General features: G+C 45.2%; 49 protein-coding genes, 2 tRNA genes and 3 rRNA genes (1 of these 54 running past the window's edge). 37 read left to right on the top strand and 17 right to left on the bottom strand.

Translation table 11 applies throughout. The annotated features are described in order from the left end of the window. Positions 1–363 precede the first annotated feature (363 nt). The 11 genes from PJIAN_RS05140 to PJIAN_RS05190 all read left to right on the top strand — a co-directional run bounded on the left by PJIAN_RS05140 (position 364) and on the right by PJIAN_RS05190 (position 11,606). A 16S ribosomal RNA gene (locus tag PJIAN_RS05140) occupies positions 364–1,889 on the top strand. A 192-nt stretch (positions 1,890–2,081) separates the two neighbouring features. Continuing rightward, positions 2,082–2,155 (top strand) — tRNA-Ile (locus PJIAN_RS05145). Positions 2,156–2,243: 88 nt separating this feature from the next. Further along, positions 2,244–2,317: transfer RNA gene (locus tag PJIAN_RS05150), tRNA-Ala, on the top strand. A 313-nt stretch (positions 2,318–2,630) separates the two neighbouring features. Beyond that, positions 2,631–5,515: ribosomal RNA gene (locus tag PJIAN_RS05155) — 23S ribosomal RNA — on the top strand. Between the two features lie 110 nt (positions 5,516–5,625). After that, positions 5,626–5,737, top strand: a 5S ribosomal RNA gene (gene rrf / locus PJIAN_RS05160). Together the 16S, 23S and 5S rRNA genes with 2 tRNA genes alongside form the textbook arrangement of a ribosomal RNA operon. A gap of 192 nt (positions 5,738–5,929) precedes the next feature. Further along, entirely contained in the window at positions 5,930–6,331 is a 402-nt protein-coding gene (locus PJIAN_RS05165; protein WP_068702782.1) for a phosphoribosyltransferase, read from the top strand. A gap of 56 nt (positions 6,332–6,387) precedes the next feature. Continuing rightward, positions 6,388–7,251, top strand: coding sequence for a formyltetrahydrofolate deformylase (gene purU / locus PJIAN_RS05170; protein ID WP_068702783.1), 864 nt, complete (start codon positions 6,388–6,390; stop codon positions 7,249–7,251). 60 nt (positions 7,252–7,311) lie between these two features. Further along, on the top strand, positions 7,312–8,244 hold the full coding sequence (locus tag PJIAN_RS05175; protein WP_068702784.1) for a DUF362 domain-containing protein: 933 nt from the start codon (positions 7,312–7,314) through the stop codon (positions 8,242–8,244). 220 nt (positions 8,245–8,464) lie between these two features. After that, positions 8,465–9,730 (top strand): putative DNA modification/repair radical SAM protein, encoded by a 1,266-nt coding sequence (locus tag PJIAN_RS05180; RefSeq protein ID WP_068702786.1) that lies wholly within the window; start codon positions 8,465–8,467, stop codon positions 9,728–9,730. Positions 9,731–9,799: 69 nt separating this feature from the next. Then, positions 9,800–10,561, top strand: coding sequence for a TIGR03915 family putative DNA repair protein (locus PJIAN_RS05185; RefSeq protein ID WP_068702790.1), 762 nt, complete (start codon positions 9,800–9,802; stop codon positions 10,559–10,561). Positions 10,562–10,703: 142 nt separating this feature from the next. Continuing rightward, positions 10,704–11,606 (top strand): DUF6263 family protein, encoded by a 903-nt coding sequence (locus PJIAN_RS05190; protein WP_068702792.1) that lies wholly within the window; start codon positions 10,704–10,706, stop codon positions 11,604–11,606. 188 nt (positions 11,607–11,794) lie between these two features. Here PJIAN_RS05190 and PJIAN_RS05195 read toward each other — a convergent pair whose 3' ends face one another. The 5 genes from PJIAN_RS05195 to PJIAN_RS05215 form a co-directional block, all read right to left on the bottom strand. After that, complete coding sequence (locus PJIAN_RS05195; protein WP_068702794.1) at positions 11,795–13,456, bottom strand: AMP-binding protein; 1,662 nt, start codon at positions 13,454–13,456, stop codon at positions 11,795–11,797. A 95-nt stretch (positions 13,457–13,551) separates the two neighbouring features. Further along, positions 13,552–14,091 carry a hypothetical protein gene (locus PJIAN_RS05200; RefSeq protein WP_068702800.1) on the bottom strand — a complete coding sequence of 180 codons (540 nt, stop codon included), beginning with the start codon at positions 14,089–14,091 and terminating at the stop codon, positions 13,552–13,554. Positions 14,092–14,131: 40 nt separating this feature from the next. Next, on the bottom strand, positions 14,132–15,199 hold the full coding sequence (leuB, locus tag PJIAN_RS05205) for a 3-isopropylmalate dehydrogenase (RefSeq protein WP_068702801.1): 1,068 nt from the start codon (positions 15,197–15,199) through the stop codon (positions 14,132–14,134). Between the two features lie 72 nt (positions 15,200–15,271). Continuing rightward, positions 15,272–15,748 carry a methylglyoxal synthase gene (locus PJIAN_RS05210; protein ID WP_068702805.1) on the bottom strand — a complete coding sequence of 159 codons (477 nt, stop codon included), beginning with the start codon at positions 15,746–15,748 and terminating at the stop codon, positions 15,272–15,274. Positions 15,749–15,883: 135 nt separating this feature from the next. Next, positions 15,884–16,393 carry a metallophosphoesterase family protein gene (locus tag PJIAN_RS05215; protein WP_068702806.1) on the bottom strand — a complete coding sequence of 170 codons (510 nt, stop codon included), beginning with the start codon at positions 16,391–16,393 and terminating at the stop codon, positions 15,884–15,886. Between the two features lie 230 nt (positions 16,394–16,623). Here PJIAN_RS05215 and PJIAN_RS05220 point away from each other — a divergent pair, with 230 nt between their 5' ends. The 20 genes from PJIAN_RS05220 to PJIAN_RS14750 all read left to right on the top strand — a co-directional run bounded on the left by PJIAN_RS05220 (position 16,624) and on the right by PJIAN_RS14750 (position 36,601). Further along, complete coding sequence (locus tag PJIAN_RS05220; protein WP_068702807.1) at positions 16,624–16,974, top strand: winged helix-turn-helix domain-containing protein; 351 nt, start codon at positions 16,624–16,626, stop codon at positions 16,972–16,974. Positions 16,975–17,066: 92 nt separating this feature from the next. After that, on the top strand, positions 17,067–18,338 hold the full coding sequence (locus PJIAN_RS05225) for an alginate export family protein (RefSeq protein ID WP_068702809.1): 1,272 nt from the start codon (positions 17,067–17,069) through the stop codon (positions 18,336–18,338). 40 nt (positions 18,339–18,378) lie between these two features. Continuing rightward, the gene (gene modA, locus PJIAN_RS05230) at positions 18,379–19,134 is read left to right on the top strand and encodes a molybdate ABC transporter substrate-binding protein (protein WP_068702811.1); all 756 of its coding nucleotides are present in this window, start codon (positions 18,379–18,381) and stop codon (positions 19,132–19,134) included. Between the two features lie 160 nt (positions 19,135–19,294). Continuing rightward, entirely contained in the window at positions 19,295–19,963 is a 669-nt protein-coding gene (modB, locus tag PJIAN_RS05235) for a molybdate ABC transporter permease subunit (RefSeq protein WP_068702813.1), read from the top strand. Then, positions 19,960–20,622 (top strand): ABC transporter ATP-binding protein, encoded by a 663-nt coding sequence (locus tag PJIAN_RS05240; RefSeq protein ID WP_084252280.1) that lies wholly within the window; start codon positions 19,960–19,962, stop codon positions 20,620–20,622. The genes modB and PJIAN_RS05240 overlap by 4 nt, the downstream gene beginning before the upstream one ends. 202 nt (positions 20,623–20,824) lie before the next feature. Beyond that, positions 20,825–21,649 (top strand): nitrogenase iron protein, encoded by an 825-nt coding sequence (gene nifH / locus PJIAN_RS05245; protein WP_068702815.1) that lies wholly within the window; start codon positions 20,825–20,827, stop codon positions 21,647–21,649. Positions 21,650–21,793: 144 nt separating this feature from the next. Next, positions 21,794–22,120, top strand: a complete 327-nt coding sequence (locus tag PJIAN_RS05250) for a P-II family nitrogen regulator (RefSeq protein WP_068702817.1) — start codon at positions 21,794–21,796, stop codon at positions 22,118–22,120. 52 nt (positions 22,121–22,172) lie between these two features. Then, entirely contained in the window at positions 22,173–22,538 is a 366-nt protein-coding gene (locus tag PJIAN_RS05255) for a P-II family nitrogen regulator (protein WP_068702819.1), read from the top strand. A 19-nt stretch (positions 22,539–22,557) separates the two neighbouring features. Continuing rightward, positions 22,558–24,198 carry a nitrogenase molybdenum-iron protein alpha chain gene (gene nifD / locus PJIAN_RS05260; protein ID WP_068702821.1) on the top strand — a complete coding sequence of 547 codons (1,641 nt, stop codon included), beginning with the start codon at positions 22,558–22,560 and terminating at the stop codon, positions 24,196–24,198. Between the two features lie 157 nt (positions 24,199–24,355). Beyond that, positions 24,356–25,738, top strand: a complete 1,383-nt coding sequence (locus tag PJIAN_RS05265) for a nitrogenase component 1 (RefSeq protein ID WP_068702822.1) — start codon at positions 24,356–24,358, stop codon at positions 25,736–25,738. A gap of 195 nt (positions 25,739–25,933) precedes the next feature. Next, positions 25,934–27,286, top strand: a complete 1,353-nt coding sequence (nifE, locus tag PJIAN_RS05270; RefSeq protein ID WP_068702823.1) for a nitrogenase iron-molybdenum cofactor biosynthesis protein NifE — start codon at positions 25,934–25,936, stop codon at positions 27,284–27,286. A gap of 156 nt (positions 27,287–27,442) precedes the next feature. Next, entirely contained in the window at positions 27,443–28,873 is a 1,431-nt protein-coding gene (locus tag PJIAN_RS05275) for a nitrogenase component 1 (RefSeq protein WP_084252281.1), read from the top strand. 11 nt (positions 28,874–28,884) lie between these two features. Further along, the gene (locus PJIAN_RS14885) at positions 28,885–29,034 is read left to right on the top strand and encodes a hypothetical protein (protein WP_153802487.1); all 150 of its coding nucleotides are present in this window, start codon (positions 28,885–28,887) and stop codon (positions 29,032–29,034) included. 217 nt (positions 29,035–29,251) lie between these two features. Then, positions 29,252–30,520, top strand: coding sequence for a radical SAM protein (locus PJIAN_RS05280; protein ID WP_068702824.1), 1,269 nt, complete (start codon positions 29,252–29,254; stop codon positions 30,518–30,520). Between the two features lie 168 nt (positions 30,521–30,688). After that, complete coding sequence (locus PJIAN_RS05285) at positions 30,689–30,991, top strand: (2Fe-2S) ferredoxin domain-containing protein (protein WP_068702834.1); 303 nt, start codon at positions 30,689–30,691, stop codon at positions 30,989–30,991. A gap of 99 nt (positions 30,992–31,090) precedes the next feature. Further along, positions 31,091–32,230 carry a hydroxymethylglutaryl-CoA lyase-like TIM-barrel protein gene (locus PJIAN_RS05290; RefSeq protein ID WP_068702836.1) on the top strand — a complete coding sequence of 380 codons (1,140 nt, stop codon included), beginning with the start codon at positions 31,091–31,093 and terminating at the stop codon, positions 32,228–32,230. Between the two features lie 164 nt (positions 32,231–32,394). After that, positions 32,395–33,963 carry a sigma-54 interaction domain-containing protein gene (locus PJIAN_RS05295; protein WP_068702837.1) on the top strand — a complete coding sequence of 523 codons (1,569 nt, stop codon included), beginning with the start codon at positions 32,395–32,397 and terminating at the stop codon, positions 33,961–33,963. Continuing rightward, positions 33,947–34,426, top strand: coding sequence for a GNAT family N-acetyltransferase (locus PJIAN_RS05300; protein ID WP_068703213.1), 480 nt, complete (start codon positions 33,947–33,949; stop codon positions 34,424–34,426). Before PJIAN_RS05295 ends, PJIAN_RS05300 begins: the two co-directional genes overlap by 17 nt. Before the next feature lie 594 nt (positions 34,427–35,020). After that, positions 35,021–36,352, top strand: a complete 1,332-nt coding sequence (locus PJIAN_RS05305; protein WP_084252282.1) for an alpha/beta fold hydrolase — start codon at positions 35,021–35,023, stop codon at positions 36,350–36,352. A gap of 48 nt (positions 36,353–36,400) precedes the next feature. After that, on the top strand, positions 36,401–36,601 hold the full coding sequence (locus PJIAN_RS14750) for a GNAT family N-acetyltransferase (protein ID WP_262496833.1): 201 nt from the start codon (positions 36,401–36,403) through the stop codon (positions 36,599–36,601). A gap of 60 nt (positions 36,602–36,661) precedes the next feature. On the opposite strand, the gene PJIAN_RS05315 is transcribed toward PJIAN_RS14750, so the two are convergent. Beyond that, a complete protein-coding gene (locus PJIAN_RS05315; RefSeq protein ID WP_068702842.1) occupies positions 36,662–37,402 on the bottom strand; it encodes a fibrobacter succinogenes major paralogous domain-containing protein in 741 nt (246 codons plus the stop codon). A gap of 488 nt (positions 37,403–37,890) precedes the next feature. Here PJIAN_RS05315 and PJIAN_RS05320 point away from each other — a divergent pair, with 488 nt between their 5' ends. From PJIAN_RS05320 to PJIAN_RS05345, 6 genes are all read left to right on the top strand, one after another. Next, positions 37,891–38,868, top strand: coding sequence for a GntR family transcriptional regulator (locus PJIAN_RS05320; protein ID WP_068702844.1), 978 nt, complete (start codon positions 37,891–37,893; stop codon positions 38,866–38,868). A gap of 62 nt (positions 38,869–38,930) precedes the next feature. Continuing rightward, on the top strand, positions 38,931–39,332 hold the full coding sequence (locus PJIAN_RS05325) for an L-rhamnose mutarotase (RefSeq protein WP_068702846.1): 402 nt from the start codon (positions 38,931–38,933) through the stop codon (positions 39,330–39,332). Between the two features lie 18 nt (positions 39,333–39,350). After that, positions 39,351–40,670 (top strand): L-fucose:H+ symporter permease, encoded by a 1,320-nt coding sequence (gene fucP, locus PJIAN_RS05330; RefSeq protein ID WP_068702848.1) that lies wholly within the window; start codon positions 39,351–39,353, stop codon positions 40,668–40,670. 32 nt (positions 40,671–40,702) lie between these two features. After that, positions 40,703–42,475 carry an L-fucose isomerase gene (fucI, locus tag PJIAN_RS05335; protein ID WP_068702850.1) on the top strand — a complete coding sequence of 591 codons (1,773 nt, stop codon included), beginning with the start codon at positions 40,703–40,705 and terminating at the stop codon, positions 42,473–42,475. A 184-nt stretch (positions 42,476–42,659) separates the two neighbouring features. After that, positions 42,660–43,337 (top strand): TetR/AcrR family transcriptional regulator, encoded by a 678-nt coding sequence (locus PJIAN_RS05340; RefSeq protein WP_068702854.1) that lies wholly within the window; start codon positions 42,660–42,662, stop codon positions 43,335–43,337. 6 nt (positions 43,338–43,343) lie between these two features. Beyond that, positions 43,344–43,883: a hypothetical protein gene (locus PJIAN_RS05345; protein WP_068702855.1), complete on the top strand. Its 540-nt coding sequence runs from the start codon at positions 43,344–43,346 to the stop codon at positions 43,881–43,883. Positions 43,884–43,950: 67 nt separating this feature from the next. On the opposite strand, the gene PJIAN_RS05350 is transcribed toward PJIAN_RS05345, so the two are convergent. The 11 genes from PJIAN_RS05350 to PJIAN_RS05400 form a co-directional block, all read right to left on the bottom strand. After that, on the bottom strand, positions 43,951–44,817 hold the full coding sequence (locus tag PJIAN_RS05350) for a hypothetical protein (RefSeq protein WP_153802488.1): 867 nt from the start codon (positions 44,815–44,817) through the stop codon (positions 43,951–43,953). 161 nt (positions 44,818–44,978) lie between these two features. Continuing rightward, entirely contained in the window at positions 44,979–45,851 is an 873-nt protein-coding gene (locus PJIAN_RS05355) for a lipoate--protein ligase family protein (protein WP_068702857.1), read from the bottom strand. Between the two features lie 2 nt (positions 45,852–45,853). Beyond that, positions 45,854–47,152 (bottom strand): class II aldolase/adducin family protein, encoded by a 1,299-nt coding sequence (locus PJIAN_RS05360; protein WP_068702858.1) that lies wholly within the window; start codon positions 47,150–47,152, stop codon positions 45,854–45,856. Positions 47,153–47,294: 142 nt separating this feature from the next. Continuing rightward, positions 47,295–48,566: a zinc-binding dehydrogenase gene (locus PJIAN_RS05365; protein ID WP_068702863.1), complete on the bottom strand. Its 1,272-nt coding sequence runs from the start codon at positions 48,564–48,566 to the stop codon at positions 47,295–47,297. 66 nt (positions 48,567–48,632) lie between these two features. Beyond that, the gene (locus PJIAN_RS05370) at positions 48,633–49,319 is read right to left on the bottom strand and encodes a hypothetical protein (RefSeq protein ID WP_068702864.1); all 687 of its coding nucleotides are present in this window, start codon (positions 49,317–49,319) and stop codon (positions 48,633–48,635) included. 95 nt (positions 49,320–49,414) lie between these two features. Further along, the gene (locus PJIAN_RS05375; protein ID WP_068702865.1) at positions 49,415–51,379 is read right to left on the bottom strand and encodes an SDR family NAD(P)-dependent oxidoreductase; all 1,965 of its coding nucleotides are present in this window, start codon (positions 51,377–51,379) and stop codon (positions 49,415–49,417) included. 119 nt (positions 51,380–51,498) lie between these two features. Then, positions 51,499–52,728 carry a PHP domain-containing protein gene (locus PJIAN_RS05380; protein WP_172795575.1) on the bottom strand — a complete coding sequence of 410 codons (1,230 nt, stop codon included), beginning with the start codon at positions 52,726–52,728 and terminating at the stop codon, positions 51,499–51,501. A gap of 134 nt (positions 52,729–52,862) precedes the next feature. After that, positions 52,863–55,340, bottom strand: a complete 2,478-nt coding sequence (locus PJIAN_RS05385; protein WP_068702866.1) for an alpha-ketoacid dehydrogenase subunit alpha/beta — start codon at positions 55,338–55,340, stop codon at positions 52,863–52,865. 60 nt (positions 55,341–55,400) lie between these two features. Then, complete coding sequence (locus tag PJIAN_RS05390; protein ID WP_068702869.1) at positions 55,401–55,793, bottom strand: four helix bundle protein; 393 nt, start codon at positions 55,791–55,793, stop codon at positions 55,401–55,403. 25 nt (positions 55,794–55,818) lie between these two features. Continuing rightward, on the bottom strand, positions 55,819–57,174 hold the full coding sequence (gene lpdA / locus PJIAN_RS05395; RefSeq protein WP_068703215.1) for a dihydrolipoyl dehydrogenase: 1,356 nt from the start codon (positions 57,172–57,174) through the stop codon (positions 55,819–55,821). A 28-nt stretch (positions 57,175–57,202) separates the two neighbouring features. After that, positions 57,203–57,671, bottom strand: the final stretch of a protein-coding gene (locus tag PJIAN_RS05400; RefSeq protein WP_068702871.1) for a dihydrolipoamide acetyltransferase family protein. It continues 869 nt past the right edge of the window; the window shows 469 of its 1,338 coding nt (coding positions 870–1,338); its start codon lies off the right edge, out of view; it ends in the stop codon at positions 57,203–57,205.

Below are 57,671 nucleotides of genomic sequence, written 5' to 3' on the forward strand. Positions count from 1 at the left end.
CAAGTGATTTGGTAATGTCGGAAAAAGGGCGTTACTTTGCATCCGCTTTGAGAGACAAACACGGAGGTGTTTTTAAGGCTTAAAGCTGAGAAAGTTTTGAAAAAAAAGTTGCTGAAAAGTTTGGTAGTTCAAAATAAAGCAGTACCTTTGCAGTCCCTTTCGCTTCTAAAAAAACGAGGGGTCAAAACGAGAGATCTTTGAATATAATTGAAACAACAAAATGTAGTATAAGGAAAGGTTAGTGTGAGAGCTAACCGTCAATTTACTTAAATTACACCTTTAATAAAATAAAGGAAGTCATCTTGAGAAGACACGATAATTAATAGCGATATTAGTTATCACAAGGAACAAAAACTAATTTATACAATGAAGAGTTTGATCCTGGCTCAGGATGAACGCTAGCGACAGGCCTAACACATGCAAGTCGAGGGGCAGCACGAGGTAGCAATACTTTGGTGGCGACCGGCGCACGGGTGCGTAACGCGTATGCAACCTACCTGTAATTGGGGGATAGCCTTCCGAAAGGAAGATTAACACCGCATAAGACAATAGATCCGCATGGATTAGTTGTTAAATATTTATAGATTACGGATGGGCATGCGTCTGATTAGATAGTTGGTAGGGTAACGGCCTACCAAGTCTGCGATCAGTAGGGGTTCTGAGAGGAAGGTCCCCCACACCGGAACTGAGACACGGTCCGGACTCCTACGGGAGGCAGCAGTGAGGAATATTGGTCAATGGGCGAGAGCCTGAACCAGCCAAGTCGCGTGAAGGAAGAATGTCCTATGGATTGTAAACTTCTTTTGTAGGGGGATAAAAAAGAGTACGTGTACTCTCTTGTAGGTACCCTACGAATAAGGATCGGCTAACTCCGTGCCAGCAGCCGCGGTAATACGGAGGATCCAAGCGTTATCCGGATTTATTGGGTTTAAAGGGTGCGTAGGCGGGCTGTTAAGTCAGTGGTGAAAGGTTGACGCTCAACGTTAACATTGCCATTGAAACTGGCGGTCTTGAGTGCAAATGAGGCAGGCGGAATGTGTTGTGTAGCGGTGAAATGCATAGATATGACACAGAACACCAATTGCGAAGGCAGCTTGCTGGAATGTAACTGACGCTGAGGCACGAAAGCGTGGGGATCAAACAGGATTAGATACCCTGGTAGTCCACGCAGTAAACGATGATTACTAGCTGTTAGCGATAGAATGTTAGTGGCTAAGCGAAAGCGATAAGTAATCCACCTGGGGAGTACGTTCGCAAGAATGAAACTCAAAGGAATTGACGGGGGCCCGCACAAGCGGAGGAACATGTGGTTTAATTCGATGATACGCGAGGAACCTTACCCGGGCTTGAAATGCATCTGACGAACTTGGAAACAGGTTTTCTAGCAATAGCAGATGTGTAGGTGCTGCATGGTTGTCGTCAGCTCGTGCCGTGAGGTGTCGGCTTAAGTGCCATAACGAGCGCAACCCTTGTCATTAGTTACTAACAGGTTAAGCTGAGGACTCTAATGAGACTGCCATCGTAAGATGCGAGGAAGGTGGGGATGACGCCAAATCAGCACGGCCCTTACGTCCGGGGCGACACACGTGTTACAATGGAGGGTACAGAGGGTCGCTACCTAGTGATAGGATGCTAATCTCGAAAGCCTTTCGTAGTTCGGATTGGAGTCTGCAACTCGACTCCATGAAGCCGGATTCGCTAGTAATCGCGCATCAGCCATGGCGCGGTGAATACGTTCCCGGGCCTTGTACACACCGCCCGTCAAGCCATGGGAGTTGGGGGTGCCTAAAGATTGTGACCGCAAGGAGCGATTTAGGGCAAAACCAGTGACTGGGGCTAAGTCGTAACAAGGTAGCCGTACCGGAAGGTGTGGCTGGAACACCTCCTTTCTGGAGAGATGACGACGTAAGGCAAGTAAGTGACATACAGGTTAGTTATACATTAAACTTACCTTTACTACATTTGTTAAATAATACGAGTTAAAAGTTGAATGTTCAAAGTTGAAAGTTGTAAAACCTTAAACTTTAGACCTTAAACTTGGAACTTGAAAGTAGAGCCTGGAAAGAGGCGCAAGAACAGCCAGTCCTATAGCTCAGTTGGTTAGAGCGCTACACTGATAATGTAGAGGTCGGCAGTTCAACTCTGCCTGGGACTACAAAAAAAACGAGCAAGTGAGAAAGTGAGACGGAGAGCAAGTGAGTTCACCTCACACCTGACCACCTGACTGACTCACCTTCTAAAACGGGGGATTAGCTCTGCTGGCTAGAGCATCTGCCTTGCACGCAGAGTGTCAACGGTTCGAATCCGTTATTCTCCACAAAAAATATCATCACAAGCGAGTGATGAGAAGAAAGAACAAACATATTGACAAGAAACTTCAGATCCACAGGGGGGTCAGAAAGTGATAATCAGAGCGGTTATCAAATGAAAAGCGGTTCAACCCCGCAAAGTTTCACCACTGATAAAGCGGTTAATTAATAATTAAACATTAATAATTAACCATTATCAAAAAGGTCTTTGACATATTGGAAAAGTAGAGAGAAAACGAGTAAAGTTAAAAAAAATAAAAGGTAGCGATACAATAATAATTTAAGAGCGCTGGTTAGTTGGCAACAATTTACCACACGAGAAGAAAAGTAAGTAAGAGCGCAGGGTGGATGCCTTGGCTCTCGGAGGCGATGAAGGACGTGATAAGCTGCGATAAGCTACGGGGAGGTGCAAATGACCTTTGATCCGTAGATTTCCGAATGGGGCAACCCAATGCCGTGAAGCGGCATTACTTTCCTAATGGAAGGTGCGAACGCAGGGAACTGAAACATCTAAGTACCTGTAGGAGAAGAAAACAAAAGTGATTCCCTAAGTAGTGGCGAGCGAACGGGGAACAGCCCAAACCAACAGTGTTTCGGCATTGTTGGGGTTGTAGGACCACGACATATGATTGTAAAAGGAACAGGAATCGTAATGGAACTTTGTACCATAGAGGGTGATAGTCCCGTACTGGTAATGTTTACAATTGTTAGTGGTATCCTGAGTTGCGCGGGACACGAGAAATCCTGTGTGAAACTGCCGGGACAATCCGGTAAGGCTAATTACTCCCGAGAGACCGATAGCGAACAAGTACTGTGAAGGAAAGGTGAAAAGCACCTCGAACAGAGGAGTGAAAAAGAACCTGAAACCGTGCGCTTACAAGCGGTTGGAGCATCATTTATGGTGTGACAGCGTGCCTATTGCATAATGAACCTACGAGTTACTTTCACCGGCAAGGTTAAGCCCTTCAGGGGCGAAGCCGAAGCGAAAGCGAGTCTGAATAGGGCGCATTAGTCGGTGGGAGTAGACGCGAAACCAAGTGATCTACCTATGAGCAGGTTGAAGTTCCGGTAACACGGAATGGAGGACCGAACCGGTAAGCGTTGAAAAGCTTTCGGATGACTTGTGGGTAGGGGTGAAAGGCTAATCAAACTTGGAGATAGCTCGTACTCCCCGAAATGCCTTTAGGGGCAGCGTTAATATAGTTTACATGAGGTAGAGCGACTGATTGGATGCGAGGGTTTCACCGCCTATCAAGTCCTGATAAACTCCGAATGCATGTAAATGGTTATTGGCAGTGAGGGCATGGGTGCTAAGGTCCATGTCCGAAAGGAGAAGAATCCAGACCATCAGCTAAGGTCCCCAAATTAATGCTAAGTTGAACTAACGAAGTCAGACTGCAGAGACAGCTAGGATGTTGGCTTGGAAGCAGCCATTCATTTAAAGAGTGCGTAACAGCTCACTAGTCGAGCGGTCAGGCATGGATAATAATCGGGCATAAGCATTATACCGAAGCTATGGATTCAATAAGAATGGTAGGGGAGCATTCCTGTACAGCGTCGAAGGTTCTTCGTAAGGAGGATTGGAGCGGCAGGAAAAGCAGATGTAGGTATGAGTAACGATAAGGGAGGCGAGAAACCTCCCCGCCGAAAGACTGAGGGTTCCTGATCAACGCTAATCGGATCAGGGTCTGTCGGGACCTAAGGCATACCCCTTGAGGGGGGAAGTCGATGGAAGAACCGGTTAATATTCCGGTACTACCTTATAGAGTGAAGTGGGGACGAAGAAGTGAAAGTCCGGCCAACTGACGGAATAGTTGGTTAAAGGGTGTAGATATTGAGAGGTGTAGGCAAATCCGCACTTTGAGTCGAACCTGACAGTACAGAGAGCCCTCGGGTGATCTGATAAGGACCTAATCAGGCTTCCAAGAAAATCCGCTAGCGTTAATCTATGAGGTACCCGTACTCTAAACGGACACACGTGGTCAAGTAGAAAATACTGAGGCGCTCGAGTGATTCACAGCTAAGGAACTAGGCAAAATAGCCCCGTAACTTCGGGAGAAGGGGCGCCAGCAGCAATGTTGGCCGCAGAAAATTGGCCCAGGCGACTGTTTAACAAAAACAAAGGGCTTTGCAAAATCGAAAGATGAAGTATAAGGCCTGACACCTGCCCGGTGCTGGAAGGTTAAGAGGAGAAGTCATCGCAAGAGAAGCTTTGAATTGAAGCCCCAGTAAACGGCGGCCGTAACTATAACGGTCCTAAGGTAGCGAAATTCCTTGTCGGGTAAGTTCCGACCTGCACGAATGGTGTAACGATCTGGGCACTGTCTCAGCTGTGAGCTCGGTGAAATTGTAGTATCGGTGAAGATGCCGATTACCCGCAACGGGACGGAAAGACCCCGTGAACCTTTACTGCAACTTTACATTGAATTTGGGTACTTAATGTGTAGGATAGGCCGGAGACTGTGAAGCAGGCGCGCTAGCGCAGGTGGAGTCAACCTTGAAATACGGCCCTTTAATTATTTGAATTCTAACTTCCGGATGGAAGGACACTGTATGGTGGGTAGTTTGACTGGGGTGGTCGCCTCCAAAAGAGTAACGGAGGCTCCCAAAGGTGCGCTCATGGCGATTGGTAACCGCCAGCAGAGTGTAATGGTATAAGCGCGCTTGACTGAGAGACCGACAAGTCGATCAGGTAGGAAACTAGGGCATAGTGATCCGGTGGTTCCGCATGGAAGGGCCATCGCTCAAAGGATAAAAGGTACTCCGGGGATAACAGGCTGATCATTCCCAAGAGCTCAAATCGACGGAATGGTTTGGCACCTCGATGTCGGCTCGTCACATCCCGGGGCTGGAGAAGGTCCCAAGGGTTGGGCTGTTCGCCCATTAAAGTGGCACGCGAGCTGGGTTCAGAACGTCGTGAGACAGTTCGGTCCCTATCTGTTGTGGGCGTAAGAAATTTGAGAAGATCTGACACTAGTACGAGAGGACCGTGTTGGACGAACCTACGGTTTACCGGTTGTTCCGCCAGGGGCACCGCCGGGTATCCGCGTTCGGGCAGGATAAGCGCTGAAAGCATCTAAGCGCGAAACCAACTTCAAGATGAGATTTCTTCTAAGGGCCGTTGAAGACGACAACGTTGATAGGCTGTAGGTGTAAAGGCAGTAATGTCAAAGCCGAGCAGTACTAATCGCCCGAAACTTTTCTTCTCCTCAAACTCTTATTTATTATAGTAATGCTATCCAATTTAGCTTACGAGTTAACTCTCTTTCCAATACGTCAACAATATACAGTTGAAGAAACCTGAAACTGAAAACTTTTAGGTGGCTATAGCGCTGGGGTTCCACCTCTTCCCATTCCGAACAGAGAAGTTAAGCCCAACTACGCCGATGGTACTGCACACAATGTGGGAGAGTAGGTAGCCGCCACTTTTACAAAACGCTTTGCATCTTACGATGTGAAGCGTTTTTGCGTTTATATATCTTTAATCCTGATGTTATTTGCAGACAGGATAATCAGATTTAGTCTGTTTTGTTATAAAATAGAATCAAAGTTGCTGTTTTCCTTCCATTTGTTTACTTACTCAGAAAAAATAGTTACTTTTGTTTCCGCTTTTAGGTTTTATGGAAAAAGATTTCAACGAAATACAGGAACGAGTCAGGACAATTGAATTCAAAGAACAATTCGATTTGGTAATTGCTATCGCTAACGGTGGAACTATTCCGGCAGAATTAATCAGACAAAAACTGGGTCTGGAGTTGTTTCTGCTAAAGATCAACCTACGCGATTCAAACCATGTTCCGGTGCATCCTAACCCTGTTTTACTTCAACCTATCGATTTTGATGTGAAAAGCAAGCGTGTTTTGTTAGTGGAAGACCGGATAAAGACCGGAAAAACTGTCGAATTTACGAAACGTCTTTTGCTTGAAAATGGAGCAGCCATGGTAAAAACTCTGGCCGTTAATGGAAATGCAGACTACTTCCTTTACAATGAAAGCTGTTTCCGGTTTCCGTGGATTCTTTAACGTCTTACCCATACGCGCGATAAAAATACTATTAAAAATATAAACAGGCTCATATTATGGCAAACGACAATACTGCAGTATTGCTTATTCACTGCCCCGACCGGCCGGGAATTCTTGCTGCTGTTACCGATTTTATCAACCAGCAAAAAGGAAATATTTTATATCTGGATCAGTACGTAAACAGAGAAGATCATGTATTCTTCATGAGGGTGGAATGGGCTCTCGATAATTTTATTATTCCTCGTGACGAAATAGAAGATTATATCGATACGCTGCTGGCCAAACGCTACAGTATGAATTTTCGCCTTTATTTCTCGGATTCAAAGCCCCGTATGGCTATCTTTGTATCTAAGATGTCCCACTGTCTGTTTGACCTTTTGGGGCGCTACCATGCCGGTGAATGGAACGTAGAACTGCCTTTGATAATTAGCAATCATCCTGACCTGAAGCCGGTCGCCGATCAATTCGGCATAGACTATTTTGTTTTCCCTATCAATAAAGATAATAAAGCCGAACAGGAAGCCAAGGAGCTGGAGCTGCTGAAGCAATACAACATTAATTTCGTCGTTCTGGCGCGCTATATGCAGGTATTGTCTCCACAGTTGATTGATAGCTATCCGAACCGTATTATCAATATTCATCACTCATTCCTTCCTGCATTTGCTGGAGCGAAGCCATATCATGCAGCACATGAACGCGGGGTGAAAATCATAGGGGCAACAAGCCACTACGTGACCAGTGATTTGGATGCTGGGCCCATTATTGGTCAGGATGTGGTGAGAGTGACTCATAAGGATACAATTGAAAGCATGGTTCGAAAAGGAAGGGATTTGGAAAAGATCGTACTTTCCCGTGCTGTTGAAAAGCATATTGATCGCAAAATTCTGACTTATCAAAACCGTACGGTCGTTTTCGATTAAACCTTTAGGTTATTCAAGTCGTCTAATAAAAATGTAACAACCCAATAATTCTATATGCCTATGAAACGTCGTGATTTTCTTTTGTCTGCAGCCATTACCGGTGTAGCCTCGACTTTGCGGTTCGATAAACTGGAAGCTGCCCTTCAAAACAATAAAGTCAGAGTAACTTCCACACCCGATCTCGTTGCGGTGATGGGTGGTGAGCCTGCAGCCATGCTTGATAAGGCTCTTGCTAAATTCGGAGGTATTCAGGCGTTTGTAAAGAAAGGTCAGACTGTTGTTATTAAACCGAATATTGGATGGGATAAATCACCCAATCTGGCAGCAAATACGAATCCGGAACTTGTAAAAGCCTTGGTGAAAAAATGCCTTGCTGCCGGAGCAAAAAAAGTACAGGTTTTCGATCATACCTGTCAACAATGGGATAACTGTTACCGAAACAGCGGGATAAAAGCCGCAGTTGAAAGTGCCGGAGGTGAAATGTTGCCGGGAAATGATGGAAGTTATTATAAGAAAATAGCTCTTCCTCACGGCGTTCGGCTTAAAGAGGCAATGATTCATAAAGCATTGCTCGAATGTGACGTCTGGTTTAATATGCCAATTCTTAAGAATCATGGTGGGGCCAAGATGTCCATATCAATGAAAAATTATATGGGTATTGTTTGGGACAGAGGTTTCTTTCATAGTTCGGATCTGCAACAATGTATTGCCGATATTTGCACCTACCCAAAACGTCCAGCACTGAACATTGTGGATGCTTACCGGATTCTATACAAAAATGGTCCTCAGGGACGGAACGAATCAGATACAGCAATTCTTAAAACATTGATTGTTTCTCCTAATATCGTTGCTGCCGATACCGCCTCCATTAAGTTTTTTAATCAGGTAGAGAAGATGGATATCAATGCTGTGGGACACATTGCAAAAGCTGAAGCGTTGCACCTTGGTACCCGCAATCTGGATTCACTGAAAATAGAACGAATTAAGATGTAATTAATTAAATAATAGCAGGATAATATATGCTGATTTCTTGTGGTTTACCCCAAAAGTTTGATAAAAGCTTTTGGGGTGAACTTTTAATATCGTTATCCTTGTTGTGTTTTGACGAAGGCGATTTATGGTAAGATTGTTCATCAACGATTTTTCAACAATCCCGTTTTTTTAAGAAATCCGGTGGTGGAGATTTTCTTCAAAATGGCTTACTTTGTATGTAATGAACGAAGCAATACTCGAAAAACTGAAAGTGCTGGCAGAATCGGCAAAGTACGACGTGTCGTGTGCCTCCAGCGGTACTACGCGTAAGAATATTCCCGGCGGAATAGGAAACGCGCAGGGCTGGGGTATTTGTCATTCGTTCACAGAAGATGGTCGATGCGTGTCGTTACTCAAGATTATGCTCACCAACAATTGTATCTACGATTGCGCTTACTGTATCAACCGGCGAAGCAACGACCTGCAACGGGCTACTTTCAGCGTGTCGGAACTGGTGGAACTGACTATTGAGTTTTATCGCCGTAACTACATCGAAGGATTGTTTCTTAGTTCAGGGGTGGTGCGCAATCCAGATTATACCATGGAACGCCTGGTTCGGGCAATTAAAGACCTACGGACGGTGCACCGTTTCAATGGTTATATCCACATGAAGAGCATTCCGGGAGCTAGTGAACAGTTGGTGCACGAGGCCGGATTGTATGCCGACCGTCTTAGCGTCAATATAGAGATCCCGACGGAGCAAAATCTGAAATTGCTTGCGCCTGAAAAGGATCACGCCAGTGTTTACAAGCCGATGTCGTTTATTCAGCAGGGAATGCTGGAAAGCAAGGAGGATCGGCGAAAATTTCGATCGGCACCCCGTTTTGCTCCGGCCGGGCAGAGCACTCAGATGATTGTGGGGGCTACCAGCGAAAACGATAAGCAAATTCTTCAAACTTCTGCGGCGCTCTATCAACGCCCGAGTATGAAGCGGGTTTACTACTCGGGATTTATTCCTGTTAATAGTTACGACAACCGCTTGCCGGCGCTAAAGCAACCTCCCTTGGTGCGCGAAAACCGCCTCTATCAAGCCGATTGGCTAATGCGTTTTTACGAATTTAAGGTGGATGAGATTGTGGACGACCGTTATCCCGATCTCGATTTGGAAATAGATCCGAAGCTTTCATGGGCCTTGCGTCACCCCGAAGTATTTCCGGTGGATGTCAATAAAGCCGATTATTCGCTGATATTGCGCATTCCGGGCATCGGAGTGAAGTCGGCCAAGCTGATTGTGATGTCCCGGCGGTACACTAAAATTACCGGTTCGGCATTGAAGAAGATGGGAGTGGTGATGAAGAAGGCGCAATACTTTATTACCTGCAACGAATTGCCGGTGCATACTGTGCACGAAGCTTCGCCCGAATATGTTCGAAAAGTGTTGACTGAAAAGAAATTTCCCAAGTCTAAACAGACTGATCAACAACAATTGTCGTTGATTTTCGAATAAAGACTTCGTCAATAATTTCTGCCCCTCATAGGAAGAAACTATCATTGCATATTAATCGACAAGGAAAAAATGATTGTTTTTCGTTACGATAAAACCTACGAAGGCCTGCTGACGGCCATTTTTGATGCCTATTTCCGAAAGACTTTTCCGGATAAGCTGCTGGGTACGGACGATATCGAACCTATGTTTGCCGAAGAAAGTTTTACCGTTATCACGCAATCGGATAAAGCTGCGCGGGTGTGGAAGTCGCTGGAAAAAAAGCTGTCAGCCAATGCCTGCAATATGCTTACTTACGTGTGGTTGTCGGAGGAGGACGGTAGCGATGAACTATTGTTTCAGTATATCCGTAAAACGGTGGACAGTAAACGAACAATCGAAACGAATTTTGCCGACGAGGTAGTGCTAAAAGTACACAAACTGGCCATGAAGGTGAGTAAGGAACGACTCCGAATGATTCAGTTTGTGCGGTTTCAAAAAGCTGCCGACGATGTGTTTTTTGCTCCCGTTTCGCCCGATCACAATTGCCTGCCTCTGGTGATCGATCATTTCAAAGACCGCTTTGCCGATCAGAAGTGGATACTCTACGATACCAAGCGTGATTACGGTTTTTATTACGACCTGAAAACCGTCACAGAGATGACACTTGAAACCTCGGCGCGATTCTCCGAAGGTAAACTCGATGAAGCTTTGATGGCGGAAGACGAAAAACTGTTTCAGCAGTTGTGGAAAACCTACTTTAAGTCGATGGCTATTAAAGAACGCATCAATCCGAAATTGCACAGACAGCTGATGCCGAAGCGTTACTGGAAATATATGACCGAGAAACAGTGAGTTGTTTTCTGGTATTGTGAGTTACTCTTAAGTTGATATTGTTGGCGTTTTTTATGTGACTTTTGTGCGTCAGTTTGAAATATAATTTGTTTCTTTGTAAAAAATATTTAATTCAATACTTGTTAATTATTCTAATTTTGCCATGAAACACAAAAACAACATTCGGCTTCTCTTTGCAATGGTTTTAGTTTGCTTCGCATTGCAGATTTCTGCAAAAACAACATTGCGTCTTAATCTTCAAAAAGGTTCGGGTTATGAAATGAACATGAACATGAGCATGAAGATGGATCAGGAAGTGATGGGACAACAAATCAAGATGGATCAAAAGATGAACATGCAATTGATTTATAAAGTTGCTGATATTCTTCCGTCGAAAAATTATATTATTGAGTATTCCGTAGGACAAGTTAAACTGGACATGAATGCGAATGGACAGCAAGTGAGTTTCGATTCTCAGGCGGGTGGAAATCCGACTTTTGATAAGCTCAAAGCGATAATAGGTTCTGTTGTGAAAATGGAAGTAACTCCGTTGGGAAAGATTGAAAAAATTGAAGGAATGGATGCTTTTATTCAAAAACTTGGTGATGATAAAACGATGGCACAATTGGTTCCAATGTTTTCGTCTGACGAAGGAATTAAATCATTCATGAATCAAACTTTCGGCTATATTCCCGAGAATGAATTGGAAAAAGGTTCGAAATGGTCGTGTAAGTCTCAATTGACTAATCCAATAAATCTGGATTTGACGGTTAATTATGAGCTGGCATCTATTGAGGGGAATGCTTTGAACCTGAATGTGACTTCAACATTCAATGCAGCTAAACAAATGGAACAGATGGGTGCGAAAGTAGATATGCAAATTGATGGTACTCAAAATGGAACCATGACGGTTGATGCTACTGATGGCTGGCTCCGTGCCCAAAACCTTGACCAGAACATCAAGATGATCATGAAAATGAAAAATCCTCAGTCGGGTGAAGAAATGAATATGCCTATCGAACTGAAAATGAATATTGAAACCAGGGTAGTAAAAAAGAGCCTTTGATTTTGTGAAGTTAGAGGATTGTCTATTCTGATTTATCCCACTTTGTGTGTTGAGATAAACGACTCGCCCAAGAGAAAATAAAAAAGCCAAGTTCAGACTTGGCTTTTTTATTTGAGAATCATCCACCTAATTAGGGGTGTTAATCCTGAATTTTTAGGAGCAAATTATCGGGCGGATACCTAACGGTCTTATTCTCCGCTTGTGTCTTTGCCACGAATTTCCACCCGGCGAATTTTTCCGCTGATGGTTTTCGGTAATTCGTCTACAAACTCGATTACACGTGGATATTTGTAAGGAGCTGTTACGCGCTTAACATGATCCTGAATCTCGTGGATCAGGGCTTCTCCAGCTTTCTCCTTGTATTCTTTGGACAATACGATGGTAGCCTTCACCACTTGTCCGCGCACTTCGTCGGGTACGCCGGTAATGGCGCATTCCACTACGGCAGGGTGAGTCATGAGGGCACTTTCTACCTCGAACGGCCCGATACGGTAGCCCGAGCTTTTTATCACGTCGTCCGTGCGGCCTACAAACCAGTAGTAGCCGTCCTCGTCACGCCAAGCTACGTCGCCGGTGTGATAGATATGGTTGTCGTAAACGCTTTTGGTCAATGCTTCGTCGCGATAATAACCCATAAAGAGCCCAACGGGTTTGAAACGATCGGTGCGAAGGATAATTTCGCCCTGTTCTCCATCTTCGGCTGAGCGTCCGTCGGCAGTAATCAGGTCCATATCATAGGCAGGATTAGGCACTCCCATTGATCCCGGTTTGGGTTCCATCCAGGGGAAAGTGGCAATGGTAAGCGTAGTTTCAGTTTGACCGAAACCTTCCATCAGTTTGATGCCCGTTATTTTGTAAAACGCTTCATATACAGCTGGATTAAGCGGCTCGCCTGCAATAGTGCAATATTTCAGCGACGAAAGGTCGTAGCTTTTCAAATCTTCGCGGATCAGGAAACGGAACACCGTTGGAGGTGCACAGAACGATGTTACCTTGTATTTTTCGATCATGTGAAGCACGTCGGCGGGGGTGAATTTTTCATGATCGTACACAAAAATGGCTGCACCTGCAATCCATTGTCCGTAGAGTTTTCCCCATACAGCCTTGCCCCAACCGGTGTCGGCCACCGTTAAGTGCAAACTGTCCTGATTGATATTATGCCAGTAAGAGGCAGTTACGATATGTCCCAAAGGATAGGTGAAGTCGTGGATCACCATTTTGGGATTACCCGTTGTGCCCGATGTAAAATAGAGCAGTGATATGTCGTCGTTTTCGTTCTGTTGGGTCGGTTGAGCAAACGGAGACGCGTTACGGATACCTTCGTGGAAGTCGTTCCATCCTTCGGGCTGATCAGGGCCTACAGAAACCAATTGCGTAATGGAGGGAGAGTCTTTCAGTGCTCCGTTGACGTGTTTTATTACTTCTTCTTCGCCCACAGCAACAATCATTTTGATACTTGCCGCATTACAGCGGTAAACAATGTCTTTTGGTGTGAGAAGGTGAGTGGCGGGTATGCAGACGGCTCCCAGTTTGTGTAATGCTAAAATGGAAAACCAAAATTCGTACCGCCGTTTCAGAATCAACATCACCATATCGCCTTTGCCAATGCCCAGCTGTTGAAAGTAGGCGGCAGTAGCATCGCTATATTGCTTCATTTCCGCAAACGAAAAATCAATATGCTTGCCGTGGTCGTTTGTCCAGCAAAGTGCTCTTTTATCGGGAGCAATGCGCGCCCATTCATCAACAACATCGTAGGCAAAATTAAAATTCTCAGGAACCACTACCTGAAAGTTCTGCCTGAAATCATCAAGTGATTCGAATTCGGTTTTGGTAAGAAATTTTTCAATCATGTCGAAAACATTACAAATGTGATTGTAATGACAGTGTGTCGGTTATGGTAAACAGATTTGCTTTAGATTAATTGTTGTGCGCAACTAATGCGACACTATTTTTTGTCGTTGCCCTTGTCCTGTGGCCTCTCGTACTTTTTCATGACTTCGGCCTCTTTTGCTTGCCACGACTGGTATTTGTCTTCTGTGTGCGTATTTTCGTTCAGTAGCTCGGTTGGCATTTTCATGGGATCCTGATATCCAACTTTTGCATTATAGTGAAATGTGCCTTTGCCTACTCCGCTTTCAATGATGCGTCGCTGCTCTTCAAGCAGGGGCTTGTAAATGGCTTCCATTAACTTTTTGTATTTGTCCTCTTCAGCTTGCGTCATTTTCATGAATTGATTGATGGTGAGTTGCTTCACCGTCTGAATTCCATTGAATTTGATGCTGTCGCTGATAATCAGACCGGAGCGACGGGGCGGCACATACCCCGAAAAACGGATCATCTTCTTTAGGTCTGTACTAATGTGCAAAGGCTTGACCGTGTCAATAACATTTTGCGCTTTAGCTTCCATTCCGTTGCATATCCACAAACAGGTTCCGGCAATCAGAAGATGAAAAGGAACGGTCTGAAAGGAAGAATGTCCGTTCAAACTGCTCTTTAATAAACAGCGTATTTTGTAATACAATAGCTTAGCCTTGAATGTACTTCACTAACCATTCGCCCACTTCTGTCGTTGTGTGGGGTTGGCCATTGCTGCAAATATCTTCGGTAACGAAGCCGGCTTCGAGTGAAGCATTCACTGCCTGACGAATCAGAGAGCCTTCTTTCATCAGGTTGAAAGCATATTCGAACATCAAAGCGGCCGAGAGTACAGTAGCCAAAGGATTGGCAATGTTTTTGCCGGCAGCCTGCGGGTACGATCCGTGGATGGGTTCGAACACCGAGGTGTGAATACCGATAGAAGCTGAAGGTAACATGCCCAAAGAACCTGTGATAACGGAAGCTTCGTCGGTAAGGATATCGCCGAAAAGGTTTTCGGTTACCAATACGTCGAAACTTTTAGGCCATTGGATAATACGCATTGCAGCGTTATCCACGAACATATATTCGGTTTCGATGTCGGGGTACTGCGGAGCAATTTCCTGAGCAATCTGTCTCCATAAACGCGATGTTGCAATGACGTTGGCTTTGTCTACAACCGTCACTTTTTTGCGGCGTTGGCCTGCAAATTTATAAGCAAGATGCAGAATACGTTCCACCTCTTCGCGGGTATAAACGCAGGTGTCGTAAGCTGTGTTGCCATCTTCGCTTCTGCCCTGTGGACGACCGAAGTACATACCGCCGGTAAGTTCACGGATACACATAAAGTCGGCACCATCCACCAAATCGGCACGCAGCGGCGATTTGTGAAGCAATGACGCAAAAGTAGAAACCGGACGAATATTGGCAAAAAGGCCCAAATCCTTGCGCATTTTTAGCAAGCCCTGTTCGGGACGAACTTTTGCAGAAGGGTTGTTGTCATATTTCGGATCACCGATGGCACCGAAGAGAACGGCATCCGACTTCATGCACAGAGCATGTGTTTCGTCGGGGTAAGGAGCGCCGGTTTTATCGATAGCGCATGCACCTACCAAAGCGTATTCATAAGAGAGCGTATGACCGAATTTTTCAGCCACGGCTTTAGTAACGTTCAACGCTACTTCTACGATTTCGGGTCCGATTCCATCACCGGGGAGAATTGCGAGATTTAGTTGCATAGTTCTACAGGTTCCGTTTCTACGATAAGGGGAACGGAAATTTATTAATGTTAGAAAAATAAAATTGATTCGTTATTGTTGCTCTTCACGGTGGAAGTAGACATACTTCGGTTCTTTGGGTTGATACTCTTCGTTGTCCCACAAAGAACTGGTAATCATTAAATCGGCGCTATAGCGGTTGCAGGCAATAGGCACGTTGTGAATACGGCACTGACGAAGCAACATCTGGATGTCGGCTTCGTGCGGTTGTGCGTTAAGGTCGTCGATAAGGAAAACGGCCAGATTGATCTTCTTTTGAGCTACTAAAGCTGCAATTTCGGCATCGCCACCCATCGGACCTGAATTTACACAGGTGATGTCGGCATCAATTCCTTTTTTGTCGAATGCGTCCTTGATAAGTCCGCCGGTGGTACCGGTACAAATAATCTTATGCTTGGATAACATTTCGGCATTGTAAGTTGCCCATTCTACCATGTCGACTTTGCGACGGTCGTGTGCCACCAGTGCGATGGTCAGTCTTTTGTGCAAAGAAATATCAGATTGAGTCATAATTAGCGGTATTTGTTAGTGTTATCAGGTCAGATGGTTAAGTGGCACCCGGCCTGGTGTTTGTCTTTCGATTTGATAGTGCAAAGGTAGTTGAAAATGGTCGATTGTCAAAAAAGAGCCCGGATTTCTTGCGATTTAAATTTTCTGTAATGTAGGTCGGGCTAACTCTATTACTTCCATATCGTTGATGTTACGTTCGTCAATAGAAAACCGCAACAGCGTTTGTACCGTATGAAACCCGTAACGCCCTGCAGCTCCGGGATTGACGCACAACATCCGCAAGTGATGGTCGTATTGTACCTTCAGAATATGCGAATGACCGCAGGCTAACAGGTCGGGAACTTCTTGTTTGAGCAATGCTTTTGCTTCCAGACTGAAATGGTTGGGATAGCCGCCGATGTGTGTCAGTAAAACGTTGATTTTTTCGCAGGTGAAGCGTAAAACGGTCGGACAACAAAGTCGGATGTCGTAACCGTCGATATTGCCGTGAACCGCTTTCAACGGTTTGAATTCCTTCAGCCGGTCAACGATTTCTATTGTGCCGATATCGCCACCGTGCCATATCTCGTCGCACGATTCGAAGTGCTCGAAAACACGGGGATCGAGGTATCCGTGCGTATCCGATAAAAAACCGATTTTAGTCATTTTTGTCTGGTAAATTCACCGGCAAAGGTACACTTTTTTCATCCCTGCGCAAGACCGGTTTTTATGGACGTTTTGATGGTTTGCCGGGCTACATTTTTGTAACATGAAGCTGCTTTTTAGTACGTGAAAGTAGGAGTTTGTATTTGTGTTTATTCTTAATGTATTGATATGTAATGTGTTGATGTTTGTGGCACGTTATTTGTTTTTGTGAATAACAAGAAATAAACGGTATGAGGCATCCTTTTAGTATCAGAGCAGAACTTGAAATCCAGAAAAACGGAGAGTGTTTTTTAACTCCCCGAAGGGTTGATTTGCTACGTAAAATCAAATCAACTGGTTCTATTCTGGCTGCCTCGAAAGAAATACGGATGTCGTATCAACAGGCCTGGTCGTTTGTGGAGCAGATGAACCGACTGTCGCCATTGCCGGTAGTAACCCGCAAACGGGGAGGAACAAACGGCGGTGGTGCCGATCTGACTCCGTTCGGAGCGAATCTGATTGAACGGTACGAGAAGCTACAAGGCTTGCATGATGAATACATTCAGAAAACAGGTGAAGCCATGCTGTTTTGTTTTCTGTAAACCTGCGGGCTTTTTTTTGAAAAACGTTATTCTTTGGAGTGTATATCGGGGTAATTCGAATATTGCTAATTATTAATTTCAAATAGTTTGTTATGAATAAAAGGTTGTTTGTTAGTTTTTTGTTGCTGGGTATTACAGCTGTTGCGGTCGAAGAAGCCGCTGCACAGGCAGTAACCATCGGAGGAGAGCTTCGTACGCGAACCGAAGTTCGCAGCGGAGCGGTGACTCCCCTGTATGATTCGCTGGGAACCGCGCTGGTTACGGTGATGCGATCGAGATTGAATCTGGCTTATACTTCGAATGTGATGAAAGCCAAACTGGTGTTGCAGGATACGCATGTGTTTGGACAGACGGCTCCCACAGCGCTAAGCACGAGTACTTTCGGGGTGTATGAGGCTTGGGGCGAATACCTGCTGGCTCCGGGCATCTCGTTTGCCATGGGTCGTCAGGCAATAGAATATGACGATAAACGGCTCTTTTCGGCAAGCAACTGGAGCAATACGGGCAATGCGCATGATCTGTTGTTGATGAAATATACCTCAACGGATTTTACATTGCATTTGGGTGCTGCCTGGAATAATGCCAGTGATGTGTATCAGGAAACTGCTTACTCTACAACCTACAAATCGATGACCTACCTATGGGCTTCCAAGCCGTTGGGCAATATCAATCTGACAGCTCTCTGGGTTAACGAAGGGTATCAGCGAACCAATAATCAGGCCAATGTGAATGATAATAAACGTTGGTATCGCAATACAGTGGGCGGCAATCTGGGCTATTCGGCAGAGAATTTCCCTGTGACTTTTTACGGAACGGGTTATTATCAGTTCGGTCATGGAACTACAGGAAAAGGGTTGGATGCCTATTTATTGGCCTTCAAGACTCAGGCAAAAGCATCAAAAACGGTGGCAGTGAATGTGGGTGCCGACTATTTTTCGGGTTCTAAATACGACTTGGCAACAACAGAAGATCACACTTTCAACAAGCTCTTCGGATCAAACCATTCGTTCAACGGAGCTATGGAGTACTGGAAATCGCTTCCTTCGGGAGGTTTGGTCGATCTCTATTTCGGTCCGGAAGTAACCATCGGATCGAAACTGAAAGCAGAAGCTTCGTACCATGCCTTTAGTTTGGCGCAACAGCAGGTCAAAACATTCAATCACAAAGGTCTCGGGTCGGAACTCGATCTGACGTTTACCTACCCGGTCTCCTCCATTATGAGCTTGCAGGGAGGTTGGAGCGGCTATTTTGCCAATGCGCTTGTGACTTCGGTCAAGAAGTTGAAAGCCAATGTCGATCAGAAATTTCCACAATGGGCATTTATTATGATTACCATTAAACCTACATTCTTGTCGGTTAAATAGTAAAGAAGATACAATTCGCAGAACATTAATACGAGAAAAAATGAAAAAGACTTCCATTATTATACTGACACTATTCGTGTCGTTTACATGTGTGATCCATGCACAAAAAGTGAGAGTGGCGGCTGCGGCTAACCTGCGTTACGTGCTCGAAGAAATTAAAAAGCAATATGAAAAAGAGCATCCGAAAACCAAGGTAGATATCACCTTTGGCGCTTCGGGAACGCTCACGCAACAAATATTGAACGGGGCGGCATTTGATTTCTTTATGGCTGCCGACATGGATTTTCCTAATGCGCTGAAATCAAAAGGAGCAACCGTAGGGCCTGTGGTTACCTATATTTTTGGGAAAGTGGCTATGTGGAGCAAGGAAGTGAATCTTTCAAAAGGGCTTAATGCGGTTCTTTTGCCGGAGGTAAAAAAGGTAGCTATAGCCAATCCGGCCACGGCTCCCTATGGCGAGAATGCGGTCAATACCCTTAAAAAGCACGGGTTGTACGATAAAATTGCCGGGAAAATTGTGGTGGGCGAGAATATTTCGCAGGCAGCACAGTTTGCATTTACCGGCAATGCAGAGATTGGCTTTATAGCTCTTTCGCTGGCATTGGCGCCCGATATGAAAGGCAAAGGGTTTTGCTATGAACTTCCTGCCGATGTGTGTCCGCCGATTGCTCAGGGTTGTGTGTTGGTAAAAGGGTGGGAGCGTAACGGAGAAGCTTCCCGCTTTATGAAATATGTGCTGAGTCCCAAATGCGATGCCATTTGGAAAAGCTACGGCTATGGCTTGGTGAAACGTTGACCGTGATGGTTATTATGAGTATTTTACAAATCTGATCGTTGGAGATGCCGCGAAGAGTGCGGCATCTCTCTTTTCAAGAACAGGTTTGTTAAGTTGATCAGATGGAAAGAGTAATGTCTTTGTTCTTTTCTCTTTATTCTTTGTTCTAATATTGACGCATATGTCTTCTGAATTTATTCAAACCCTGTTTTTGACGGCAAAACTGGCTTTGTCCACCACGCTGATTCTGTTTGTGATAGGCTTGCCCATCGCAGCCTTGCTGGCTTTTACCCGTTTCCGGCTGAAGGTGATTTTTGAAGCCCTTATCAATATGCCGATGGTGCTTCCGCCGACGGTAATTGGCTATTACCTGCTGGTGGCATTCAGTCCGCAACATGCATTCGGCGGCCTTCTTGAGCGTTGGTTCGATCTTCGGTTGGCCTTTACTTTTCAGGGAGTACTTATCGCCAGTGTTATTTTTAGCCTTCCGTTTATGGTGCAGCCCCTGCAAAACGGTTTTGTGGCTTTGCCCAAAAGTTATCGGGAAGCGGCTTATACCTTGGGTAAATCTAAAATGGAGACATTTTTCAGGGTGTTGGTGCCTAATATCAAACCCTCCATCGTAACCGCCATTGCAATGACTTTTGCTCACAGCATTGGAGAGTTCGGCATTGTGCTGATGGTGGGTGGTAATATGCCCGGCGAAACACGGGTGGCATCTATCGCTATTTACGACGAAGTACAATCATTGAATTATAGCACGGCAAATCATTATTCGCTGATTCTTTTTGCAGTCTCTTTTGTGTTGCTGGTGATTATTTATAGTGTAAATCGACATTTCAGAATATGATTTATATTGATGTTGAACGAAAAATGCTCACAACCGACGGGCCACGAAAGCTGGAGGTTTGTGTAGAAATAGAGAAGCGCGAGTTGGTGTGTCTTTTCGGGAAATCGGGTGCAGGTAAAACTACGTTGTTACGAATGTTGTGCGGACTGTTTGTTCCCGATAAAGGATTGATCCGTATTGGGGATAAAACGGTTTTCGATTCCTCGAAAAAAATCAATATTCCGCCACAAAAGCGGAATGTCGGCTATATGTTTCAGGATTATGCCCTTTTCCCGAACATGAATGTGGAGGAGAATATCCGTTTTGCGCAGGATGTAAAAAAAATGGATGAGGTGGAAAGCCTCCTGCATACTTTCCAGTTGGAGAAACTCCGCCATCAGAAAACAACTCGGTTGTCGGGCGGGCAAAAGCAAAGGGTGGCGCTGGCACGTGCCTTTGCGCGAAAACCGGAGGTGATGCTGCTGGACGAGCCACTCTCTTCGGTTGATTTTGAGTTGAGGCAGTCGCTTCAAAATGAAATAATTAAATCTCATAACTTATTTAACTCTACTACCGTTATGGTGAGTCATGATAAGGATGAGATCCACCGTTTGGCCACAAAAGTGCTACGGATCGGGAAGGAGAAGATTACGACATTTGAGAATCCTACAAATTTGTAGATTTAGGATCGTTTTCCTACTTCCCCGGAGCGATTTAGTTTTAAAAGATAACGCTCCTCTGTTTTTCTTTAAAAATATTTGTTCTGTATATCAGTAATTTACCATATTTTGCCCTGTTTGTGTTTGTTAAATAATGTTTTCTGGCACGCGCTTTGAAAGTAGTATTGTAACAATTCATTCATTAAGGCAAAATATTAAGGTTATGAGAAAAATTGCTATCTACGGAAAAGGGGGAATTGGTAAATCTACCACAACCCAAAACACAGTGGCCGGTCTGGCCGAAATGGGAAAAAATGTGATGGTAGTGGGCTGCGACCCTAAAGCAGACTCTACCCGTTTGCTCTTACACGGTTTAGCTCAGAAAACCGTTTTGGACACACTTCGCGAAGAAGGCGAAGATGTAGAACTCGATGATGTGATGAAATCCGGCTTTAAAGGAACACACTGCGTGGAATCGGGTGGTCCGGAACCGGGTGTAGGCTGCGCCGGTCGTGGTATCATTACTTCTATCAACCTCCTCGAACAGCTTGGTGCTTATGATGATGACAAAGCCCTCGATTACGTGTTCTACGACGTATTGGGTGACGTTGTTTGCGGTGGTTTCGCAATGCCTATCCGCGACGGTAAAGCACAGGAAGTGTATATCGTCTGTTCAGGCGAAATGATGGCGATGTATGCCGCCAACAACATTTGCAAATCCATCTCTAAATTTGGTAAAGTAGGTGACGTCCGCCTTGGCGGTCTTATCTGCAACTCCCGTAAAGTGGATAACGAGGCTAATATGATTCAGGAGTTTGCCAAGAAACTCGGAACTCAGATGATACACTTTGTGCCTCGCGATAACATGGTTCAACATGCTGAAATTAACCGGAAAACGGTGATCGACCATGCTCCCGAACATCCACAGGCTGACGAATACCGCGCGTTGGCAAAAAAAATCAACGATAATACAATGCAGGTAATTCCGACTCCATTGGCTATGCAAGAATTGGAAGACTTGCTGGTAGGTTTCGGAATTATGAACTAAAACCTTTGTTTTGGAGAAGACCGGGAGGAACGAATTCTGCACCTTTCTTCCGGTCTCAATCCAAAGGAAACCAGTTCGGTAAGCCCTTATCGTACAAAGTAGAAGATTTGTAATAAAAATAGAAACAACTTAAACCAAAACGGTATGTATTTATTAAGAGCCATCGTTCGTCCGGAAAAATCGCCGGTAGTCATGAGAGCCCTGCTCAATGCAGGTTTTCCTGCAGTTACAAAATTATCTGTGTTCGGTCGCGGTAAGCAACGCGGTATCAAAGTGGGAAATGTTACCTACGATGAGTTGCCCAAAGATTTACTCATGATCGTGATCAACGAGAAAGACAAAGAGTTCGTGATAGAAACAATTATAGAAGCAGCCCGCTCGGGCGAAAAAGGTCAGTTTGGTGACGGGAAAATATTCGTTACTCCGGTTGTCGAAACATATACCATTTCCAGTGGTAAAATGGAAGTTTAATCTTTCTCCCGGTTTCTAAAATACAAGCTATTAACGAATAAAATTTTCACACATGAAATTAATTCTCGCTATCATACGAATTGCCAAAATGGGCGATACCAAGGCTGCTCTTTCGGAAGCCGGTCTCCCTTCGTTTACGGCAATGCCGGTGCTTGGCCGGGGAAAAGGCCACGGCGATTACGAAAAAGCCGACGAGACCGATCCCGAATATGCCGAGTTGATTGAAAAAATGCCGCGATTGAAATCCAAACGCATGATTACGCTGGTGGTAACCGATGAGAAAAAAGATCTGGCTATTCAGACTATCATCAAAGCGAATCAGACGGGCAAAAGCGGCGACGGTAAAATAATTGTTCTGAATGCTGTGGATTCGGTACGTGTACGTACAGCCGAATCGGGCGACAGCACTTTGGACTAATGAAAAAGGAGATACAACTATGATAAAAGAAGTAAATAACAGCGTTTCGGTTGACGACCTGAAGAAATTCAAAGACGAGGTATTGCACAAATACCCCAAGAAGGTTGCCAAAAAGCGGGATAAGGCCATTCTGCTGAACGATCCGGAAACGCCTCCCCAGATTCAGGCCAACGTGCGTACTATTCCCGGCATTATAACACAACGCGGTTGTACCTATGCCGGTTGTAAAGGTGTGGTGCTCGGTCCTACCCGCGACATTATAAATATTACACACGGACCTATCGGTTGTGGTTTTTACTCGTGGCTGACCCGCCGTAACCAGACCAAGCCCGAAACCGAAACGGATGAAAACTTCATGATGTACTGTTTTTCGACCGACATGCAGGACTCCAATATCGTGTTTGGCGGTGAAGAAAAACTGAAACAGGCTATTCGTGAAGCTTACGAACTTTTTCATCCGAAAGCCATCGCCATCTTCTCCACCTGTCCGGTAGGTCTTATTGGTGACGACGTGCACCGCGTGGCTCGCCACATGAAAGAAGAAATTGGCGGCGATATCAATATTTTCGGTTTCTCCTGCGAAGGATACCGTGGAGTGTCTCAGTCTGCTGGTCACCACATAGCAAACAACGGTTTGTTCAAAAATCTTATTGGTCGCGATGACGAGAAGAGAGGTGATCTGAAATACCGCGTCAACCTTTTGGGAGAGTACAATATCGGTGGTGATGCGTTTGAGTTGGAACGTGTTTTCGAAAAATGCGGCATCAACCTGATTGCTACCTTCAGCGGCAACTCCACGATTCAGAAATTTGAAAATGCTCATACTGCCGACCTTAACATGGTGATGTGTCACCGTTCGATCAACTACGTGGCCGAAATGATGGAAACCGCTTTCGGTATTCCATGGATTAAGGTACAACCGATCGGGGCAGACTCAACCGCTAAGATGCTTCGCAAGATTGGACAATACTTCGGAGATCAGGAATTGATCGACAAAATTGAAGAGGTGATTGCCGACGAGATGGTAGCAGTTACTGCTGCCCGCGAAAAAGCATTGAAAAAAACCAACGGTAAAACAGCCATGTTGTTCGTCGGCGGATCCCGCGCTCACCACTATCAGAACCTTTTCGAAGAGTTGGGTATGAGCACACTTTCTGCCGGTTATGAGTTCGGTCATCGCGACGACTACGAAGGTCGTGTGGTTATTCCGACTATCCAGATTGATGCAGATAGCCGTAACATCGAGGAAATTACCGTAACTAAAGACGAAGCCCGTTACAATCCCCGCAAGACAGAAGAAGAATTGAAAGCGCTCGAAGCTGATGGAATGGAATTCAACGGTTACGAAGGTTTGATGCCTCAGATGGCCAAAGGCTCTTTGGTAATTGACGACCTCAGCCATTACGAAATGGAAAAACTGATTGAACTCTACAAGCCTGATGTGTTCTGCGCCGGTATCAAAGAAAAATTCTGTGTACAGAAAATGGGTGTGCCTCTCAAACAGTTGCATAGCTACGATTACGGAGGACCGTATGCCGGATTCAAAGGTGCTATCAATTTCTACGAAGATATCGAAATGATTGCCTGCTCCACCATCTGGAAAGAAATGAAAGCTCCCTGGGAAAGCGAAACCTACGTGGAAGCTCAATACGCTTACTAAAAAACCGGGCCCCTAAATCCCCTCAAGGGGACTTAGAAAATCTGCAATCGAAAGTTTAAGATTAAGAAATAATCAATTGGACGCATAAAACGTTCTAAATCTAAGCTCTGATAGTCCCCCTTTAGGGGGATTTAGGGGGCTGTTAATTCACACAATTATGCTATTACGACATACAACAGCAAAAGAAATAGACAGAAAGGCTCTGACGATCAATCCGGCCAAAACCTGTCAACCTGTGGGAGCCATGTATGCGGCATTGGGTTTGCATGGATGTTTACCCCATAGCCACGGCTCGCAAGGATGTTGCTCTTACCACCGTAGTGCACTTACCCGTCACTTCAAAGAACCGGTGATGGCCTCTACCAGCTCGTTCTCTGAAGGATCTTCGGTGTTTGGTGGCTCGGCTAACCTGGTAAGCGCTATCGAAACGATTTTCAGCGTATATGATCCGGAAGTGATTGCGGTGCACACTACCTGTCTTTCCGAAACGATTGGTGATGACCTTACCCAGATTGTCTCTAAAGCAAACGAAGATGGAAAAGTGCCTGCCGGTAAGAAAGTTATTTTCTGTAATACACCTAGTTACGTGGGTACTCACGTTACCGGTTATGCCAATCAGGTATCCTCTTTTGTAAAATTCTTTTCCACAGCTACTCCGAAAAAGAGAAACGTGGTAAATCTGGTGGCTGGCTGGATGGAACCCTCTGATATGCGCGAGATTAAACGCATTGCCAAAGAGATGGAAGCCCGTACCATCATGTTTCCCGATATGTCGGATGTGCTGGATACTCCGTTGACAGGTCATTACGATATGTATCCGAAAGGAGGAACCACTCAGGCTGATATGATCGCGACCGGCGACAGCAAATTCACCATTGGCATCGGACCTTACACCACTGAAGATGCTTGTATCAAGCTCGAAAATAAGTGTAAGGTGAAATTTGAAACGATCGAAATTCCTATTGGATTGAAGGCTACCGATAAATTTATCATGTCGCTCAGCCGTCATGCCAACGTGCCGGTTCCCGATTCGTTGACCGCAGAACGTGGCCGCCTGGTAGATATGATTGCCGACAATAACAAAAATTTCTATGACAAACGGGTGGCTTTGTTTGGCGATCCCGATACGTTGATTCCTTTGGTGGAATTCTTGCTGACATTGGACATGAAACCGGTTTATATCGTAACAGGGACTCCGGGTAAACATTTCGATGAAGCAATGACCGAACTGTTGAAAGAAAAAGTTCCGGAAGCCAAATTCAAAAGCGGCGAACGTGCCGATATGTTCCAGATGCATCAATGGATCAAACAGGAAGGTGTCGATATGTTGATCGGTAACAGCTACGGAAAATATATTGCCCGCGACGAAAATATTCCATTCGTTCGTTTGGGATTTCCTGTGACGGATCGTCCGGGTAACAATTTCTTCCCTTATGTTGGATATACGGGAGCTACCAATCTTTTAATAAAGATTATGGATGCATTCCTTGAACATAAAGACCGTACCTGTCCGGAAGAAAAAGTAGAACTTGTAATGTAATAATGGATTGTGGTAAAGATGTTACGGTGATAAACAGCCGTAACATCTTTGAAATCCTACCTGAAACGATAAGCAGAATAATCGCTGGCAAAATAGATGTGTAACGGACGAATAAGTGTTGGTTTCAAAGCAGAATTGGAATCATGCAGAAACGCTTAATATTGTCCGGTGTAGTTACTCCAAAACAAAAACATTATGGCTGAATATTTAGAAGGCAGAGAAAATCAGATCGTGACAAAGGGGATTGACTCACACGAGCTGGTGGGCGGAAAGCCCAGTGTGGCCGGGTCTGTCAGCCAGAGAGCCTGCGTTTTTTGCGGCTCACGTGTGGTACTTTACCCCATTGCCGATGCACTGCATCTGGTGCACGGCCCTATCGGTTGCGCCTCTTATACCTGGGATATACGGGGGGCTCTCTCGTCAGGTCCCGAACTGCACCGTAGCAGCTTTTCAACTGATCTTCGAGAAAAAAACATTGTCTTTGGCGGGCAGGATAAGTTGTATCAGGCACTTCATGAACTGATTGACAAACATCATCCCAAAGCCGCATTCGTTTACTCCACATGCATTGTGGGTGTTATTGGCGACGATGTTCAGTCGGTTTGCAAACGGGTGCAAAAAGAGAAGAATATTCCGGTTGTCGCCGTAATGGCCGAAGGCTTTCAGGGATCGAAAAAGGATGGCTACAAAATAGCCTGCGACGCTCTTTTCTCATTGGTAGGCACAGACGAAAGTATGGATGTTTCACCATTGAGCATTAATATTCTTGGCGACTTTAATCTTGCCGGTGAGCTTTGGATGCTCGAAGAGTATTACAAGAAAATGGGGATTCAGATTTTGGCTCCCATTACCGGCGACGGCCGTGTGAAGAAAATTCAGAATGCCCATCGAGCTGCGCTCAACGTGGTGCAATGCTCCGGTTCGATGATTCATTTGGCCAAACAGATGAAAGAAAAATACGGCATTCCTTTTATCAAGGTCTCCTATTTCGGCATCGAAGATATGTCGGATGCGCTTTACGAAGTGGCTAAATTTTTCAAAGACGACAGCGTAATGGACAAAGCCCGCGAGTTGGTGAAAGATCAACTCACGACCCTGATTCCGGCACTTGAACCCTACAAGAGAGCTTTACAGGGAAAGAAGGCAGCCATCTATGTGGGCGGGGCATTCAAGGCTATTTCGTTGGTCAAGGCATTACGACTGATTGGTATGAAAACGGTGATTGCAGGCACGCAGACCGGCAACACAGAGGATTACCGTTTACTGAAAACTATTTGCGATGACGGTTGCATTATGGTAGATGATTCCAATCCGGTAGAACTTTCGGAATTTGTGAAGCAAACAGGAGCAGACCTGTTTATCGGCGGCGTGAAAGAACGCCCCATTGCTTACAAACTCGGAATCGGATTTTGCGATCACAACCACGAACGCAAACTGGCGCTGGCCGGTTACGACGGAATGCTCAATTTTGCCAAAGAGGTCTACGAAACGGTAACCAGTCCGGTGTGGCAATTTGTGAATCGTTCAACTCCATTCGATAACGAATGAGTCTTTCGATGATTTTATTTTACCCCTAAATCCCCTGAAGGGGACTTGTTGGTCGGTAAAAAAATATGAGAAATCTCTTTTTGCAAATTTAAGTCCCCTTCAGGAGATTTAGGGGCAGATAAAGAGAATTTGTGTAACTCCAAAACAAAGTATTGTATGCAAAAGGCAGAATCCATCAAGCAGAAAGTGATGCCTTCGGGCGATACGTTTGCCTCCTCGTGCAATGCTTGCAAGCAATGTACGCCGCTGGGCGCCTGTATTGCCTTCAAAGGATTAGAAGGCGTGTTACCGATGTTGCACGGTTCGCAGGGATGTGCCACTTACATCCGCCGCTATCTGATTAGCCATTTTCGCGAACCGGTAGATATCGCTTCCTCCAATTTTAGTGAAGAGACAACCATCTTCGGGGGAAATAAGAACTTCAACACCGGCATTGACAATATTATCAAGCAATACCATCCGCGGGTGATTGCCATCGCCAGTACCTGTCTGAGCGAAACCATCGGTGAGGATGTACAACGATTAATATTCGAATACCAGGAAACACACAACACGATGCCGGACCTTCCGGTAATGATCTTTGCATCTACTCCCAGTTATCAGGGAACACATTCGGAGGGATTTCACGAAGCTGTGTTTGCTGCCGTGAAGACATTGGCAGAGGCTTCCGGCCCGGTTGGAGATCATATTAACCTTTTTAGTAATATGATATCGCCGGAAGATATTCGCCACTTGAAGGAAATTGTGGAAGATTTCTCGATACCGGTCGTGTTGTTCCCTGATTACTCGGATACCCTCGATAATACCTCGTGGGATAGCTATCGACGCATTCCCGACGGAGGAACTACCGTAGACGAATTGAAGAAGAGTGCACTGGCTTACGCTTCCGTCGAACTGGGATATATTCTCAATTCGGGCGGCATGAATGGCCGGATAAAAGACAATGGTACGAAACAGTCGGCCGGAGAGTACCTGAAAAGTAAGTTTGATGTGCCGCTGGTGCGTACCGGTCTTCCTGTCGGTATCCTTGAATCCGATAAATTTTTCAATGCACTTTCTTCCATTTCGGGAAAAGCGATTCCGATGAAATACCAACGCCAACGGGGTCGCCTGGTCGATCTTTATGTTGACGGTCACAAATATGTTTCCGATAAACGGGCGGTGATTTACGGCGAAGAAGACCTTGTGGTTGCTCTGGCTGCTTTTGCTGCCGAGATTGGTATCAAGCCTGTTTTATGCGCGTCGGGTGGCGAAAGCGGAAAGCTTGCCGGGACGCTTCGCGAAGTGTTGGGTAAAAACTACTACGAAGATATGGTGGTAGGTCAGGGTATGAGTTTCGAGCGGATGGAAGAGGTGATGCAGGAGCTGAAACCCGACCTGATGATCGGTAATAGCAAAGGTTACTACATTGCCCGCAAGATGGATATTCCCATCGTTCGCACCGGATTCCCAATTCACGATCGTCTGGGAGCTCAACATACCCATGTGCTGGGATATGAAGGAACGATGATCCTTTTCGAACAAATTGTGAATACGCTTCTTGAAGACAAACAACGCAAATCGCCGGTAGGTTACAAATACATGTAAACTTAAACGTTATGAATATCCACATCGCCCAACTGATTGCCCGAAAACTGAGACGACAGCGAGCATTCGCGAAGCTCACGAAACGGAGTTCCGGTTCAAAAGAGAATAAAGAAGGCGATGCGACCGACTCAAAAGTGAATGATGCTGATTCGAAATTGTAAATAATGCGAATTAGGAGTTGAAATAATTACAAAACATCTGAACATTAACTTGACCGTAGGTCATACATATCAATAGAAAATGTAATTCCCGCATTAATGCAACCCCGTATGGGGTTGAACCTTGGACACGATATTTATTTTCTATTGATATATAAGTCCTAACGGACTATTTTCAACTCTTGATTCACGTAAATGATAAATTGTAAACTGAACGACTATGGAAACAAAAGATATAACTCTGCACCCTTGTTTTAACGAAAAAGCGCGACATACGCATGCTCGTGTCCACCTTCCGGTTGCTCCCAAATGTAATATCCAGTGTGCTTATTGCAACCGCAAGTACGATTGCGTGAACGAAAGCCGTCCGGGCGTAACCAGTACGGTGCTCTCTCCGATGCAAGCTGTTCATTATCTCAAGGCGTTGTCCGGAAAACTCGAAAATATCAGCGTGGTGGGAATTGCCGGTCCCGGCGATCCGTTTGCCAATCCAACAGAAACCCTGACAACGCTTGAGATCCTGAAAAACGAGTTTCCTGATATTATTTTTTGCCTTTCCACCAATGGACTGGAACTGGCTCCGCACATCGATAAGATTGCCGAACTGGGTGTGACTCATGTTACGTTGACAATCAACTCGTTGAATGTGGATACGTTGGCAAGAATCTACACCTGGGTACGTTACCAGCGTCGTGTTTATCGCGGTAAAGAGGGCGCTGAAATCTTGCTCGAGCAACAGTTGAAATGTATTCCGTTGCTGAAAGCGAAAGGTATTACGGTAAAGATCAATACGGTGGTTTGCCCCGGCATTAATGACCACGAAGTGGAAGCTCTGGCACAAAAAGTTGCCGAACTGGGAGCCGATACCATGAACTGTATTCCGGTTTATCCAACGGAGAACACCATATTCGAGTATATCGAAGAACCTTCGAAAGTTGCCATGAAAGAGCTGCGGGCAAATGTCGCAAAATATATTCATCCGATGGCTCACTGCGCCCGCTGCCGCGCCGATGCTGCCGGTTTGTTGGGTAAAGATTGTAGCGAAGCGCAGGAGATGATAGGACAATTTTCGACCATGGTGGTCAATCGTGGCGAAGGTCGCACCCGGGTAGGTGTTGCCACGCAGGAAGGTCTTTTAGTGAACCTGCATCTGGGAGAGGCTATGAAGATCTATATATTTGAACAAACCCGCAACGGTTATCACTTTGTGGAAACTCGCAACGCACCTCCTCAGGGCGGTGGCGCCGATCGCTGGCAGATGTTGGCCAATAAAACGTTGATCGATTGTCAGGCAGTTTTGGTGGGCGGTGTCGGCGAAACGCCGATGCGCATTCTTCAGGAAAATGGAGTTAAAGTGATTCAGATGAATGGCCTGATCGATGCCGGTCTGGATGCCGTTTATCAGAATATTCCTTTGAAAACGCTCTGTAAATCCGAATTCAAAGGGTGCGGCGAAGGCTGTCGCGGCAACGCACAGGGCTGTGGATGAGAAAGCCCCACCTAACCTTCCCCAAGGGGAGGAAATTCGAAGTCTCAATAAGAATTTTACTTTACTACATTTAATAACGAACACCTTTACTTGAACAGAAGAATCTTACTTCAGATTTCTTCTCCTCCCCTTGGGGGAGGTCGGGTGGGGCTGTAAATTTTTTTTCGTATGAAAAAGCCTGATTACATGATTATGGTGTGCAACTCGTACCGGGTTGCCGGCGATGCCCAGGGGTATTGCAACAAACAGGGAGCTACATCTTTTGTGCAAATGATCAGCGAAGGATGCTCCGACCGCGGACTCGATGCGGTAGTAACAACCACAGCCTGCCTTAGCGTTTGCAGTCAGGGCCCTATCGTGGTTATTCAGCCGAACAACTACTGGTATGGAGGTATGAACGAAGATAAAATAGAAGAGGTACTCGACGCTTTGGAAGAAGGCAAAGCCGTGGAAGAATACCTGATTGCGTGATTTCGATTGACAATTTCAATATTTACTATTTACCATTGAAATCTGACTCAGCCTATTCAAAATGGTAAATAGTAAATGACCAAACAGTAAATAACTAACATGGATTTTGTTTCACCCACTTTCGCTCCCCGCCTGATTGACTCCACCTTACGCGATGGCGAACAGGCTCCCGGGGTTGCCTTTTCCAGAGCGGAAAAGCTGAAAGTGGCGCGTCTGCTCGATGCGGTGGGTGTGGATGAAATCGAAGCCGGTACGCCGGCAATGGGAGAGGATGAGGTTGAAACCATTCGTGCAATTGTTCGCACAAAGCCTACATGTCGTATATCGGTATGGAGCAGAGCGCTTCGTCAGGACATTGAGATGGCTGCACGAACCGGAGCAGAAGGTATTCACATGGCCTTTCCTCTTTCTGATATTCAGTTGAAAGTCATTGGCAAAGATTGGGTTTGGATATGCGATGCGCTGCCTGCTTTGGTAGAATATGCGCATCGCTATTTTTCGTATGTCAGCGTCGGGGCACAGGATGCGAGCCGGACCGACCGTGCCCGTCTCTTTTCCTATTTTGAATTGATACAAAGCGCAGGAGTAAAACGGGTACGTATTGCCGATACCGTCGGGTTGTTTACTCCGCTTTCCCTCTATTCGCTGATCCGCGACATTAAAACCGCTTTTCCCTTGCTTGAAGTCGATTTTCACGGGCATAACGATTTGGGTATGGCGGCGGCTAATGCCATCACGGCCTGGCAGGCGGGTGCCGAGAATCTTAGCGTAACGGTCAATGGTCTGGGCGAACGTGCTGGCAATTCTCCACTGGAAGAGGTGATGACCACTCTTTCTGCTGTTTTTGGGCAGACCAAATTTCATCCCGAAAAATTGACTGCATTGTGCCGTTTCGTAGCCGAATGTTCGGGACGGCCTATCCCGGCAGGAAAAGCTATCATCGGCGATATGGTTTTTGCTCATGAGTCGGGCATTCATGCTCAGGGGACACTTCATGATGTGCAGGCTTTCCAGCCTTTCGACGGTAAACTGGTCGGCCGTGAAAGCGCGCACAACGTTTTCGGTAAACATTCGGGTAAAACCGCCGTACTTCACTTCTTTTCGCAACGTAATCTTTCGCTCGATAATGCCGATCTGGAGCGCGTTGTAAATAAAATTCACCAACTTTCCATTCGTCTGAAACGCAACCTTTCCGTGAGCGAAATGCTTTCGGTTTATCATGAGATTCACTGTGACTGATATTTGTGCTAAATGATTTTTATTTTGCCATAATTGCATATTAATGTAATGTTATAAGTATTAATACTGACAAAAAGTAAGAATAAAATCCATTTAACATGACAATATGATATTATTTGTTATCTTTGCATTGAATTTTGTTCAAACGATAAAACGATCAGATTATGTTTTGCGAACGCACCAAGCGGAACTGTTTTGCAGAGTCCGACCTGACCTTTCTGTTTACAATCAGTGACATTATCAGTAAGAGCCAGAATATCAATAAAGACCTGGAGCTGGTACTTGCTAATTTGTGTAAGTTCCTCAACGCACAGTATAGCATGATTACCATTATCAACCGCAATGCTGCTATTATAGAAATCAGTGCGGCATACGGACTGACCGATGAGGAAAAGCACCGGGGCGTGTATAAAATCGGAGAAGGGGTTATTGGAGAGGTGGTGCGCACGAAGAAGGCGAAAATTATTGCCGATGTTTCCAAAGATCCACATTTTCTCAATAAAACCGGAATAGCTACCGATCTGGTGCATAACACGGCATTCCTTTGCATTCCCATTATTTCCGAGGATGAAATTACCGGAACTTTAAGCATTCACAAATATTATTCCCGTGTTACCGATTTTTCTCCCGAACTGAAGTTTATGAATCTTGTTGGGTTGCTGATCGGCAAGAACGTGGCGCTCCGTCAAAAGCAAATTGAGGAAATGGAGCAACTTCGTGCCGAAAACCGCCGGCTGAAAGAGTCGCCGCTGGCTCATCGCCCTGATAATATCGTGGGTAATTCGTCGTTGATGAACGATCTGTACGGGATGATCGAAAAAGTGGCTCCGATAAATACCACCGTGATGATTCGCGGAGAAAGTGGTGTGGGAAAAGAGCTGATTGCCGAAGCAATACACCGGGCCAGTACCCGTAAAAACGGACCGTTTATTAAAGTCAACTGCTCGGCATTACCCGAAACGTTGATTGAAAGCGAACTGTTCGGACACGAAAAGGGTTCGTTTACCGGAGCCAATACCCAACATGCAGGTCGTTTCGAAATGGCCGATGGCGGAACCATCTTTCTGGATGAGATCGGCGAAGTGCCGTTGTCTATTCAGGTAAAACTCTTGCGGGTGCTGCAACAACGGCAGTTCGAGAGGGTGGGAGGTACTAAAACACTCGATGTGAACGTGCGGGTGATTACGGCGACCAACCGCAACCTTGAAGATATGATCAAGGAAAATAAATTCCGCGAAGATTTTTACTACCGCATCAACGTTTTTCCGATCTATGTGCCGGCTTTGCGCGAACGCCGTGCCGATATTCCTATTTTGGTCGATCATTTTATCGATAAACTGAACCGCATTAACGGTACTGCCGTGAAGCGGATTACCAGCGGAGCGCTCGACTTGCTGATGATGTATCACTGGCCGGGCAATATCCGTGAATTGGAGAATGTGATCGAACGAGCCATGGTGCTTAGTTCCGACAACGTGATCCGTTCCTATACCCTGCCTCCCACGCTGCAAACGGCAGCCTCTTCGGGAACTCCCAGCAAGGGAACGCTCAACAATGTGCTCGAAAAGGTGGAGAAACAGATGATTCTGGACACTCTCATTGCCACTCGCGGTAACAGTGCAAAAGCTGCTCAGACGCTGGGAATTACCGAACGGATTATGGGTTTACGCATCCAGAAGTATCAAATAGATGTTCAAAACTATAAACATCTTTCCGATGACGACAATAACTGATATTGAAATAGAAGATTGCGATTTCAGCAATCCCGAACATCTCAATGGTATTTGTGACCTGCTTAATGCATACATTCGCGACCAGATGGGCGGTGGCACGCCTCTCAATAAATTGCAGCAATTACGTCTTGTAGACGGATTGAATAATCATCCGACAGCTATTGTATTGCTGGCACTGGCCGGCGAACGTCCTGTGGGTATGCTGGTGGCATTCGAAAATTTCTCCACCTTTACGGTACGTCCGATGGTAAATATTCACGACCTGATTGTGCTGCCCGAATTCAGAGGTTTGGGCGTCGGTCGGAAGCTAATGGAGGCCATCGAAATTCGTGCCCGCGGCAAAGGTTGCAGTCGCATCACCCTCGAAGTGCGTCACGACAATGTGAAAGCGCAAACCCTCTATGTCAGCCTCGATTTTCAGGAAGCCGATCCTCCCATGTACTATTGGCGCAAGAATTTGTAAAGCTGGCATGTCCGGTGATGCGAGCTCTGACTCGCATTAAAACAAATTCAGCGACCTGGAAATAATACCTTTCAGTTGTTGGTCTTTGGTACTTTGTACCTATCATGAACTATTCTTCATAAGGGACCGAGTCTCTTTTTACGGATATGCATGCTGTGCCGATATGAGCCGGATAGCCATTGTAGCTTGCATATCAAACAACTTTCAGAAAAGCTAAATACGAAGATACATTCAAATCATTTTGAATGTATCTTCGTATTTATAAGTGATTCTTCCTATGCCTTTTTTGCATAAAATGCAGAAGTATAAAATGTGCGTTCCTGTTGAATTATAGCTTGAACGCAAATAAAAACAATGTAGCTTATTAGTTGCGCTGGTGTCTAATTAGCTTTGCTGATTGTGGTCGAATTGAATCTGTGTAGTTCATACAACTTTGTTTATGGACAGACGATACCGCTTCGCTCAACCTCACGCCAGTGGTGATTAGGTTTCATAGCTGTTAATATCACAGAACAAGATTTGAAATGGTTCGAATAATGACTTTCTCAAATACACCAATAAATTCGATTTAAAAGACATCTAACCCAATCAATAATGAAAAAAGTTATTTTTCTTCTGATAATTAATCTAGTATTAGATTCAATGATTATTAATGGTCAAGTCGTTGATACATTAATAGATAATGGAGGCTATAAACTGCATTTTTCCATCCTTCCAGGAAAAGGAATGCCTATCTTATTTGAAACAGGTTACAGAGATAATATTAAGGTATGGCAAGATATTGTTCAGTCCATTTCCGAAATAACTGGTGCGCCCGTGATATCTTATGATCGCCAGGGATTCGGTAAAAGCACTATTGATTCAAAATGCAAAAGCATTAAAGATGAAATAGCCGGGCTTGAAACTGCATTGTCAAAACTTGGCTATTTTAAGGAAATTATGCTCGTATCTCACTCTTTAGGTGGTTTTTATAATACCGTTTATGCGATTCGAAATAAAGAAAAAGTGAAAGGAATTGTATTTGTCGATGCAAGTATGGCCTGTATTTTCTCTGATGATGTAATTGATAAAATGGGACTAAATTCTTCTCTGTTGGAGTTGGTGAAAACCATGAAACAATTACCTCCTCTTTCCCCAGACATACCTGTGATTGATATAATTTCAGAACAAAATGTGATGAGAGACAATCGGTGGAAAACCTGTCATGATAACTTTGTTTCAGAAGCTCCGAATCGAAAGGGAATTTTAGCTTTCAAAACAAGCCATTATATTTTTCGGGACAATAACAGACTTGTTACAGATGCTATTGTTTCTCTTTATGCGGATATTCAAAAACCTAAAGTCAGATCAGCTATACTTGAAAAGGCTTATGCTCATGAGCTGGCTTCTGCTAATGATGATTATCGGAAATTAGTAGAATATCAACATTCCTATGATGATCTTAATGCATGGAGTAAATCATTGTCTCAAAATGGCGATTTGACAAAAGCCCTTCAGGTAATGGAGCTAAATGCAAAATTTTATCCGGAAAAAACAGAAACAATCAGTAAACTTGCCGAAACTTTTCTTAAGATAGGGGACAAAGAATCAGCAGAAGCTTATTACAAAAAAGCAAAGGAGCTTAATCTCGATAATAAGAACACAACTAAAATACTGGAACAGATAAGCAAAATAGTTTTTGTGCCTGAATCGCTTCAGTCTCAGTATATAGGGCAATACGAACTGAACAAGATGCCGATTTCCATAATTAGAGAAAATAATAAACTTTTCCTGAGCTTCAATAATACAAAAAGTGCAATGTACTTTGTTTCTGATGCCGATTTCTTTATTGCAGAATATCGGGATGAAATTAAAATACAGAAAGATCCCGACGGAAAAATCAGTGGATTATTATTTCGTGGCTTGAAAGCAATAAAATTGAAATAGGAATCGCAGGAAAAATGCTACAAAATCTAACACGGACGGTAAAATTAATTGGCTCATCTCAATTCGTGCGACAGCCAGGGCATTGGTCGGAAGCTTATGGAGGCCATTGAAGTTCGTGCCCGCGAGAAAGGTTGTAGCCGCATCACCCTCGAAGTGCGTCATGACAATGTGAAAGCGCAAACCCTCTACGTCAGCCTCGATTTCCAGGAAGCCGATCCCCCTATGTACTACTGGCGCAAGAATTTGTAAAACCCTATTAAAATGGGTGATGCGAGCTCCGACTCGCATTAAAACAAATCCTGCGACTTGTCAATCCTTCACGAGTCGGACGGATAATCCGTTAGTCTTGTAATTTTCCAAACGGAATACTGTTCTAGATGAATTGTGCAGAACCCGACCCCACGCTAAACCGATATTACTCTCTGTTGAACTCCACCAGCAGCCGGTCTCTGCTCCCCCTCCAAATCCTTCATCGTTGACAGAACAACTGACACAGCGTGTACCTCCGGGAACAGCAGTAAAACCTGATTCATTTGTGACTTCGGCGGTAGATGCGGACCAGTGAGTTGTGCCGGCCTCTTTTAGTTTGGGGCTGGCCACGTACTCGCCACCTAAATATTCGATTAGTTGTGTCCATTCGTCATCGGTGGGTACATGCCAACCTTTTGGTGCCAGTTTGCCACTGTTGATAGCATTCCAATTGTATAAACATCCGAAAAGATGGATAATGTCCGGATCTGACGTGTTGAGAATAGTGCAATATGCTTCCGTCGTTGCGTTTACCCACTCTGAATTGTCCGTAAGGTTGGGAATTTTTGTGCCATCGTTATACTTTGTGGTGCGAAGATTCTCGGCCATCCATGTTTGCGTGCCGATGGTTACGGTTTTGTAAGTATTGCCATCCGCATCGGTCATGGTGCCATAGCTAACGTTCGTATTGAAAATCGGAGGTACAATTTTATTTGTGGGTACGTTATCATTCTGCCTGCAGGAGGCGAATGAAATCACCATCAAAGCGATAAGAGCAGGAAATGGAATTAGATTTTTCATAAGCCGAATTATGAATTTAAGATTACTCAAAAATATGAGAGGCCTTTGGTTACGGCATTTCGTGTTGTGTGAAATGTAAGTGGGGTCTAATTTGTTGATTATGTGCAAATATAATGGATATTTATGGGTTTTAATCATGAGTGATCTGATTGATTCTTGTTAAGTTTTAGTTGTTGAACGTGGTTCGCCGTGTTTCGATTTTATTTCTGTGTGTTTTGTAGAGAAAAACAGCATTGAGAAACTTCGAGGAGTCTCTGTCCTTTGTTGATAAATAATGGGGTAGTTAGGTTTATTTGCGTCATTTGTGGTAAATCCAGATTCCGTGTTGTTCCTTCATTTCTGTGTTTTCCGTGTGCTAAATCTGCGTGCAAAATATGTTATATAACAGATTTCTCTTTTGTGATATTTAACAACTATAAATATTCTATTTTCTACATTTCTTCTACTTTTGTCCATATAATTATCAGCATAGTTCAGCACAGAAATCAATGAAATTTTCCAACAAAGTCAGCAAGGTAAATCAGGTGATCGACCACATTACGAGCGAGATTGCCGATGGCGTGTATGCTCTCGACGACCGGTTGCCTTCTGTCAACGAACTGAGCCAAAAAATTCATGTGTCGCGCGATACTGTTTTCAAAGCTTATAAAGAGTTGAAGCAGCGCGGACTCATTGATGCGGCTCCCATGAAGGGCTATTTTGTGTTGGATGAGGTGAAACGAGTGTTGCTGCTTCTGGATGTTTATTCTCCATTTAAAGAGAAGTTGTACAATGCTTTCGTGGAAAACCTGCCGGAAAATGTGAAGGTGGATTTGTTGTTTCATCAATACAACGAAAAGCTGTTTGATATGATTGTTGGCGACAGCATCGGAAAATACAATTCCTACGTGGTGATGAATTTCAGGTACGATGAAATGACTCCCAGCCTTTTGAAATTGCCGTCGTCGAAGCTTTTGTTGCTCGATTTTTGTTCTTTCCCGAAGGAAGGGCTTTCGTATATCGGGCAGAATTTTGACGAGGGATTCTATGCTGTTTTAGAATCTGCATTGGAGCAACTCCGAAAATACAAGCGTCTGGTTTTCGTTTTCCCCGAAGATTCGGTTCATCCCAAAGGAGCCGGCGATGCTTTTGCCCGTTTTTGCCGGGACTATCATTTTAATTACGAAGTTCAAAGGATTCATTTTCAGGCAACAGATTTGTCGGAAGGAGATGCATATGTTTGTATCATGACGGACGATCTCGTTGCTGTTGTTGCTGCCGCCAATAAAGCAGGATATAAATTTGGCAAAGAGGTGGGCGTGGCTGTTTATAATGATATGCCTTTGCTGGAAATCATTCAGGAGGGCGTTTCTGCCTTTTCAATCGATTTTGCCCGCCTTGGAGAAATGGCGGCCTCCTTTGTGATGACGGGCGAAAAAATACAGGTGGATATGCCTACCTGCTTTGTGGAACGTAAATCGTTGTAAATGATGAAAAATAAGTAGATAAATAGATATTAAACGCTAAACTTTCAACATACACCAATACTATGACCACTCACAACTTAAAGCAGGGTTATCCTGCAAAACAATTCGGGCAACCGACCAAACGCTATTGTCAACAACTTGATTTGGTGGACGATGCCGCCTTGATTGAACAATATAAATATTGGCACGCTCCGGCTAATAACTGGGCGGAAATTGCTGCCGGAATCCGCAGTGTGGGTATCCTTGAAATGGAGATTTACCTGCATAAAAATCATGCTTTTATGATTGTGGAAGTGCCTGCCGATTTCGACTGGGACAGCGCTTTTGCCAAACTTGCTACGCTCGATCGTCAGGAAGAATGGGAAGCTTTTGTCGCTAAATTCCAGTGCTCGAAACCGGGTGCTACATCCGACGAAAAGTGGCAACTGATGGCGCGTATTTATGCTCTGACCGAATGCAAATAACCTGAAAGTCTTATAATCATGGAGAAACACAAAATTGTTGACAAAAAGTATTTATTGCCGTTTATACTGGTAACCTCGTTGTTTTACCTGTGGGCAATTCCGAACAATCTGAATGATATTCTGATTCCCCAGTTTATGAAATCGTTTGAGTTGAACCGCTTACAGGCAGGTTTGGTGCAATCGGCGTTTTATATGGGTTATTTTCTTTTGTCGCTGCCTGCAGCTTACATCATGGATCGTTATAATTATAAGACAGGACTGCTGATAGGACTGGTGTTGTATGCCATGGGGGCGTTCTTGTTTTACCCAGCAGCCATTGTCGGTACTTACGGGTTGTTTTTGCTGGCGTTGTTTGTGATTGCCAGCGGACTGGCTTTTCTTGAAACGGGATCAAACTCGTTTATTGCGGTTTTGGGCGATCCGGCAACATCCACCCAACGCCTCAATTTCTCGCAGTCGTTTAATCCGTGGGGAGCTATGAGTGGGGTCTTGATCGGTAATATTTTTATCTTCTCAGGTGTGGAACATTCCGAAGCTCAGGTGGAAGCACTCAAGGCCTCGGGGCAATATCAGAGCTATCTCCATAGCGAAATTCTCAGGGTAATTCCTCCGTATATGGTGATTGGAGCCATTATTTTGGTGATTGCTTTCGTGATGTGGAAAGTGAAATTCCCGGCAGAATCAGAAACCGGTACTCACAGGAAAATGGATACAAAAAAAGAGGGAAGCCATGGACATTTTTCCAAACTGTTTCAATATCCTCACTTTGTAAAAGGGGTGATAGCACAGTTTTTCTATGTGGGTGCACAGGTTGGAACATGGAGCTTTATGATTTCCTATGTGAAGGATTACCTGCAAAGGCCAGAAAAAGAAGCCGGCTATTTTCTGTTTGCTTCCCTGCTCGCGTTTGGTGTTGGCCGGTTTGTATCTACGGCTTTGATGCGCAAGATTAATCCCCATAAACTCATGGGGGCCTATAGCCTGATTAACGTAGTTTTGGCGGCAGTTTCTGTGCTGTTGCCCGGACAGTTGGGCGGATATACCCTGGTGGCATCGAGCTTCTTTATGTCGCTGATGTTCCCGACAATTTTTGCTTTTGGCGTGAAAGGTTTGGGCCCGAATACCAAAATCGGAGGTTCCATGATCATTATGGCGATTATCGGAGGAGCAGTATGGACACCGGTGATGGGTCTTATTTCCGATCAAACCAAAAGTCTGGCATTGGCAATGATCATTCCGCTAGTCTGTTATATCTATATATTTTATTATGCATTAAAAGGGTCAGTTCCATCCGGACCACTTTACGAAAAGGATGAAACTGTGATCGCGTCTCACTAACCACTAATAACTAACCATTAACCAAGACTGACATGTCTAAATATCCGAAAGTAGGGATTCGTCCCATTATCGACGGGCGCCAGTACGGTGTTCGTGAAAGTCTGGAAGACCAGACTATGAATATGGCCAAAAGTGCCGCTGCTCTTATCTCTTCAAAGTTGCGTTATCCTGACGGAACTCCTGTTGAATGTGTAATTGCCGACACTACTATTGGTCGCGTGCCACAGGCTGCTGCCTGTGCTGAGAAATTTGAAAAAGAGGGAGTGGGTCTTACTCTTTCCGTAACTCCCTGCTGGTGCTACGGAACAGAAACCATTGACCTGAATCCTTATTATCCGAAAGCTATCTGGGGTTTCAACGGCACCGAACGTCCGGGAGCTGTATATCTGGCCGCAGCGTTGGCTGGTCATGCTCAAAAAGGTATTCCTGCTTTCGGAATCTACGGTCACGATGTGCAGGATAGTACTGATACCAGTATTCCTGCTGATGTGGAAGAAAAGATTCTGCGTTTCATCAAAGCAGGATTGGCTGTGGCCATGATGCGCGGAAAATCGTATCTCGGCATCGGCGGCCAGTGCATGGGTATTGCTGGTTCGGTAGTTGATCCCGATTTCTTCCAGGATTATCTGGGTATTCGTGTGGAAGCCGTAGATGAAGTTGAAATCATTCGACGCGTTGAAGGTGAAATTTATGATAAGGAAGAGTTTGCCAAGGCAATGGCATGGACTGAAAAATATTGCAAGTCGAACGAAGGCCAGGATTACAATGTGCCTGAAAAACAAAGCTCTTCCGAAAAGCGTGAAAAAGACTGGGAATATGTGGTCAAAATGACCATCATCATGCGTGATCTGATGATTGGAAATCCGAAGCTGAAAGAGTTGGGTTTTGCGGAAGAAGCGCTCGGTCACAATGCAATTCTGGCCGGTTTTCAGGGACAACGTCAATGGACCGACTTTATGCCAAACGGCGATTTCTCCGAAGCATTGCTCTGCTCTTCTTTCGACTGGAACGGGATTCGCGAAGCTTTTGTTTTGGCAACCGAAAACGACTCGTTAAACGGTATCGCGATGTTGTTTGGTCACTTACTGACCAACACTGCTTCTATTTTCTCAGATGTACGTACCTTCTGGAGTCCGGAAGCTGTGAAACGAGTAACGGGCTACGATCTCGAAGGTCCTGCTGCCAATGGTATTATCCACCTGATCAACTCAGGGGCTACCTGTCTGGATGCAACCGGTGAACAAACCAATGACGAAGGTCAGCCGGCAATGAAACCTTTCTGGGATATTACCGAAGAAGAAGTGTTGAAATGTCTCGACGCTACCACCTGGTATCCGGCCGATAAAGGTTATTTCCGTGGCGGAGGTTACTCTTCCAACTTCCTTTCCAAAGGAGGAATGCCGGTAACGATGCTGCGTGTGAACCGGATCAAAGGCTTGGGTCCGGTGTTGCAAATCGCCGAAGGATGGACCGTGGATCTTCCTGCTGATGTTCACAATGCCATCAACGTGCGTACCGATAAAACATGGCCGACCACCTGGTTTGCTCCGCGCCTGAATGACTCGCAACAATTTAAAGACGTGTACAGCGTGATGAACAATTGGGGCGCCAACCACGGTGCAATCAGCTACGGACACATTGGTGCCGATTTGATTACCCTGGCTTCTATACTTCGCATTCCGGTTTGCATGCATAATGTGGAAGAGGATAAAATCTTCCGTCCGGCAGCCTGGAACGCATTCGGTATGGATGCCGAAGGTTCCGACTATCGTGCTTGCCAGACTTACGGGGCGTTGTATAAATAAACATACTGCTTTTACTAATAAAATCGGAAGGTTTGGGAATGCCCGGGCCTTCCGATTGTTGTTTTAGAGGTGTTTTGTTTGTTCTAAATATCATATATGAAGTTAAATAAAAATATAATGAACATGTATTTGAAATATGAACAATGTTCATTATATTTGCACTGTTATTTAATTACTGTTTATTATGGTTGCAAACAAAGCTATTCAGGAGCAACGGATGAAAGGATATTTCATTCAGGCGACAAAAGATATCCTTAAGGGAGAAGGACTTAAGGGAGTGAGTGTGAGAAATGTTGCCCAACAGGCAGGGTATTCGTATTCAACTATTTACAACTATTTCAAAGATGTGAACGATCTTGTTTTTGTCTGTATTTCCGATTTTCAGCAAGAGTGTGCTTCATTTGTTGCCGACCAGGCGCAGTCGTCTGCTCCGGGAATCGATAGGTTGAAGAAGCTTGTGGTTGGGTATGTGAATTTTTTCGTGGAATATCCGGGCCTTTTCGAGCTTTTCTATCTGGCCAAAGTGGGCGACTTCGGACACAAGGAAGCCACGATTAATGTGATTAATAGTTCGTTGGATGCTATTTGTGAAAAGGAATGGAACTATTGTATTGCACGAGGAATGGTGAAGGCCGCAGATGTGGAACGCCTTAAAGCGCAATTGCGTTACATGGTCATCGGTTTGTTGTTGCTGTACCTGAATCGTCGTTTCCCGGCTTCATATTCTGAGTTTATGAATCAGCTCACGATTCAGATAAATGCCATTTTGGGTAGTGAAACGTCATCTGGACAAACAGCCGCTAATACAGCTCAGGGTGGGCCACTTGTACAAAACTCATTGATCTCGGTCAATATTAAATAGCCTGCTATGGAAAGAATTGAAGGGTGGAAACACGGGGAGGAGTTATCTAAAATCTTCGCGAAATGTAATATTTCAGGATCGTCTGCCGTGCTGCATGTTGCGCCGGATTATACTCTTCTGGCGTTAGCGACCAAAGGAATAGAACCCGATGTTATCTGGCAATTTGATATTGGCTTTGAGAAAACTGCAAATCAATTTTTCAGGCATAATCCGCCAACACCCGGAGAGGTGGAGAATGCCATAATGGTGGTGGAAGATGAGGTGATGCAGGTGAGTAAATTGATTCCGGCCGGAACGCATCTTTTTTCATTTGATGTCGCCGTGAAAGAAATTTATGCTCAACTTGAACCTTACCAGCAATCATCCGCTCGTCTGCTCTACCGTCACGATGTTGAAGCTATTTTCGGACGTCTGTCAACAATTATATCAGGTCGTCCGGTTTCTTCTGATACACTTCCGCAAACGGCTACATTTGCCGCCGCTCTGTTGATCCTCCGAGAAGTGATGTTTCATCTGGGGTTTGATGAAGTAACCCTGTGTGATTGACCTGCTAAAACGCAAAACGGTTGAGAGATTCTCCCAACCGTTTTTTTTGTTCTTTATTTCCCGATAATTAATTGCTTGTTTTGAAGGTTTTTGTGATTCCTCCGGAAGTGGCAGTCGCCAGATTGTCGCAGGTGCCGTCTCCATAATCAATCACAACAGTTTTGCTATTAACGGTAATCGTTAGTTTACCTTTCTGTATGTAAGGGCAAAGATTGCCGACAATTAATGGGTTATTTTCGTCAATTACCATCGAATATGTCGTGCCTTTCGTGTTCATACCTTTGGAAACTCCTTTGATAGAGAAGGTATCGTCGTAAGGAAATAGCGGTGTTCCGTTGATTTCAAGACGTTCCCTTACTCGTTCCGAACGACAGGTGATTTTTGTCAGGTCGGGTTTGGTGATGGTGTCATTGGATACTAAAGTCCAGTAAGGGTGATTCTTTGTGTTGAATCCCTTGTAAATAACAGTTTTCACTACGCCTACTTTGTTGTTGTTTACATAAAAATTCTGTGTTTTGATTGTATAGGACGCATTTGCAACCGAAAGTTTGTTGGTAATGGTAATAATCAGTTTTCCTTTGTAAACGTTGCTCCTTCTTCCTGTAAAACCGGAAGTGCCAAAGTCGATAGTGATTACTTTTGGAAAGTTCACCGAGTCAGGTTTGTCTACCGTAATGGTGATGGAGGAACTGGTAACTCCGGAGGTTTTCAAGGCCGAACTGCTGCTTTTGAATCCGGCTGAAGATAATCCGGTAAGATACTCATCAGCTTCGTTAACCATGTCATCACCGATACTTGAAACTTCTGACTCGTCGGTGGACGCAACCAGCAAGTCGGACGTAGAGGAGAGTTCTTCGATCTGAGCACAGGAAGCCATCAAACAAACTAAGCCGAAACCGGCAGCGAGAAGTGATATTAGTAAACCTTTTTTCATACGCCTTAAAATTTTTGAGGATTTGTAATAGGTGTGGATCAAACAAAGAGAATGTTTGTGATTGTTAATTCTGCAAAGATATTGGTTGTGTTTGAAAATAATTGCATCCAACAACTATTTTTTTCGGTTTTAGGGTGAATTTTTTTGAGAAGAAGGCTCTTTTAGAATAAATCTGAAAGTTTTTTGCCTAAAAGTTTAACTTTTAGCGCTTCAGGGCATTTGTTGCCAACATGACAGATCACTCCTTTTTCGATGGAGAGGGATAATGAGAGGAATTCGCCATTCAGTTCTGTTGTATGTTCCACGATGGCTTTCGGACTTTGTGCCCAGTTCCATTCCCAGGTGTTGTATCGTTCGGTTTGTAAATCATAGATACTCTCTGTTTCTTCGGAGGAGAAATGCTTGATGCCGGAGAAATATCGTTTTGAGAATTGGCTTGCAAGTTGTTGTAAAAAGCCGATAGGACCCATGTTCTTAAGCGATTCACTCTCTTGCCGGATATTGGTGACTTTGCTGCGTACTGATTTTACCGCTTTGCTTTCTGTTATGTGGGGAGATGTGAGAGCTGTTTCAAGAGCATCAAGGTTGGTATCGTAGAGCAATGTGCCGTGAAAAAGCACGTGAGTGCCGCTGCTGTGTACTGCCGTTCCGGTAATTTTTTTCTGGTTGAGATAGAGATCTTTTCTTATGCCAACCGATGTTTTGACTCCCAGAGAGGAGAGTACGGATACAATTTCAGAGAGCGGATTGTAATCTAGCGGATTGCTTGCTTTAGTTGCGATAAAGCAAAAATTGATATTTCCGCTGTCGTGATAAACAGCTCCTCCGCCCGACAAACGGCGTACTATCTGAATACTTTCCGACAGGCAATAGGGAAGATTGACCTCGGCATAGATGTTTTGGTTGCGCCCCAACACTACGCAAGGGTCGTTGATATAGAAAAACAGAACGTCACAAGGACGTTCTGTTAATAGAAATTGTTCGGATGCAAGATTGAATGACGGCGAATGAGATTCGCTGACAATGATTTGCATGATTATTTTACATTAAAAGCAATGCGTAATTCGTCAATTTCCTTGTCTCCCATCGGTTGCAGCTCGCCAACAGAGGCAGCCATTACCAATGAGTTTGCCGAGAATTCTGCCACTTCGAGGTAGTCGAAAGTGTTGAGCAATTTGTCACCGGTTACCACCACACAGTCGTTGGCTACCAGTACCACACGGTTATGGTTGAACATTTCGGCCATGCCTTCCACATCGCTGTAGAGTGAGCCGAACGGAATGGTAGGAACATCCTGCAGGAAGATCCAGCTTTCGGGAATGGTACGCACATCAAATTTCTGTCCGCTTACCGCATGTGCCATCAGGTTGACCGGTTGGGTTGAGATGATGGAGTTGATATGCGGATTCATTTGGTAGATGCGTTGGTGCAGTGCCACCGAACGGCTTGGTGTTTTACCGGCTTCTGACATGCCATTCTTTATCTGAACGAGATCGCTCGGGGTAATATCCCAACGGGCAACATCGCGCGGAGTAATCAGAAAGTCGTCATCTCTCCAGCGTACGGAAACGGTGCCGTAGGTAGAGATCATCAGGCCCTGGTCGCAGGCACGTCGAATCATTTTCACCATATCGGTACGGATGGCGCGTTCGTCCGAAGGATATTCCACATCCATAAACGGAGTGACATTTTTCGGGAACATATCGATGTATTGAGAAATCTGATCGTCGGTCAGCGTATTTACGTTGCCCAGTTTACCGGCAGCAACGATAGTGCGGCAGCAAAATTCCAGCGTTTCGAAACGTTGATAAGCGTCCATCATGTCTGTGCCGCCCAATACAACGCCGTGGTTCTCCATGATTACCGCGCGGTATTTCGGGTTTTCGAATTCTTTGGCAATTTTCTTACCAAGGTCTTCACTACCGGGACAGCCGTAAGGTGCATAGCCGATTTCACCGCAGATGAAACGAGCCTGAGGAATGATATTGGTGTTGGGTACTTTGCGGGCAATACTGAACGCAACCAGTCCCGGGGGGTGAGCGTGGATAATTGCCCGGAGTTCCGGACGAGCTTCAAAGATTGCTTTGTGGAAAGGATATTCTGACGAAGGCTTGTGCGGACCGACAATGGTTCCGTCTTTTTTGACACACATAATGTCTTTGGTTGTCAACGATCCCTTGTCAACGCCCGAAGGTGTGATCCAGATATCACCGTTGTCATCTCTGATCGAGATGTTTCCACCCGAGGTGGTGGTCATGCCACTCCGGTAAATACGTCCGATAATCACATTGATCTGTTCTACCGGATGCATTAAGTTTACATCTAATTGGTTCATCTTTAAAAATTATATAGTTAAAACACACATTGAAGTGATACTTTCCTGATGAAGCAGGAATTGGTTCCTGCTCGTTTTTTTTATTGCCTTTTTCTTCGATATTTTTCGTTTGTGAGTAAAAAATATCTCGTCTGCTTGCCGTCTATTTTGAGTAATTGCTTAATAAATAGCTTTCTGCCTCCACAGACCAAAGCCCTTTGTTTTTCTTGCAAATATCGGCTAAATTTTTCAAAACCGGGTCTGTTTTTCCTTTTTCTTCGAACTCGGAGATGGCTGTTAACGGAAAATTAATATGGGTGTAGATCAACTTTTTCCCTCCCGGAATTTCAGGCAGGTGATTGGTGGCTTCTGCCACGGCATCCAATCCTCCGATATGGGTCACCAATCCCGCCGGATCGAGCCCTTTCGACATCATTTCCAACGCTTCCACCATATCGGCAGTATTGCCTCCGCTGGTTCCCACCACGTGGGTGTAGGCATAGTGAACGTTGTAGAAGTTGAACGAGGCACTGAAGGTCGGATCGCCCGGGCCTGCAAAGAAGTTGAGGCACCCATCAAACGCCAGAATGGCATCGCCCTGTTCTACTACCGGTTTTACGGGAGCAAACACGAACACGTCGTCGTAGCCGGTTCCGCCACTGATAGCCTTGAGTTCTTCCACCGGATTTTTCATTTTGCCGGTGTTGATATAACGCAGGTCGATGCCGCGCGATTGAGCGAATTCAATTGGAAGTATCGTTGCCGCGCGGTCGAGGCGGGTCTGGTCGACATCGGTCACAACTACCAGCGATGGCTTGCGGTCTTCGCGACGAAGCACGTAGTTGATGGCTGCCAGTCCCATCGGGCCTACACCCGCCAAAATGGCCATTTTGCCACCCTCCACGATTTCCATCTTGTGTACGTAGCTGCCCGGTGTGGTGTGGTAGTTAGCATGCATGGCGCCGATGACGCACGAAAGCGGTTCTGCCAGCGAAGCAGGATAATACCCTTCGCCTTTGTAGGCCAGCAGGCAATTTTTCTCCATCACTTCGTTGGGAATGATGACGTAAGTAGCATCGCCGCCGATGTGCTGATAACTGTAACCCGGAGCACTCAAAACGCCAACGGGTCCGTCTTCGTAGTACAAAGCGGGCTGAATGGAAAATTTGTCGCCGGCTTTGAATTTGTCGGCCCATTTTGCGCCGACTTCCACCAACTCTCCGGCAAACTCGTGGCCGATAATGATGGGGTTCTCGGCAACGTCATCGGGCACACGCTTGTGATCCGTTCCCTGGCTCGAAGCCTTATAGGACGACATGCAAAGAGAGTCGGAAACTACCTTTGCCAATATCTCATTCTCTTTTATCTGCGGCAACTCAAACTCTTCCAAACGAAGATCTTTTTTGCCATATAGTCGTACTGCTTTTGTTTTCATAAGATAGAGAAGCCCCCTAAATCCCCCTCAAGGGGGACTTAAGAATCGGCTGTTAGGATTGTTTTTTTAATAAATTGGATTACAATCTAATGCAGAGTTTATGGGTGTAAAATCGAAATTAAAATAATTACTAATATTCTTGACAAGTTGTTGAAACCAAATAGGAGAAGAAGGCGCTACGTAAATATTTTCAATTAAATTATTGATGTTTACTTCGATTTTTAATCCATCTTCATTTATTCTTATATTGTCATTCACGATAGCTCTCAATTCTTGTTCGTAAGAATAATAGCTCTTCTTGTGCAACATCCTATCTAAATAAGTGCCCCAGTCACCATTCCCGTCATATTTAACAGTTGATAAATAGATATTATCATTTACTTCATTAAGACATTTGTAAAGTTTGGAGTAGGTTGTTTGTAATGCAATGCCATTTTGTGAATTTAAATAGATTTTCCACATTGCATAAGACTCATTCTCATTTATATGCCAACAGTTTACAAAAAATGTCTTCTTTATTTCTTTTCCAAATTGAGTCCATAAAGTTTGACCATCATGACCACATTGAGAATTTCTTTCTGTAACATCTTGTGCTGAAATTGTGCCCTCGAACGAATCTCCAAAACGATCACTTCTTGTGAAATACAAAGTTTTATTCATAATAAAATCGATAAACTTTGTAAAGTCCATGTATTTCCAAATTTTGATTTCTTGATTCTCGGGCGAAAAACAATATTCATGTGGTTCAATCATAGTGAATTAGTTTTTTTGTTGTAAATAGTATGAATTTAAACAACCTTATATAATGCAGACTTATAAGTCCCCCTTGAGGGGGATTTAGGGGGCCTTTAGCTCAGCATTACCTGTCCTCCTGTGATCGGCAAGGCCTGCCCGGTTTCGCCACACTGTTCCATCAGGTAGAGCGCACCTTTGGTAACATCTTCGGGTGAACACCCTTTCTGCATCGGAACTTGTGCCAGATAGAAGTTCTTTACATCTTCTATCGTTTTTGCACCGGGAACTTTGCCAGCACGCAAATATTGCACAAACAAACCGTTGTCAGGATCGCTCCAGAGCGGACCTTCATAGAAATTACCCGGACAAATGGAGTTCACCTTGATGCGGAAGGGAGCCAATTCCAATGCAAATGACTGGGTAAGCCCCACACCGCCGAATTTTCCACCGGCATAGGCGAAGTTGGCCTTGCTGCCGCGCAATCCCGATTTGGAATTGATCTGGATAATGTCGGCGTAATAGTCTGCCGAAGCGTATTTGGTCTGCAATTTCATTATGCGGCTTACTACCTTCGTGCAATAGAAGTAAGCGTTGTAGTTGATCTTGGTCACAAACTCGAAGTTTTCCGGTGTCATGTCGTCCAGACTTCCGGCGCGAAGAACTCCGGCATTGCTCACGAAGCAGTCGATGGCTCCGAAGTTGCAAATGGTTTCGTGCACCAGATTTTCAATGCTCGGTATCTCACTTACGTTGGTTTTTACGAAGATAGCCCGGTTGCTTTTGACCAATTTATTGAAACGTTCCATTGTTGCCATTCCGACGGTGTCGTTCATGTCGGCCACCACGATGTTGGCGCCTTCCTGCAACAGGCAACGGGCAATTCCTTCGCCGAATCCCTGGGCAGCGCCGGTGACGATGATGGTTTTGTTTTCGGCACGACCTTTCGCGCTTCCAGCCGCCACGCTACGACGGTAGTTTTCTACTTCCCAGTTGTCGATAAAGTCGATCTGAGCCTGCGTCATCGGGTGCGGACCGCCGAATGAACCGGCAATCCATGCAATTTTCATCGCATCTTCGAAAACGTCGAGAATAATGTCGCACTGCGCGGCATTATCGCCTACAGCTACCAATCCGATTCCTTGTATCAAAAGGACTTTGGGCAGGTAACCGAACCTTTCTTTGAAGGCGGAAATAGCTTTGGTGGCTTCTGCAAGCACGGCTTCCGGCTCTTCTTCGTTGATGAAAATATAGTTCGATTTGCAATAGACAATGGCATCGGGCGTAAACGGACGGGTAATCTTGGTTTGGTTTTCGGGGCTGTCGTAAAAGTATTTTATCAGTTCGTTTTTGCGGACTTTCAATGTCTTTAACCCCTCTTTCGAGAGCATCATGCGGATACCCGGCAAAATTTGTTCGGTACAGCTACAGGTGGCCCGTGCTTCGGTCGGAACCGGAGCCTGGATCGCTTTTTCGAGCTTGTCTAAAATTTTCGTGTAAAGCACCTTGATCTCTTCAATGCTGTTGGCACCCACAAAAATGCCATGATTTTGCAGCCAGATAATGGCTGGTTCGGCACCACCGTCTTCTTCGCGGAAAGCCTTGATAGCGTCTTCCACTTTTTTGAAAAGTACGTAGCCGGGATCGGTGTATTCGATATATAAAGCCTTTTCTCCAAATATTCTTTTCAGGTCGCTTTCGGCATTTTGCGAGCACATCAAACCGTTGACGGTAGTCGGATGGAGATGCACTACGAAAGCATAATCGATGGCATTGTGCATGGATGTCTCTACCGAAGGACGTTTTCCTTTGGTCAGGGTAGCTGCGGCAAGGTCGTTTTTTACCTCTTCCTCTCGTTTGGCAGCGTTGTCGCTGTATTTTTTGTCGGACATCACGGCTAGTTTGGCTCTGTCGAGTATGGCAAAACCCTCTTCGGTGATGGTTGCCAGAGAGGAACCGCTGGCTTTGACCCAAATCATCTCCTCATTTTTATAGGAAGTGTTTCCTCCTCCGGCAATTACAAATCGACTGTCGCGACCATAAAATTGCGATATTTCAATAAGTTGTTCTATTTCTTTCATTTTCTATCTGTTTTTGCCACAAGACACCAAGTATGTTGCGTGTTTTTTGTTCTTGGAACCTTAGGCGCAATATATACAGGCTAAACTGCATTATTGTTTTTGATGCTTTACCTGCTTCATTAACCGCACTGAGCATTGTTCTCTTCTTCGGAATATTTATAGATTTTGAAATCAATATTCATATCCTCTGATTCTGGTGCGCCGGCATTGGTTATCAGCTGATCTCCCAGTTTTATGAATTCGTCACGATGTTCGATGTCAGCAACTCCTTCTTCATTTACGTAGCCTTTTAATCCTTGTTTTACAAGGTGTTGATGGGCAGCTATCACGCAGGCACCCTGATAATTGATCTGTTGCAGTTTTTTGCTCAATGGCGTTTTGCTGCGCGAGGTCAGGGTGATTGGTTCCATGGCAGGCGTGTTGTGTTCCGTTCCGAAGGTGATTACAAAACCTTTGTCGTGGAGATAGCCTGCGTAAATCTCCAGTGCATCCATCGTGTTGCGGGTGGTGATAAATTCCGCCGAATAAAAACCACGTTCCTGTAATGTCTTTGCCGCTTTTTTTAGGTCACCTTCAAAGTCGGTAAAAATGCCCTTCGGATCGTCTGCCAGAAAGGGATAGGTGGGAATGCCACCGGCCTTCAGGATGATTTGCCGTACCGTTTCCATCGGTAAAAAGGCTTTCGGGTCTTCGGGAACAAATGCCGCACCACCCGCTTTCAGCAGGTTGCCACGTATTTCATTCTCAACGGCTGCATGATTAGATACGGTTGCTTTCACGGCCTTACCACCGAACAGTTTTTCAAACAGCGCTTTGATCTCTTCTTCCGAACGGTTCTCATACACTTTCAACCGCAAGGCTTTGGCCAAATGGCGTTCGCGAACGGAACCTTCGGTCAACTCTTGTTTGATGGTTGCAAAGTCGAGCGTGAATCCGGCATCACTAGCTTTCAATAACTCGTTTACTTTTCCGCACATGGCCTCTACTTGTGCGTTGGCTTCGGCTCTGACCGCTGCCAGTTGCGAAGCGTATGGCTCTTCCAGTTTGAATGGGAACGAAAGGCCTTTCCCGCTTAGGTATGTACGTCCCGGATTGCCCGGATCGTTTACCCTGAGACCGGCTTTTTGGTCTTCCTCATTCAGACTGATGAATTCGATGTTGAAAAGAGGATAGAGACCGCGTTTTTTACATCCTTCCGCCCATGCAGAGTAGCCGTCAGTGGTGTAGAAATCATTGATTCCAACTACTTTCACACCTTCTTCTTTTGCCATGTCTAATGCCTGATCAATCGATTCGAAGGCACTGAATGAATATGGCGTATGTAAATGTGCATTGACTTTCAATGTCATGTTGTGTTGTTTTCAGGTTAGAAATAAAGGCATTTTGCACACGGAATCCACGAATTTTACAGAATTACAGATTGGAAGGTTAGCTCGTGTTTTTCCGTTTTTTTTCTGTGTGTTCCGTGTGCGGAATTTACGAATCAGATTCCCAGCTTGGCACGACGGATTTGCTCAACTTCGGTGAAGTTGGCAAAAGGTACGTGTCTGGGCAGGGGAACAATTTTTTCGTGAATGGCGTCGATGATGGTTTCCGGTTGCGGAAAGAATGCGTATTCCAACTCGTAAGCCGGTGTGATCCAGTTTCGTGAACCAACTACAACGGGTGGCGCGTCCAGATAATCGAATGCCAGTTCGGAAATATTTTGAGCTATGTCGTTGAGGAATGAACCGCGTTGGGTGGCGTCGCTCGAAAGAACGATTTTGCCGGTTTTCTTTACCGATTCGATCACTTTTTCGTAGTTGAACGGAGAGAGCGAACGGGCATCGATCACTTCGGCGCTCATGCCGTATTTTTCTTCCAGTATTTTAGCAGCATCCAAAGCACGGTACAAGGTAGCACCGATGGTCAGGATGGTGATGTCTTTTCCTTCACGTTTAATGTCGGGTTCTCCGAACGGAATTTCATAGTATTCTTCAGGTACTCCTTCCGAGTGGAACTGTTCGCCGATTTCGTAAATACGTTGACTTTCAAAGAAAATGACCGGGTCAGTGCCGTGCAATGCGGTATTCATTAAACCTTTTGCATCATACGGAGTAACCGGGAAGCAAACTTTTAAGCCCGGAATATGAGCCACCAGAGATGTCCAGTCCTGTGAGTGTTGTGCGCCATATTTTGAACCGACGGAAACGCGTACCACTACCGGCATTTTCAGAATGTTGCCACTCATAGCCTGCCATTTGGGCAACTGGTTGAACACTTCGTCGCCGCAACGGCCAAGGAAGTCGCAGTACATGATTTCGGGAATCACACGGCCGCCACACATGGCGTAACCGATAGCAGTGCCCACAATCGAAGCTTCAGAAATGGGTGAGTTGAACAGACGATGATAAGGAAGCGCTTCTGTCAAACCACGATATACGGCGAAAGCTCCACCCCAGTCACGGTTTTCTTCACCATAAGCGACCAAAGTAGGATCGGTATAGAACCGATGGGCAATGGCTTCGAACAGACCGTCGCGCAGTTGGTACTGTTTCATTTTTGAGACAGGATTGCCCTCTTTGTCTTTGATGTAACGCACTTTTCCGGCAATCTGTTTGGCGCGTGGATTTTCGCTCAGCGGATGGTTTACCTCTGGTGTTGCATCCGAGAAAGCATCCACTGTTTGGTTAGAGAACATCATTTCGCCCAACAATTCGGGATTTTTGCGCAAATCCATGCGGGGAGAAATCTCTTCGTCGATGGCTAATTTGAAAACATCGACCATGCTCTCTTTTATGCCGGTTTGTATTTTGTCCAGATCTCCTTGGGTAGCCACTTTGGCATCAATTAGTTTCTTGCCGAAAGTTGCAATACAGTCGAACTGTTCCCACAGCTCCATCTCTTCTTTTGAACGATACGATGAGGCGTCGGAAGGAGAGTGGCCGCTGTAACGGTAAGTGACCACGTCAAGCAGCACCGGACCGCCCTTTTCCTTGTCGAGAATTTCGCGTTTACGACGGTAAGCGTCGATCACGGCTAGCGGATTGTAACCGTCCACACGTTCGGCATGCATCTGTTCGGGATTCACACCGGCGCCGATGCGGGCTGCAAAGTCGTAGCCCATGGTTTCTCCGCGGGTCTGGCCGCCCATACCGTACTGGTTGTTCATGATATTGATGACCACCGGCAGGCCGCCTTTCATGTCGTCGCCCCACAGTTGTTTGAATTGATCCATGGCAGCAAACATCAGGCCTTCCCAAACCGGACCGCAGGCCATAGAGGCATCACCGATGTTGGCCACTACGATGCCTGGTTTGCGGTTTACTTTTTTGTAGAGCGCCGCACCCACGGCAATATCGCCGCTACCACCTACGATAGCATTGTTGGGATAGATACCGAAAGGAAGGAAGAACGCGTGCATACTTCCACCCAAGCCTTTGTTGAAGCCGGTTTCGCGAGCGAAAATTTCGGCCATTATCCCGTAAAGAAGGAAGCGTTTTGCCAAATCTTTTGCCGATCCGTTGAAGTTTTTCTTCACGATTCCATAAGCAGTTCCCCCGAAGAAATCTTCCATGATTTTGGTCAGGGTAGCGTCATCCAATTGCTGAATGGAACGAAGGCCTTTTGCCAGAATTTCGCCGTGGCTACGGTGCGACCCGAAAATAAAGTCTTCGATGGTCAGCGTGTAAGCCATCCCGACAGCTGCTGCTTCCTGCCCCGCAGAAAGGTGAGCCGGGCCGGGATTGTTGTACGAAATTCCGCTGTAAGCGCCGGTAGTTTTTACCAGGTTTAACATGGTCTCGAATTCGCGGATCATGGCCATATCGTGATAGATATGCAACAGATCTTCTGTTGAAAAATTCTTGCTTTTCAGCTCGTCCTGAATCGTTTTGTTGTATTGGTTAACAGGAATGGGTTTGAAGGTAATTTCGCCTGCCTCAAAAAGAGGAGCAGGATCGACAAATAAACTTTTAGGCATGGTATTTTAAGTTAGGATTATTTGATTGGTCGAATGTGTGTTTGTTATAAAGTTTAATGTTCAAAGTTTGAATTTGGTTCCTTTCATGTCTGTTTGATTCAGATATTGCATGAAACTACTGATCATTCTGCTGGCTTCTTCGGCTAACCTGAACGTACTGTCAAACTCTTCTTTTGTGATATAATTGTTATCCAATGCCCGATATAATTGCGATCGGGTTTCTCCTGAAGAGCCTTTTGCTATGGATAAAAATTGAATGAATTCACGATTGCCATTCCGTTCAAAGCCTTCTGCAATATTATCCATCACAGAACCTGAAGAGCCTTTGATTTGCCCAATCAGGCGGTAATCACGAGAAAAAGATTCTTTTTGTGTCAAAAGATGAATTTGTTTGCATAGCTCGCGTGCCGTTTGCCATGCTTTTATATCTTCAAACCTTTCAATTTTTGCCATAACCTTAAACTTTGAACTTGAAACTTTAAAACTCAAACGCAGTTTCTTTAAAAATTTCGCTTACAGTCGGGTGGGGAAATACCACCTCTTTCAGCTCTTTGAGTGTCAGTTCGGCTTCGATGGCCATGCAGGCGCCGTAAATCATTTCACTGGAGGGGTTGCCCAGCATGTGAACGCCGAGAACTTCTCCGTGCTTTTCGCCGACGATCACTTTGCACAGGCCGCTGCCTCCTTCGTTTTCAGCAACAAAACGTCCGGCATAAGCCATCGGTAGTTTGGCTACTTTTACGGCAATGTTTTTGGCTTTGGCTGCTTCTTCGGTGAGGCCAACACCCGAAATTTCAGGGTTGGTATACACTACGCCCGGAATAGCATTGTAGCGCATCACATCTTTCCCTCCGGTCAGGTTGTTCACCACCACTTCTCCTTCGCGACTGGCAGTATGTGCTAAGAGTGAAAATCCGGTAACGTCGCCTGCGGCAAAAACATTCGGAATGTTGGTACGCATCTTTTCGTCCACTTTGATGCCGCCTTTGAGAAGTTCGACACCCAAATTTTCGAGGCCGAAACCCTGTGTCACGGCACGGCGACCAACGCTCACCAGAATCTTATCGCCACTGACGGTAAAGGTTTGTCCGTCCTTCTCGTAGCTTACTTCGGTGCCGTTGACGGCGGTTACTTTTGCCGAAAGATTGAATTCGATGCCCTTTTTGGCGTACATCTCGCGGAGTAGGACGCTCATTTCAGTGTCCATTCCGGTCAGGATTTCGGGCAGCATTTCAATAACAGTTACTTTGGTGCCGAGGCTGTTGAAGAAGCTGGCAAATTCCATTCCTATAACGCCTCCGCCGATGATAACCAACGAGGCCGGTTGCTCTTTCAATGCAAGGATTTCACGGTTGGTCAGGATGACGTCACCCGATTCTTTCAATCCGGGAATGGGAGGAACAAATGCTTCGGAACCGGTACATATCAAAAGGTTTTTGGCCAAAAAGGCGTTTTCTCCGCTGGTGATTTCAATACCTTCGGCCGAACGTCCTTTGATGAAAGCATCGCCTTTGACAACCTCTACGTGATGCGCTTTCATTTTTGCACCGACGCCGGCAACCAGTTTGCGAACCACTTTGTTTTTGCGGGCCATCATTTTGCCAAAGTCGAAACTCACGTTTTCGACAAACACTCCGTACTTGTCGCCATGAACGGCGTTGTCGTAAGTTTTTGCGCTATATAATAAAGTCTTGGTGGGGATGCAACCTTCATTGAGGCATACTCCGCCCAGATCTTTCTTTTCAAACAGTACTACTGAGAGGCCTTTTGCACCTGCACGTTCTGCGGCTACATATCCTGCAGGGCCGCCACCGATAATTGCTAAATCAAACATTTCCATTTACGATTTAAAGATTTTCAAATTAAATTTCAAATTCAAGGTTTTCAATCTCAATGGCAATTTGTTTGAGGAAGCGGGTTGCTTCGCCACCATCCAGAGCGCGGTGATCGTAGGTGAGGCTTAGTCCGATAAAAGGAACAAAGCCGTAAGCGCCGTTACCCAGATCTTTCGGTCGCGGAACAATGGTGTTGACGCCCAGAATAGCTGCCTGCGGCAGATTGATTACCGGGGTAAAGATCTCCACTCCGTAGTTGCCGAGATTTGAAATCGTAAAGGTAGCAGCTTCCGACGAAAGTAAATCGGGGTCGATGCTCCCTTTTTTACAGGCGTTGGCAATTTCTTTGAATTGGTTGGAAAGGCCCTGAATAGAAAGATCATCGGCATTCTTAACTACCGGGACCATCAGACCACGATCGGTATCAACCGCTAGGGCAAGGTGTATTTTGTTGAAATATTTAATGCTGTCGCCAAGGAAATGGGTGTTGACTTGC

Origin of the sequence: Paludibacter jiangxiensis, assembly GCF_001618385.1 — a bacterium.
Lineage (GTDB): Bacteria > Bacteroidota > Bacteroidia > Bacteroidales > Paludibacteraceae > Microbacter > Microbacter jiangxiensis.

Excerpts from the sequence above, each read along its gene's own strand:
- PJIAN_RS05165 (WP_068702782.1), top strand. The coding sequence starts at position 5,930 with ATGGAAAAAGATTTCAACGAAATACAGGAACGAGTCAGGACAATTGAA.
- purU (WP_068702783.1), top strand. The coding sequence starts at position 6,388 with ATGGCAAACGACAATACTGCAGTATTGCTTATTCACTGCCCCGACCGG.
- PJIAN_RS05175 (WP_068702784.1), top strand. The coding sequence starts at position 7,312 with ATGAAACGTCGTGATTTTCTTTTGTCTGCAGCCATTACCGGTGTAGCC.
- PJIAN_RS05180 (WP_068702786.1), top strand. The coding sequence starts at position 8,465 with ATGAACGAAGCAATACTCGAAAAACTGAAAGTGCTGGCAGAATCGGCA.
- PJIAN_RS05185 (WP_068702790.1), top strand. The coding sequence starts at position 9,800 with ATGATTGTTTTTCGTTACGATAAAACCTACGAAGGCCTGCTGACGGCC.
- PJIAN_RS05190 (WP_068702792.1), top strand. The coding sequence starts at position 10,704 with ATGAAACACAAAAACAACATTCGGCTTCTCTTTGCAATGGTTTTAGTT.
- PJIAN_RS05195 (WP_068702794.1), bottom strand. The coding sequence starts at position 13,456 with ATGATTGAAAAATTTCTTACCAAAACCGAATTCGAATCACTTGATGAT.
- leuB (WP_068702801.1), bottom strand. The coding sequence starts at position 15,199 with ATGCAACTAAATCTCGCAATTCTCCCCGGTGATGGAATCGGACCCGAA.
- PJIAN_RS05210 (WP_068702805.1), bottom strand. The coding sequence starts at position 15,748 with ATGACTCAATCTGATATTTCTTTGCACAAAAGACTGACCATCGCACTG.
- PJIAN_RS05215 (WP_068702806.1), bottom strand. The coding sequence starts at position 16,393 with ATGACTAAAATCGGTTTTTTATCGGATACGCACGGATACCTCGATCCC.
- PJIAN_RS05220 (WP_068702807.1), top strand. The coding sequence starts at position 16,624 with ATGAGGCATCCTTTTAGTATCAGAGCAGAACTTGAAATCCAGAAAAAC.
- PJIAN_RS05225 (WP_068702809.1), top strand. The coding sequence starts at position 17,067 with ATGAATAAAAGGTTGTTTGTTAGTTTTTTGTTGCTGGGTATTACAGCT.
- modA (WP_068702811.1), top strand. The coding sequence starts at position 18,379 with ATGAAAAAGACTTCCATTATTATACTGACACTATTCGTGTCGTTTACA.
- modB (WP_068702813.1), top strand. The coding sequence starts at position 19,295 with ATGTCTTCTGAATTTATTCAAACCCTGTTTTTGACGGCAAAACTGGCT.
- PJIAN_RS05240 (WP_084252280.1), top strand. The coding sequence starts at position 19,960 with ATGATTTATATTGATGTTGAACGAAAAATGCTCACAACCGACGGGCCA.
- nifH (WP_068702815.1), top strand. The coding sequence starts at position 20,825 with ATGAGAAAAATTGCTATCTACGGAAAAGGGGGAATTGGTAAATCTACC.
- PJIAN_RS05250 (WP_068702817.1), top strand. The coding sequence starts at position 21,794 with ATGTATTTATTAAGAGCCATCGTTCGTCCGGAAAAATCGCCGGTAGTC.
- PJIAN_RS05255 (WP_068702819.1), top strand. The coding sequence starts at position 22,173 with ATGAAATTAATTCTCGCTATCATACGAATTGCCAAAATGGGCGATACC.
- nifD (WP_068702821.1), top strand. The coding sequence starts at position 22,558 with ATGATAAAAGAAGTAAATAACAGCGTTTCGGTTGACGACCTGAAGAAA.
- PJIAN_RS05265 (WP_068702822.1), top strand. The coding sequence starts at position 24,356 with ATGCTATTACGACATACAACAGCAAAAGAAATAGACAGAAAGGCTCTG.
- nifE (WP_068702823.1), top strand. The coding sequence starts at position 25,934 with ATGGCTGAATATTTAGAAGGCAGAGAAAATCAGATCGTGACAAAGGGG.
- PJIAN_RS05275 (WP_084252281.1), top strand. The coding sequence starts at position 27,443 with ATGCAAAAGGCAGAATCCATCAAGCAGAAAGTGATGCCTTCGGGCGAT.
- PJIAN_RS14885 (WP_153802487.1), top strand. The coding sequence starts at position 28,885 with ATGAATATCCACATCGCCCAACTGATTGCCCGAAAACTGAGACGACAG.
- PJIAN_RS05280 (WP_068702824.1), top strand. The coding sequence starts at position 29,252 with ATGGAAACAAAAGATATAACTCTGCACCCTTGTTTTAACGAAAAAGCG.
- PJIAN_RS05285 (WP_068702834.1), top strand. The coding sequence starts at position 30,689 with ATGAAAAAGCCTGATTACATGATTATGGTGTGCAACTCGTACCGGGTT.
- PJIAN_RS05290 (WP_068702836.1), top strand. The coding sequence starts at position 31,091 with ATGGATTTTGTTTCACCCACTTTCGCTCCCCGCCTGATTGACTCCACC.
- PJIAN_RS05295 (WP_068702837.1), top strand. The coding sequence starts at position 32,395 with ATGTTTTGCGAACGCACCAAGCGGAACTGTTTTGCAGAGTCCGACCTG.
- PJIAN_RS05300 (WP_068703213.1), top strand. The coding sequence starts at position 33,947 with ATGACGACAATAACTGATATTGAAATAGAAGATTGCGATTTCAGCAAT.
- PJIAN_RS05305 (WP_084252282.1), top strand. The coding sequence starts at position 35,021 with ATGAAAAAAGTTATTTTTCTTCTGATAATTAATCTAGTATTAGATTCA.
- PJIAN_RS05315 (WP_068702842.1), bottom strand. The coding sequence starts at position 37,402 with ATGAAAAATCTAATTCCATTTCCTGCTCTTATCGCTTTGATGGTGATT.
- PJIAN_RS05320 (WP_068702844.1), top strand. The coding sequence starts at position 37,891 with ATGAAATTTTCCAACAAAGTCAGCAAGGTAAATCAGGTGATCGACCAC.
- PJIAN_RS05325 (WP_068702846.1), top strand. The coding sequence starts at position 38,931 with ATGACCACTCACAACTTAAAGCAGGGTTATCCTGCAAAACAATTCGGG.
- fucP (WP_068702848.1), top strand. The coding sequence starts at position 39,351 with ATGGAGAAACACAAAATTGTTGACAAAAAGTATTTATTGCCGTTTATA.
- fucI (WP_068702850.1), top strand. The coding sequence starts at position 40,703 with ATGTCTAAATATCCGAAAGTAGGGATTCGTCCCATTATCGACGGGCGC.
- PJIAN_RS05340 (WP_068702854.1), top strand. The coding sequence starts at position 42,660 with ATGGTTGCAAACAAAGCTATTCAGGAGCAACGGATGAAAGGATATTTC.
- PJIAN_RS05345 (WP_068702855.1), top strand. The coding sequence starts at position 43,344 with ATGGAAAGAATTGAAGGGTGGAAACACGGGGAGGAGTTATCTAAAATC.
- PJIAN_RS05350 (WP_153802488.1), bottom strand. The coding sequence starts at position 44,817 with ATGAAAAAAGGTTTACTAATATCACTTCTCGCTGCCGGTTTCGGCTTA.
- PJIAN_RS05355 (WP_068702857.1), bottom strand. The coding sequence starts at position 45,851 with ATGCAAATCATTGTCAGCGAATCTCATTCGCCGTCATTCAATCTTGCA.
- PJIAN_RS05360 (WP_068702858.1), bottom strand. The coding sequence starts at position 47,152 with ATGAACCAATTAGATGTAAACTTAATGCATCCGGTAGAACAGATCAAT.
- PJIAN_RS05365 (WP_068702863.1), bottom strand. The coding sequence starts at position 48,566 with ATGAAAACAAAAGCAGTACGACTATATGGCAAAAAAGATCTTCGTTTG.
- PJIAN_RS05370 (WP_068702864.1), bottom strand. The coding sequence starts at position 49,319 with ATGATTGAACCACATGAATATTGTTTTTCGCCCGAGAATCAAGAAATC.
- PJIAN_RS05375 (WP_068702865.1), bottom strand. The coding sequence starts at position 51,379 with ATGAAAGAAATAGAACAACTTATTGAAATATCGCAATTTTATGGTCGC.
- PJIAN_RS05380 (WP_172795575.1), bottom strand. The coding sequence starts at position 52,728 with ATGACATTGAAAGTCAATGCACATTTACATACGCCATATTCATTCAGT.
- PJIAN_RS05385 (WP_068702866.1), bottom strand. The coding sequence starts at position 55,340 with ATGCCTAAAAGTTTATTTGTCGATCCTGCTCCTCTTTTTGAGGCAGGC.
- PJIAN_RS05390 (WP_068702869.1), bottom strand. The coding sequence starts at position 55,793 with ATGGCAAAAATTGAAAGGTTTGAAGATATAAAAGCATGGCAAACGGCA.
- lpdA (WP_068703215.1), bottom strand. The coding sequence starts at position 57,174 with ATGTTTGATTTAGCAATTATCGGTGGCGGCCCTGCAGGATATGTAGCC.